Consider the following 44,622-nt stretch of genomic DNA (forward strand, 5'->3'; position numbering starts at 1 on the left):
CGAACGGCAACTCCCCTTCCCCGGCTGGACCCTGCCCGGCGTCGTGGGCGCGGGTGGAGCCCAGGCCATGCTGAAGTCCGGGCTCGTCCTGCCCGGCGGACGCGTCGTCGTCGCCGGCAGCGGGCCGCTGCTGCTCGCCGTCGCCTCCTCGCTCGCCGCCGCCGGGGCGGACGTCCCCGCCGTCGTCGAGGCCTCCGGCTACGCCGGCTACGCCCGCCACCCCCGCGCCCTCGCCACCAACCCCCACAAGCTCCTCGAAGCGGCCACCCATGGCACGGCGCTGCTCCGCCACCGCGTCCCCGTGCACACCCGCAGCGCCGTCACCCAGGTGCACGGCACCGACCGTGTGGAGGCCGTCACCATCGCCCGCGTCGACCGCCACTGGCGGCCGCTGCCCGGCACCGGCCGCCGCGTCGCCTGCGACGCGCTGGCCGTCGGCCACGGGCTCGTCCCCCGGATCGAACTGGCCACCACCCTCGGCTGTGCCACCCGCCGCACCCCCGACGGCACCGCCGCGCTCGTCCTGGACGGCTTTCAGCGCACCTCCGTCCCCGGCCTGTGGGCCGCGGGCGAACCGGGCGGCGCAGGCGGCTGGGAACTGGCCCGCACCGAGGGCGAGCTGGCCGGTCTCGCCGTCGCCGCCCGCCTCGGCGGCCGCCCGTTCCTCACCGGCGGCACCCGGCCGCGGCGGCTGCGCCGCGACAGGGCCCGGCTGCGCGCCTTCGCCGAGGCCATGGCCGCCGCCCACGCCCCCGGCCGGGGCTGGACGCGGTGGCTCACCGACGACACCGACGTCTGCCGCTGCGAGGAGGTCACCGCCGGCCGCGTCCGCGAGGCGGTGTGCGACCTCGGCGCCCACGATGCCCGCACCGTCAAGCTCCTCACCCGCGCCGGCATGGGCTGGTGCCAGGGGCGGATGTGCGGGGCGGCCGTCGCCTGCCTGGCGGCGGACGGCACGGCGGACGGTGGCACGGCGGAGGGGACCGTGCCGCCGTCCGCCGAGCGCAGGCCACTGGCCGTACCCGTACCACTCGGGGCCCTCGGCTCCCTGCCTGCCGACGGCCCCATCGACATACCCGCCGATCAGCCGGACACAGAAAGGCCCACCGCACCATGACCGTCAACTCCTGGACCCCCACCCACCCCTGGCGCGGCATCATGGTCGCCACCGCGCTGCCGCTGCGCGAGGACCTGTCCGTCGACCACGACGCCTACGCCGAGCACGTGCGCTGGCTCCTCGACAACGGCTGCGACGGCGTCGTGCCCAACGGCTCCCTCGGCGAGTACCAGACCCTCACCCCCGACGAGCGCGCCCGTGTCGTCCGCACCGCCGTCGAGGCGGCCGGCGACGGCGCCCGTGTGATGCCCGGCGTCGCCGCCTACGGCGGCGCCGAGGCCCGCCGCTGGGCCGACCAGGCCGCCGAGGCGGGTTGCGGGTCCGTCCTGCTGCTGCCCCCGAACGCCTACCGGGCCGACGAGGACGCCGTACGCGCCCACTACGCCGAGGTCGCCCGGGCCGGCATACCCGTCGTCGCCTACAACAACCCCATCGACACCAAGGTCGACCTCACCCCCGCCCTGCTCGCCCGGCTGCACGCCGAGGGCCGCGTCGTGGCCGTCAAGGAGTTCTCCGGCGACGTCCGGCGCGCCTACGAGCTCGCCGAGCTCGCCCCCGGGCTCGACCTGCTCATCGGCGCCGACGACGTCCTCCTCGAACTCGCCGTCGCCGGGGCCGTCGGCTGGGTCGCCGGCTACCCCAACGCCCTCCCCGCCGCCTGCGCCGAGCTCTACCGCGCCGCCGTCGCCGGGGACCTGACCACGGCCCTGCCGCTGTACCGGGCCCTGCACCCGCTGCTGCGCTGGGACTCCAGGACCGAGTTCGTCCAGGCGATCAAGCTGTCCATGGACATCGCCGGACGCCACGGCGGCCCCACCCGCCACCCCCGCCTGCCGCTGACCGGCGCGGCCGAGGCGGCGGTGCGCGCCGCCACCGAGAAGGCCCTCGCCGACGGACACCGCTGACCCCTGAGACCCCCACCGCAGAAAGGACGCCCGTGCGCACCCGTCACGTCTTCCACGCCGTCGACTCGCACACCGAGGGCATGCCCACCCGCGTCATCACCGGCGGCGTCGGGGTGATCCCCGGTGCCACCATGGCCGAACGCCGGCTCCACTTCATCGAGTACCTGGACCACCTCCGGACGCTCCTGATGACCGAGCCGCGCGGCCACGCCTCCATGAGCGGCGCGATCCTCCAGCCCCCCACCCACCCCGACGCCGACTACGGCGTCCTGTTCATCGAGGTGTCCGGCGTGCTGCCCATGTGCGGGCACGGCACCATCGGCGTCGCCACCGTCCTCGTCGAGACCGGCATGGTGCCCGTCACCGAGCCCGTCACCACCGTGCGCCTCGACGCCCCGGCCGGCCTCGTCACCGTCGACGTGCGGGTCGAGGACGGCGCCGCGCGGTCCGCCACGATCACCAACGTGCCCGCCTTCTGCCTGGGCCTCGACCGCAAGGTGGACGTGCCCGGATACGGCACGGTGACGTACGACCTCGCCTTCGGCGGCAACTTCTACGCCTTCGTCGAACTGGACGCGCTGGGCCTGCCCTTCGACCGGTCCCGCAAGGACGACCTGCTCGCCGCCGGACTCGCCGTCATGGCCGCCGTCAACGCCTCGCCGGACCGGCCCGTCCACCCCGAGGACCCCGGCATCAGCGGCCTCAAACACGTCTACCTCGCCGCGCCCGGCGCAGGCGCCCACCACTCGCGGCACGCGATGGCCATCCACCCGGGGTGGTTCGACCGTTCCCCCTGCGGCACCGGAACCTCCGCCCGGATGGCGCAGCTGCACGCCCGGGGGCTGCTGCCGCTCGGCCGCGACTTCGTCAACGAGTCCTTCATCGGCACCCGCTTCACCGGCCGTCTGGTGGGGGAGACCGAAGTCGGCGGGGTGCCCGCGGTCGTCCCCACCATCACCGGCCGGGCCTGGATCACCGGCACGGCCCAGTACTTCCTCGACCCGGACGACCCCTTCCCCGGAGGCTTCCTGCTGTGACTGCCGCCCCCGCCCCGCTGACCTTCGTCTCCCGCAACCCGGCCGACCCCTCCGACGTCGTCGCCGAGTTCCCGGCGTCCGGAGCGCCCGGCGTCATGGCGGCCGTCGAACGGGCGCGCGCCGCCCAGCCGGAATGGCTGCTCGGCGGCGCGGCCGCCCGTGCGTCGGCGCTTACCGCCGTCGCCGTCGCCGTCGAGGCCGCCGCCGGGGAACTGACCGCGCTCGCCGTACGGGAGGTGGGCAAGCCGGTCGCCGAGGCACGGGCCGAGGTCGCCCGTACCGTCGCGATCTGGCGGTACTACGCCCAGGCCCCCTACGAGCCCACGGGAGCGGTCCACGAGACGGCCGCCGGCCCCGGGCTGCTGCTCACCCGCCGCCGCCCGCACGGCGTCGCCGGTCTGGTCACCCCCTGGAACTTCCCCCTCGCCATTCCGTCCTGGAAGGCCGCCCCGGCGCTGGCCACGGGCAACGCCGTCGTCCTCAAGCCCGCCCCCGAGGCCACGGCGTGCGCCCGGCGTCTGGCCGGCATCGTCCAGGAGGCACTGCCGGAGGGGGTGTTCACCCTCGTCCCCGGCGGTGCCGAGGAGGGCGAGGCCCTCGTCGCCACCGCCGACGCCGTCTCCTTCACCGGCTCCACGGCCGTCGGCACCGCGGTCGTCCGCGCGGCCACCGCCCGCGGTGTCCCCGTCCAGGCCGAGATGGGCGGCCTCAACGCGGCCCTCGTCCTGCCCGACGCCGACATCGGACGGGCCGCCGGCCACATCGCCGCCGCGATCGCCGGGTACGCGGGCCAGAAGTGCACCGCCACCAGCAGGGTGATCGCCGTCGGTGCCGCCCGGGAGCCGCTGCGCGAGGCCCTGGCCGAGGCGCTGCGCGCGCTGCCGGTGGGCGATCCGGCGGACCCGGCCACGGTGTGCGGGCCGCTCGTCTCCGGGCCGTCGCGCGACCGTTTCGAGCGGGCCCGGGAGGGCCTCCACGCGGTCGCCGAGGGGAGCGCTCCCGAGGGCCCGGGCTGGTACGTGGCCCCCACCCTCGCCGAGAAGGTGCCGGAGGGTCACCGGCTGCTGAGCGAGGAGGTCTTCGGCCCGATCGCCGTCCTCCTGCCGGCGGACGACGTGGCGGAGGCGGTAAGGATCGCCAACTCCGTCCCCCACGGGCTGGTCACCTCGGTCCATACCGGGGACCTCGCCGTGACGCTCGACGCCCTGGACCGCCTGGACACGGGCATGATCCGCGTCAACACCCCCTCCACCGGAGTCGACTTCCACCTGCCCTTCGGCGGCGCGAAGGCATCCGGTCACGGCCCACGCGAACAGGGCCGCGCGGCCCTGGAGTTCTACACGTCGAGCCGGACGTACACCCTGACGCCCTGACACCCCGGTCCGGATTCCGTAACGCAATGTGACATTGTACGCTGGATGGTCCGGACCGCAGGGTGAAAAGGAGTCGGGACACCATGGGACACCTGAAGCAGCGCAACCTCATCACCGCCACCGAGCGGCTGCGCGACCAGGTGGCCCACGCCCTGCGGGCCGCGCTGATCTCCGGCGAACTCCGCCCCGGCCAGGTCTACTCGGCGCCGGGGCTCGCGGAGGACTTCGGCGTCTCGGCCACGCCCGTGCGGGAGGCCATGCTCGACCTGGCCCGGGAGGGCCTCGTCGAGCCGGTCCGCAACAAGGGCTTCCGGGTGACCGAGGTCAACGAGCGGGACCTGGACCAGTACACCGAGATCCGCACGCTGATCGAGGTCCCCACGGTCGGCCGGATCACGCGCACCGCCGCCCGCGAGGACCTTGAGGCGCTCCGCCCGGTCGCCGAGGAGATCGTGCGCGCCGCGCGCGACCACGACCTCATCGGCTATCTGGAGGCCGACCGGCAGTTCCACCTCGCGCTGCTGACCCTGTCCGGCAACGAACGCCTCGTCGAGACCGTCGGCGACCTCCGCAAGCGCTCGCGCCTGTACGGCCTGGACGCCCTGGACGAGCGCGGCGAGCTGATCCACTCGGCCGAGGAGCACCTGGAGCTCCTCGACGTGATGCTGGCCGGGGACGCCGAGGGCGCGGAGGCGTGCATGACGCGCCACCTCGGGCACGTCCGTTCCCTGTGGGCGAAGGACGGCGGCGAGGAGGCCTGATCCGGGCCAGTGCCGTTAGTGCCGGATCAGCTGGGTGGCCTGATCGTCCACCCCGGCCGCCGGTCCGGGGTCGGGCCTGCGCGCGGAATCGCTGATCCTGAGCAGCAGCGCGATGAGTATCCACGTGGCCACCTGCGAGGAACCACCGGAGGCGAGGAAGGGCAGCGCCTTGCCGGTCAGCGGAATGAGGCCCATGACGCCGCCGGAGACCACGAACACCTGAAGGGCCAGCGCCCCCGACAGCCCCGTGGCCAGCAGCTTCCCGAACGGGTCACGGGCATCGAGCGCGGTCCGCAGACCCCGCTCGATCAGCAGCGCGAACAGCAGGAACAGGGCCATCGTGCCGACGAGCCCGAGCTCCTCGCCGACCGTGGTGAGGATGAAGTCGCTGCGCCCGGCGAACTTGATCAGGTCGGAGTGCCCCCGCCCCAGGCCGGTGCCCAGGACGCCGCCGCTGCCGAAGCTGAACAGGGCCTGCGCGGCCTGGTCCGAGACGATCCCGGGCGGCCGGGGCACCTTGTAGTAGTCCATCGGGTGGAGCCAGGCGGCGACACGGCCGTGCACATGCGGCTCGAAGGACGCCACCACGACCGCTCCGACGACGAACATCAGCAGCCCCGTCAGCACCCAGCTGGTGCGTTCGGTGGCCACATAGAGCATGATCACGAAGAGCCCGAAGAAGATGAGCGACGTGCCGAGGTCCCGCTCGAAGATCAGGACCAGCAGGCTCAGCACCCACACCCCGGCGATCGGCCCGAACTGCCGCCCGCGCGGCAACTGGAACCCCATCACTCGCCGGCCTGCCAGCGCCAGCGCGTCCTTGTGCACGGTCAGGTACCCCGCGAAGAACACCGCGATGGCGATCTTGACGAACTCGCCCGGCTGGAACGACAGCGCGCCCAGCTTGATCCACCGCTTGGCGCCGTAGGCGTCCGCACCGAAGAACGCCGGGGCCATCAGCAGCACCAGCGCCGCGAACACCATGATGTAGGTGTACCGCTGGAGCAGCCGGTGGTCCTTCAGCAGCGCCACGACGCCCAGACAGACGGCGAGACCGACGCCGCTCCACAGCAGCTGGTTCCGCTCGAACGGCTCGGAGTGCCAGCGCAGGGCGTACGAGATGTCCAGCCGGTGGATCAGCACCAGCCCCAGCCCGCTCAGCCCGATCGCGATCGGCAGGATCAGCGGGTCCGCGTACGGCGCGAACACCCGCACCACGGCGTGCGCGACCGCGGCCGCCGCCGACAGGCCCAGGGCGTACCACGGCAGCGCCTCCGGCACGTGGCCGCCGGTGGCCAGTCCCACGGAGGCGTACCCGAGCACGGTGAGCAGCACCGCGAAACCCAGCATCATCAGCTCGGCCCCGCGCCCCCGCCCCGCCCCCGCCCGGGGTGCCGCCGGTGCCGCCCTTCCTCCCACGCCCATGTATCCCTCGTTTTCCCGCGTGGCGTACGCGATGAAGTCGACGAAGCCCGTGCCTCGTGGCCCTGTGCGTGGCGGTGCGACCGCACACAACAGAAGGAGGCACGGGCCCGCTGACAGGTTGCCCGGTTTCCGCTCCCCGAACGGGCGGATCTCGGCGATCTACCGGGAAAACCGCAGGCGAGAGTACCCCTTACCGGTGGATTGTGGCTGAATACGGTGCCATGACGACCATCACCTGTGTCCAAGGCGACATCACCGGGCAGCACGTCGACGCCATCGTCAACGCCGCGAACTCCTCCCTCCTGGGAGGCGGCGGCGTCGACGGCGCCATCCACCGAGCGGGCGGCCCCGACATCCTCGCCGCCTGCCGGGCCCTGCGCGCCGCCCACTACGGCAAGGGCCTCCCCACGGGCCACGCGGTGGCCACCCCGGCGGGCCGGCTGCCCGCGCGATGGGTCATCCACACGGTGGGGCCGGTGTGGCGGAATGATCCAGCCGACTCGGCTCTGCTGGCCTCCTGCTACAGCGAATCACTGCGGGTCGCGGATGAGCTGGGCGCGAAGTCGGTCGCCTTCCCGGCCATCTCGACCGGCATCTATCGCTGGCCCATGGAAGACGCGGCCCGCATTGCGGTCGAGACGGTACGCGAGGCGGAGACGTCCGTGGAGGAGGTCCGCTTCGTCCTCTTCGACGAAAGGGCGTACGAAGCCTTCGTGTCGCAGGCGAGCTGATGCACTTCTATCCGGAGCGTTTACTTGATGCCCGAGCCCCCCATATGGCTGCCTGGACGCCGATGCCCGCCAAGGGCGAGGGCGTCCGGGCAGTCTTGCATTCGGCCGTGGCGTGCCGTCGGACAGCGTGGCGTGCGTGAGCGAGAGGCAGAATGTGCAGCTCCTTTGGCAACGGACTGCGGCCCCGAGGACGGGCCGGTTCTGGCCGTCGGGCCCGGACTCGGCACCACCTGGCACAGGTCGTAAAGACCGTCCACGGGCGTTCAGCCGGTCCAGGAGGGGCGCTCAAGGCCACGTCAGGGTCTCAAGTCTCGAAGAGTCCGCGCAGTCGGTGAAAGCCGTGTGAGAGCTCGTGACACGCAGAAGCCCCGCTGCGCTCCGGCGGGGCTTCTTTGCGCAACGGGACCAGGCCCGTCGGGAATGGATCTCAGCCTGTGTCGCGTCACCGACGCAGGCGGAGCGATCAGTACCACGGCGCCGGGTCGAGATATCACTTTGTGTTAATATCAAATGTTTGGCTGGCTGTGACGGCTGGCGACTCCGCCCGTGCGGTTCCCTTTGTTCGTCGGCCCTGCTCGTTCCTGCCGGGCCTTCCTCGGTACGTTTCCCCATGCGGAAGGCTCTTCATGAACCACCCGGACGGCCTCGGCACCTCGCCCGGCGACCTCGCCCGGCCAGTGACCCTTACCCCGACGGTGTCCCCGGCCGCTTTCGCCGGCATGGGACTGCCGGCCGAGGTTCTGCGAACGCTCACCGACCTCGGCGTGCGCGAGCCCTTCCCGATCCAGGCAGCCACGCTGCCCAACGCCCTCGCGGGATGCGACGTCCTGGGGCGCGGGCGCACGGGATCGGGCAAGACGCTGGCCTTCGGCCTGCCGCTGCTCGCACGGACGGCCGGGCGGCGCGCGGAGCCGAAGCAGCCCCTCGCCCTGATCTTGGTGCCCACCCGGGAGCTGGCCCAACAGGTAACCGAGGCGCTCGCGCCGTATGCCGACGCGCTCCGGCTGAGGATGGCCACGGTCGTCGGCGGCATGTCGATCGGCCGGCAGACCGCTGCGCTGCGCGACGGGGCCGAGGTCGTTGTCGCCACGCCTGGCCGCCTGCACGACCTCATCGAGCGCAGGGCCTGCCGCCTGGGACGGGTACGGATCACCGTCCTCGACGAGGCCGATCAGATGTGCGACATGGGCTTCCTGCCGCAAGTCACCGAGGTGCTCGACCAGGTGCACCATGACGGCCAGCGGATGCTGTTCTCGGCCACCCTGGACCGCGACGTCGACCAGCTGGTCCGCCGCTACCTCCACGACCCGGTCGTCCACTCGGTCGACCCGTCCGCGGGCGCGGTCACGACGATGGACCACCATGTGCTGGTCGTCCACGGCCCCGACCGGTACGCCGTCACCACGGAGATCGCCGCCCGCGACGGCCGCGTACTGCTGTTCCTGGACACCAAGCACGCCGTCGACCAGCTCACCCGGCATCTGCGGGCCAGCGGAGTGCACGCCGCGGCCCTGCACAGTGGCAAGTCCCAGCCTCAGCGCACACGGACCCTTGCACAGTTCAAGAACGGCCAGGTCACCGTCCTGGTGGCGACCAATGTCGCGGCCCGTGGTCTGCATGTCGACGACCTCGATCTCGTGGTGAACGTCGACCCGCCCACCGACCCCAAGGACTATCTGCACCGCGCGGGCCGCACTGCCCGGGCCGGTCGGTCCGGCAGCGTCGTCACGCTGGTGCTGTCGGCCCAACGCCGCGAGATGAGCCGGCTGATGGCCGAGGCCGGCATCGAGCCGACGATCACCAAGGTGCGTTCGGGCGAGGCGGAGCTGAGCCGGATCACCGGGGCCAAGGCCCCCTCCGGCATCCCGCTCGATGGCGGGCCTGCCGTGTCCCGGCCCAAGAACACCAACGCCCCCTTCCGCGGCCTGGGCACCAGCAAGAGCGCCTCCCGCGGCACCGGCGGCAAGTCCCGCAAGGCAGGCGAGGCCCGCAAGCTCGCCGAGGCCCGCAAGGCGGCCCGGGTGCGGCGCGGCGACTGAGAGCCACTGCCTTGACAGCCGCAACTTCCTGATCACATGCTCGGGAGCCTCCGGCCCTGTCCAAAGCTCTCCTGCGAGTACACCTACGAGATGAACGCCCTCATGGTGTGCCCGGCCACGAGTGGGTACCCGCCGAGCTTCTGGAAGGAAAGCCCTCGGGTTCGGATGCAGCCGCGGAACCAGAAGTACTTCCTTGTCTGCAAGGCCCGAACGTCGAGCGCGCCGCCATCTTCCGGAGGCCGCCGCGCCACGCGAGTGCTGGGCCAGGCTCGTCAAATGGACGCTTGACGGCCGTCGTAGCTCATATCGGCCGACACGCAAGCGAACGGCCCCAGGTCACCCCGCCCAGATCGTGGCCCGGCTGATGGTGCCGATGCACGTGGCCAGCGGGAGGCTGTTCGTCGACCCCTCAGGCCTGACCGGGCAGTCACTGGACCTGCAGCTCGTTGAGGGCACCCACGGTGCCGTCTACCTGCTACCCGCCCTCCTTGCTCGCTCCGGCCACGTACACCTTCCGGCCGCCGGAGGCTGCCGGATCGGTGACAGAAACTCTGGCGCCTGTCCGGTGCACCAGTACGCCGAGGCGATCCAGCGACCCAGCGATGCGGCGCCGAAGTCGCCGTCTGCCCCGATGGCTCCCTGACCGTGCGCGCCGACCAAGTCCGCGTCTGGCTACCTGGTCCACGTCTTCTTCATCGAGCGAGCAATGACATGTGCAGGCCATAGGTATAAGGTTTCGGCCACTGTCACCTAGGGTGTTGTTCTGGCCAACGATTGACCCGGTGGTTGATCGCTGCAATGCCCGGGGTGCAGTGCCCTACCCCCCTCACAACTCTGCCCGCGTGCACCGGACCCGGTCGTGCCGGACCGGGGTCGTGCGCGCCGCAGAAAGGCATGCCCATGTCCCGAATACGGGTCACGAAACCCGCCACCCTGACCGCGCTGGCAGGCGTAGGCGCCTGTCTGGCAATCGTCGTCGCGCCGTCCGCGTTCGCGGGCACGTCCGCCCCGGTCGGCGGCACCTGCACGATCCGCCCCGCGGCGAAGGACTCCGAGGCGCCGCTCAGCTGTCTCGGCGTCACCGCTTCTCTTGACCGTCTGCCTGCTGTCGGCGAGCAGGCCACCCTCACCGTGGACGTCCAGGCGCAGGCCGACGTCAAGCATGCCGGCCTGTCCGTCCAACTGCCGCCCACGATCCGGATGACCGGCGGGGAATCCGGCCTCGCCGAGCCCACGACGGACACCTTCGGCCAGCGCACCAGCCGGACGCTCGCACTCACCCCCGGCACCCGGACCGTCAAGCTCAAGGTCAAGGCCGTCGCGGCCGGACCCGCCCAGATCCAGGCGGACATCAGCGACATCGACCGTCCCGACCCGCGCCGCGCCGGGCACGACTCGGTGGAACTCACCGTCGGCACATCCAAGGGATCCTCCGGCAAGGGCGTCTCGGTGACCAAGGCGGACGCGGCCCCGGTCCACAGCCCCGGGCCCGGCGCCCGCAAGGCACGCCCGGTCGCCCCCAAGGGCCTTGCCCCTGCTCCTGTCCCTGCCCGCGCCTCGGCTGCCTCGGCCCCGGCCTCCCCGCGCGCCACCGCCGGGGCCGCGTCCAACGCCCAGGTCTGCGTCAGCGGCACCTTCCGCAACCGCTTCCAGTCCGCCGAGGGCGGCAGTTGGAACGGCAAGGCCAACCGGGACGAGCCGGTCAGCAACGTCAACGTCACCCTGTGGGGCAAGCCGACCGCCAACAGCGGTACGCAGAAGCTCGCCTCGGCGATGACCGGCAACGGCGACGGCAAGTTCAACCTCTGCTACACCCCGAGCGCCTCCGTCACCGCCCAGGCGTGGGTGGAGTTCCAGACGCAGGCCGGCCGGATGTGGTCGGTGGTCGACGGCAGCGGCCGTCTCTACGCCACCGCCACGTACTCGCTGAACAACATCTCGGGCAGCATCAGCCTGGGCAACGTGTACGCCAATGACGGACAGAGCCGTGCCTGGCACGCCCTCGACACCCTCAACAAGCTGTGGTGGAACCGTGGTTCCACGACCACCTGCTGGGCAAGCAGACAGCAGGACGGCCACTGCACCCCGATCACCGTCCAGTGGTACCCCGGCTCCACCGACGGCACGTACTGGACCACCAACGACGACAAGATCCACCTTGCGGACAACGACCCCGACGCCGAGCACACCACTGTCCACGAAGCGGGCCACGCGCTCATGGGCAAGCTCTACAACGGCTGGTGGCCGAACGTGAGCAACTGCTCCCCCCACTACGTCAACCGAACCTCCTCCACCAGCTGCGGCTGGACCGAGGGGTTCGCCAACGCGGTGGCGTTCCACACCTTCAACGACACCGCGTACTACTGGGGCAACGGCAGCTCCATGAACCTCGCCAATGACCGCTCCACGAACGGCATCGACCCGGGTGACGCCTGCGAGGCCCGCGTAGCCACCGCGCTGGTCGACCTGTGGTCCCAGGTCGACGGTGGCTGGATGAAGAGCAACACCATGATGTCCCGGACCTGGCAGTCCAGCTTCCGCGAGTACTTCGTCGACGACCGGCCCGATTACGGCCTGGACAGCGGTCCGACGGCCAGGAACATCCTCTACGACCACACCATCCAGTACTGATACCGAGGGCCTGTCCGGTGGGTTCGGTCACTCGCCCCGTCCGAGGCCCCTGGTGCCGGGATGAGATGAGTGATTCCCCCCGAGCAGGGCACCGTCTCAGTTCACACCCGCACCACGATCTTGCCCGTGTGGGCGTTGGACTCCATCAGACGGTGGGCCTCGGTGATCCGCTCCAGGCCGTCGAAGGTCTCAGCGATCACGGGCTCCAGCGCGCCGCTCGTCAGGCCCGAGCCGATGAAGGCGGCGGCGCGTCGGCGGAAGTCCTCCTGGCGGGTGAGGGCACCGTTGGCGTACGCGTGGACGGTGAGCGGCCAGTTCAGCGACAGCTGGACGGGGCGCTGGTCCAGCGTGCCGTAGATCACCGTCGTGCCGCCGGGTGCGAGCGCGTCCCCGAGGGCCGCGAAGCGGGGGCCGCCCACCGCGTCGAAGGCCAGCCGGGCGCCCTGGCCGCCCGTGATCCGCTTGACCTCCTTCACCAGGTCTTCGGAGTCCGTGGTGATCACGTGCTCCGCGCCGAGTTCCAGCAGCCGCTGCCGCTTGGCCTCGCCACGCGTGGTGGCGATCGGGAACGCTCCCATCCTCAGCGCCGTCTGGATCGCGGCCGTACCGACACCGCTGGACGCGCCCGTGATCACTACATGGTCACCCGGTGCCAGCCCGCCCGTCTCCACCAAGCCGCCGTACGCCGTCGAGTACGTCAGCCACATCGCCGCCGAGGTCACCGCGTCAACGCCGTCGGGTGCGCGCACCACCGATTCCTCCGGCAGGACGACCCGTTCGCCGTACACCCCGTGGACGCCGAAGTCGAAGTTGGCCGCGGCCATCACCGCGTCGCCGGGGGCGAACGCGGTCACGCCCTCGCCGACCGCCTCCACCACCCCGGCCGCCTCGTAGCCGAGCCGGGACCCGGGCAGCGTCGGCTGGTAGTAGTACGTGCCCGCACGGAACAGGGCCTCGGCCCGGTTGAGGCCGATGGCCTCGACGCGGAATCCGACCTCGCCGGGGCCGGGCTCCGCCAAGGGCACATCCTCGACCTCCAGGACCTCGGGACCACCGAGCTCATGGAAGAGGACCGCCTTGGTGACTGTCTTGCCGGTGACTGCCGTATGCGCAGGGAGAGTTGTCATGAGGGGAACTGTATCGAGCATGTGCGAGACGATCTATATCTGAAAATCTTCCATTCCTGTCTCATCGTCTTTCAGTTGCTGCGGTACGGTGCGGTCATGGACGTACTGAGCGACGTGATCGCCGCCATCCGCACCGGACGCCCCCACTCGTCGCGCACGGTCAAGCGCGCGCCCTGGGGAGTCCGTTTCCCCGCCTCGGACGGTGCCGGTTTCCACGTGATGCTCCAGGGCTCGGCCTGGCTGCTGCCGCCCGGGGGAGCGGACCCCGTGCGCCTCGGTGCCGGTGACGTCGTCTTCCTGGCCCACGGATACGGTCACGGTCTTGCCGACCGGCCCGAGACGCCGCTGGAGGACGCTCGGCTGGAGCCCGACGGCTCCTGGCCCGTACTCCGCCACCACGGACCCGTCCACGGCGACGACACCCTCATGCTCTGCGGCGCCTACCAGCTGAACAAGGCACGGGCCCATCCCCTCCTCACCGACCTCCCGCCCTTCATCCACCTCCCGGCCCGCGTCGGCGCCCACGACCGGCTGCGCTCCGCCATCGATCTGCTCGGAGCCGAACTGGCCGACCCCCAGCCCGGATCCGACGCCATTGTTCCCGCACTCCTCGACACCCTGTTGCTCTATCTGCTGCGCACTTGGTGGCTGACCGAGCGCCCGGAGGGGCCGACAGGATGGGCGGGCGCCCTGAGCGATCCAGCCGTCACCGCCGCACTGCAAGCCATCCACGGCGACCCGGCACGGCCCTGGACGGTGGAGGAACTCGGTGCCAGGGCCGGACTGTCCCGTGCCGCGTTCGCCCGCCGCTTCACCGCGCTGGTCGGCCAGCCGCCGCTCGCCTATCTGACCTGGTGGCGTATGACGACGGCGGGCCGGCTGCTGCGCAAGACGGACACCCCGCTGCGTACGGTCGCCGAACAGTCCGGATACACCTCGGAGTTCGCCTTCGCCAAGGCCTTCAAACGGGAGTACGGGGTGGCGCCCGGCCAGTACCGCAAGCAGGGCGCCATGAGCACGGCGTGGTCCACCTGAAACCCGGCCCGTGAGACACGCCCGTATTGGCCTTGACCTGAGTCGTTGATGCGCCGGCAGTAGCTGGCGAGGCTGTCGAGGACCGCACGCTCGATGAGCTGGACCCACTCCGGTAGGCGCCTCCTTGCCGCTGACGCGACCTAGTTGAAGCGCGGCTGCGGGCCGTGATCACCACGTTGTCGGAGGCGATGACCGTTGGCCTGCCCCGCGGTGTCACCGGGGCGCTTGCCCGCTTCGTCGCGCAGCCCGTATCGCTTCGCAGACCTGACAGCTGACCGTGGCGCGACTCGTCGCCCGGTGTCGAACGCTGCCCGCAGCCGGGCCGTTTTCCGGAAGTTTCGGCCCTCGCGGCACGACGCGGCCTGCCTCCCCGCGGGGCCCGGCTATAGGGGCGTCTGAGACGACGAACCCCCGCTGGTTTGTTCCGGCGCGGTGGCCCGTGTGTGGCTGGTCACGACGGCGTGCAGTGTCCGGCGTGGGAACCGATTTACTCCGGCTGTCCGCCTTCGACGAACAGCGGGGTCCCTGATCATCTCCTCGCCCGTTGGGCGGGGCACACCGATGTCAGGACCACGAAACGCTGGTACGTGAAGCCGGACGTGGAAGATCTTCGTGCGGCGGCGAATGCCTGGAGTGGTCTGACTGGTCTCCCGACCCCTGTGGTGAGAGAAATGTGAGACGTGGGAACCTGGGACGGGTGAGTGAGACGACGACGAAGACCCTGCAGCACCGCTTTGACGGGCCAGAAGACGCTCCAGTCCTGATTCTGGGCCCCTCTCTCGGGACAACATGGCACAAGACCGCCGCCGTCGTCATCACCACGAAGTCCGCCGGGCACAGGGTCTTCGGCCTCGCCACCGCAGGCGTCCGTCTCGCTTGACCTCTTGCGCGTCAGTCCGGCAGCCAGTGCAGCTCGTGCGCCAGGGTTTTGGCGACGGCACGGATGCGGCGGTGCAGTGGTGACTGCTCGCGTGGGAGGACCAGGTGGATCGTCAGGCTGGGCGCGCCTCGCAGTGGTCGCCAGGTGAGACCGGCCGGTTGTGTCGTGGCCGCGGCTTCTCCGGCCGGGGCGAGGGTGACCCCTTCGCGCAGGTCGCGCTGAGACATGTCGAAAGAGACTGCGGGCGTGTGGAATCGGGGGTGTGGTCGGGTGTCTCGGAACAGTGCGGACAGCTGATCGTGGATCACGGGGTTGGCCGCACGGTCCGGGAGTCGCAGCGGATACGCGGCCGCGTCGGCGATCTCGATCTCCGGGTGTTCGGCCAGCGGATGGTGCTGAGCCAGCTGGACCCCGATGCGCGCACGCCGCAGCAGGAACCGGCGCACGCCACGGCCCGGCTGTTCACCGCGGGTGATCCCTGCATCGATGCGGCCGTCGGCGACCGCGGGGGAGATCTCCGGTGTCGCCATCGGGACCGCGCCGACCTCGAGTCCGCTGTTGCCGCGAATCAGCCTGTCCACCAGGGCCGGTGCCGTCTCGGCCCCGGTGGACAGGCTGTATCCGATGCGCAGCGTGCCCAGTTCACCGGCCGCCGCGCTCCGGGCGGTGTCCCATGCCCGGTCCAGCGCCGCCAGCGCGGGCGGCGCGGACTCGGCCAAAGCCGCACCGGCCGTGGTCAATACGACGCTACGCGTGTTGCGGACCAGCAGGGCCGTACCGAGTTCCGCCTCCAATCGGCGCATCCGGGCGCTGAGTGCGGGCTGTGCGATACCGATCCGTGCGGCCGCGCGGGTGAAGTTCAACTCCTGTGCCAGCACCAGGAAGTACCGCAGGCTCACCGTATCCGGCGCCACGTGCCCTCCCTGCCGATTGATAACGATCCGTTCTGAGTCTATCCCGTACCGGTCTTTCCCTCGACCGCACATCAAGCCCTAACCTGCGCATGCCGGGATCGGTCGATCTGAGTGTCAATTCGAAGTCGGACGTGTCCGGCCGAGCACAGGAGGTTTCCATGGCCAAGGGCTACTGGGTCAGTGTCTACCCCGTCATTTCCGACCCTGAGAGGCTGACTGCCTACGAGAAGCTGGCCGGTCCGGCTGTCCGGGCTGGGGGCGGGCGCCTCCTGTCCCGTGGCGGTCGAGTCGTCGCCCACGAGGCCGGAATCACGCAACGCGTCGTTCTGATCGAGTTCGACAGCTTTGAACAGGCCGTCGCGGCATACGAGAGCGAGGCATACCGGAAGGCGCTGGTGGCCCTCCCCGACGGCTTCGAGCGCGACTTCCGCATCATCGAAGGCATCGACTGACCGGCGGGCCCAGCCATCGCTGAGCATCCGTCACCTGATATGCACACGGTGCTGAACGACGACTCACGAGACGAGTTCGATGCCATGCCCCGCGTCCCAGTTCGTCGTCGAGGTCCTCGACGGCCTGATCCCTGTCGGGCGGGCCGCGAAGCGGAGTTCGGGGCAGCCGACACATCATTGCCCGACAACCGACTTGCCTAATGAACGCCGGGGATCACCCAGTGCCCGGTCCTGGCGTGGTGGACGAGCAGCACGTGCCCGTCATCGCGCTGGATGAACACGCCGGCGCCCACGAGAAAGCGGTCGTCAGAGGGCATCGGGCCTCAATTCCACGTACGCCGCCGTGCCGGTTTGCTGGGAGTGGTGGACGGCCGCGAGCCGTTCCCAGCTCCGGGTGTCCATGACCTTCGCCCACTCGTCGAGCGACTTCACCGCGACCTCGTCGTGCTCGTCGGGGTCGAGCTGGATGCGGTCGATGTCGTTGGTCGTGAGATGGCCGCCGTCGAAGACGAAGTCGAGCTTGGCCACGGGCCATGTCCCTGTCGGCTTCCAGAACACCGCGAGGACCTTTGGGCGGCCGGTGAAGGTGATCCCGGTCTCCTCCCTGCACTCTCTGACCGCGGTCTCGAACGGCGACTCGTTCTCTTCGTCGGTGTTGCCGCCCGGCCACTGCCACAACTGACTGTGCTCGGGCACGCTCGACCGCAGTTGCAGCACCCTTCCCTCGTCGTCGGTGAAGAACAGGCAGCTGGAGCTCGCATGCATCGGCAGCCTCTTCACGTACTGCTCTGGCGGAATCCACGGATTCGCCAAGGAGGTCCCTCCCTAGTTGAGAACGGAGTGCAGCAGGCCAGCGGCATCAGTCACGGTGTCGACGGTGTGCTGGGGACGGGGGACGGGGGCCGGAGCGCGGGAGCGGTCGGCCGTGGGAGACCCACACGGTCGTGAACCCGGTGATATGGCCGCCCGCAACGTCGTGTTCGAGGCTGTCTCCGAGCATGACCACATGTGTCCCCGGCTCGGAGTCAAGTCGGGTGATGGCGTGGCGAAAGATCTGGGCATCTGGCTTGCGGATCTTCACGGCGTCGGAGATGACGATGGTGTCCACCAGGTCGTACAGCTCGGCTCGGCGGATCTTGTTCGTCTGGTTGTCCACCATGCCGTTGGTGACCACCCCCAGTTGCCAGCCCGCCTCCCGCAGGCCGGCGAGCATCGCGCGCACCTGCGGGTCCGGCTCCACCAGCTGTGGCATGCGCAGCCGGTACTGTGCGTGCAGTTCCGCCACCGGCGGCCGCATACCGAATGTGGTCTTCGGCAGGCGCCCTCGCTCTCTTCCGGCGTGGAATTCGTCCGCGTCCCCAGGTCCAGCTCTGCCCCATGGGAGTCGGCGAGGGTGATGTCGATGGCCGCCCCGGCGGGATGCGGGGCGACCTCGGGCGGCGAGACGTAACGGCTGGCCGCCGAGTGGACCTGCTCGGCCGTCCATTGCGGGTTCTCCGCCCGCAGCCGCTCGGCGTACTCAGCGAAGTACTGCTCCTGGAGCTGGGGCGGCCGGTAGCCCTCGACCAGCAACAGCCGCAGCCCGTCAGGCAGCGCGGCCTGCGCGGACAGAAGCCGCGCGAGGACGTCCTTGCGCACGTGCGCGAAGTGCCCGGCCGGGTCCTGCCGGCTCACGTCGACCAGCAGTCCGCTGCCGCGCGCGTCGACAAGGCGCTCGCCGCACTCGCGCACGGCTATCGCCGCGACCTTCGGGTCGGACATCAGAACGATCCCACTCATGCGACGTCTCCCGTGTAGAAGCCGTTCAGCCCACTGGCCTGGGCGATGAGCCCGGGGAGGCTGGCCTGGACTGAGGGTGGCATGAACCGCAGGCCGGCGAGTTTGTCCAGCGGCACCCACTCGGCGCCGGTCTGTACGTCGTCCTGCACTGTGGCGCCGAGCATGTCCGGTACCTCGACGAGGTGGCACCAGAACAGGCCTCGACGCGGTGCACGTGCGGTGTGCTCGGGCTGCCCGGGTGGTTCCACGGGATGCGCTCGCGCAGCTGGATCAGGGGCCCAGCGGTGACGCGGACCCCGGTCTCCTCGAGGACCTCGCGTTCGATGCAGGTGGCCAGCGTCTCGCCGGGCTGTTGCCCGCCCCCGGGCAGCCAGTAGGTTCCGGGCTGCGGCCAGTCCCCCTGACCCAGTAATACGTGACCGTCACGGACAACGAGGCCAGTCGTCGAGTTCCTGATATATCGGTCGCTCATGCAGGATCCGCCACTTGAGGCGCACCAGAGCCTGGGGAAATGCCGAGGTCCGGGCTTGATTCACACTGATCGCGTCGGCTGAGCATGAGCAATCCGGGTCCGATGGACTACGTGGGGGGGCGCTCTCCGTAGTGGTGCGGCTCTGCTTATCCCTGCATTACTGCCGCAAGATGGATGCCGAGGTCTTGGCGCACATCGTCGCCAGTGAGTCGTCAGTGGTTGACGAGGAGGCCGTCCACCAGGGCTCGGAGCCCGTCCTGGTAGGTGTCCTCGGCGGTCAGCGGCCCCCAGCGGTCCGCGGCCTGTGCCAAGCGGGGTAGCTCGCTCGGGTCGAGATCGGCGAAGACTTGCTCCCGGTAGGTCGCACGGCCATCGTCTGCGCGCCGTCGGGCCGCTGTCGTCCTGACCACGATCTCTCCGGCGGTGTAGTACCAGATGGCACGGTAGCCGTGCACGGCCCGGTCGGGGGAGAGGCCGCATTCGACCAGGCCGTCAACGATCTGCTCGACAAACCACAGCGCGGATGCGGACATCAAGTCGTCGGCGGTCAGCACCTCCACGATCCAGGGACAGGCGGCGAGCGCCTCGTGGATCGCGGTGCTGGCGGCGACGATCCGCTCGCGAGGGTGGGCGGGCAGTTCGGATCGGCGCAGTGTCCGCCCGGCGTGGTCGTCCAGCAGCAGGACGAGTAGTTCTTCCTTGTCGCGGACGTGGTGGTAGAGGGCCATGGGCGTACTGCCGACCTCCGTGGCCAGCCGCCGCATGGTCAGCCGGTCCACGCCTCCCTCGGTCACGATCCGACGGGCTGTCTCGATGATCTCCTCGCGAGAGATACGGGGAGGCCGGCCCTGGGTCTTGCGCGGTGCGGACGGTTGCGGCATGCCCCCATCATCCCCCAGGTGTCGACAGCAGCGATCTCTGCCGCTACTTTTCTTACATGTACAAAAACTCCCGAGGGAGACCCGGAGCGGTGCTGGCGGCAGCCGCCGTCGCCCAGTTCGTCGTCTCCCTGGACATGTCTGTGGTCAACGTCGCATTGCCCGCGATCCGCACCGCGCTGGGATTCGCGCCGCTCGACCTGTCGTGGGTCGTGCACGTGTACGCGCTCACGTTCGGCGGGTTCCTGCTGCTGGGGGGCCGCGCTTGCGACCTGTACGGCCGGCGCCGGATGTTCGTGCTGGGGCTGACCGTCTTCGGGCTGTGCTCGCTGGCGGGCGGGCTGGCCCAGACGCCCTGGCAACTGATCGCCGCACGCGCCGGGCAGGGCCTGGGCGCCGCCGCAGCCGCACCGGCCGCGCTGGCCATGCTCACCACCACCTTCACCGAGGGCCCCCAGCGCGTCCGCGCGCTCGGGGTATGGAGCGCGGCGAACGCCGCGGGCGGCGCGCTGGGCGTGCTGACAGGTGGGCTGCTGACCGAGTACGTGGGCTGGCGCTGGGTGATGCTGATCAACCTGCCCATCGTCGTGGCGGCTCTCGCGCTCATCCCCGTAGGGGTGCCCGCCGGAGCAGCACCCGACCGGCGCGAGAAGCTGGACACGCTGGGCGCCCTCCTGGCAACCGGCGGAGTCGGGCTGCTGGTGCTCGGTGTCGTCCGCACCGACACCCTGGGCTGGGACTCCCCGGTCACGTGGGCGACCCTCGCCGCCGCGGCCGTGCTGCTGGGCATGTTCGTCTTCGCCGAGTCAAAGGTCGCCGCACCGCTGCTGCGCCTCGGCCTGCTGCGCAGCCGCTGGGTCGCCGGCGCGAACGTGCTGGTGTTCCTGGCCGCGGCCGGGCAGTTCACGGCGTTCTACTTCGTGTCCCTGTACATGCAGCAGGTCCTGGGCATGGGCGCCGCAGCGACCGGCACCGCATTTCTGCCCTTCTCCCTGGGCCTGGTCGCGGGAACCATCGTCGCAACCCGCATCACCGCGGCACGCACCCCCCGTGTGTCCCTGGTGCCCGGCGCCCTGCTGGCCGCCGCGGGCCTGGCCTGGTTCGCCCTCATCAGCCCCGACGGCAGCTTCCTCACCGACGTGCTCGGCCCGTCCCTCGTCACCAGCGTCGGCGCCGGACTGGTCCTGGCCCCGGTCGCCGCCGCCGCGACCACCGGCGTCGCTCCGCGTGAAGCCGGCATGGCCTCCGGCCTCATGAACAGCTCCCGCCAACTCGGCGGCTCCATCGGCCTGGCGGCCCTGGCCACCATCGCCGCGCACCACACCGGCACAGCCACCGACCCCGCCGCGCTCAACGACGGCTACGCCCTGGGCCTGGCCATCGCCGCCGCCATTTTCGTGCTCGCGGCGGTCGTGGCTATCGGCGTGCTGCCGCGTCGCCGAGCCGTCACACCTCTCCCGTGCCCCACCGCCCCCGCAGAGAACCAGTTGGAAGGAACACCATCATGACGACCACCACCGTCGACCTGTTCGCCTCGGCGCTGCACTTCCACCCCGACGGCGACGTCCGATCCATCGAACGGCAGATGACGAGCAGCGGCTCCGGCGCCTGGCAGATCGCCACGTTCCACGTGGAGACCGACGCCGACGTTCACGCCGATCACTGGGAGATGCACCCGGAGGCCGACGAGGCCGTGTGCTGCCTGACAGGAGGTGCCCGCCTCTACTTCCGTCCCGACAGGCCCGGCGACGCCGAGGACATGGTGCAGTTGCGGGAGGGCACCGCCGCGATCGTCCCCCGCGGTCGCTGGCACCGCCTGGAACTGGACGCCCCCAGCGACCTGATGTCGATCACCCTTCGCAACGGCACCCGCCTCGAAAAGCGAACCGACACCCACTGAGCGGAACATGGCCCGGCAGACACGCTGCCGGGCCACCACGCGCCCCGGCCCGAGCCCCTTGCGGAGGTGCTGGGATGCCGTGACGACCCAGCCGTACAGGGCATGCCCGCCCTACTGGAAACGGCTCCCGATCCGGCCGGCGAGGCGATCACGCGATCCATCGCGGACCGACCGCGGCGAGAGGGTCATCGCGCTCCTCGACGTACCGAGGGACCGCGCTCTCCGCCGATCGGCAGATCGGCCACCGACGCGGCAGCCGCTCGAAATATGCCCTGAATCAGTACACGGGACGGATTCGGTCGGGGAATGCCAACAAGACCCTGACCCGAGTTCTAGTGGATGTCTCCCTTCCCCGCGTCGCTGCCCTCGGTGAGGATCGTGTGACATCCGGAAGCGCTCCGTCCGCTTCATCGGCTCCGCACTCCAGTGAGGATTCATGTTGGCCCCATGCGACTCTTATGCAGCTCTCGTCGGATGGGGATCCGGTAAAGGGCTGGCCCCTTGAGGTTCCGGATCGGCCGTCCGAGCAGCACATCCGTGCGTCCGCCCCGGGAGGACCAGGCGCCGCCGGTCCAGGCAGTACGCACCGGAGAGCCCGAGACCGCCGAAGCGCCTTTGTCGGATCACGAGATAGGCCTCATAAGGACTTCCTTGGCGGTGGTCGAGCCCCTTGCTGGAGAGATAACGGTCTACTTCTACGCAATCCTGTTCGCCCGCTACCCCGAAGTCCGTCCTATGTTCCCGCAAGGGATGGACGCCCAGCGTGATCGCCTCCTGCGCTCGCTGTTGCGTATTGTGGATCTGGTCGACGAGCCCGAAAGCCTCGTCCGGTTCTGCGGACACCTCGGCCGTGACCACCGCAAGTTCGGCACCCTCTCCGCGCACTTCCCGGCGGTGGGTGAATGCCTTCTCGACACTCTGGCCCGCTACGCCGGCCCCGCATGGACTCCGGACATCGCGGCCGCCTGGACGAAGGCGTACGGCACAGTCGCCCAAGTGATGATCAGTGCGGCCGAACAGGACGAGGCGGTACGGCCCGCCGTGTGGCCGGCCACGGTGGTGCGCCGTGTCTCGCGCGGCCACGGCATCGCCGAGATCACCGTGCTCCCGCACATGGCCTACGAGTACGCCGCGGGCCAGTACGTGAGCGTCGAGACCCCTTGGTGGCCGAAGCGGTGGCGCTACTACTCCGTCGCCAATGCGCCCCGCGAGGACGGCACACTCACCTTGCACGTGCGCGCAGTGGTCGGCGGCTCGGTCAGCGGTGCGCTTGTGCACCGAGCGGCGGTGGGCGACGTGGTACAGCTGGGGCCCCCGATGGGTGACATGGTTCTGGACGCGGCTGAGCACGACGAACTGCTCTTCGTGGCCGGCGGCACCGGTCTCGCCCCGGTCCGCGCACTCGTCGAAGAGGTCGCCCGCCGAGGAGGGCGCCATCAAGTGGAACTGTTCCTCGGGGCCCGGACCGTGGCCGAGCTGTACGGGTTCGACGACATGCTCCGGATGGCCCAACGGCATCACTGGCTGACCATCAGGGGCGCGGTCTCCCATGAGCACATCCCCGGGATCCGGGGATCCCTGCCGGACGTGCTGGCCGATTACGGACCGTGGTACCAGCACGACGCCTTTCTCAGCGGCCCGGCTCGGATGGTCGACTTGGCCAGGGAAACGCTCACCCACAACGGCACTCCGGCCCGCTGTATCCATCACGACCCGTTCGAGACTCCCGTTCTCTCCACTCCCTGAGCCGCACTCTTCGTCCGCCCTACCAGGAGAAACCCTCGTGACCATGCCTCCGCCGCCCTTCGGGTCAGCGGGTGAACACCGGCTGCAGCAACAACTGGGCACCGCCGACCGTGCCGCCCGGTTCTACGACCAACAGGTGCGCCCTCATCTCACATCCGAGATGCGGGACTTCATCAGCCGCCAGTCGATGGTCTTCCTGGCAAGCGCCGATTCCCGTGGGGAGTGCGATGCCAGCTTTCGAGCCGGGCCGCCGGGGTTCGTCCACGTGATCGACGACCGAAGGCTCGCCTATCCCGAATTCCGTGGGAACGGTGTCATGGCCAGTGCCGGCAACGTGATCGAGAATCCTCATCTCGGTATGCTCTTCGTGGACTTCACCCATCACCACGTAGGGCTTCACGTCAACGGCGTGGCACATCTCTACCGCGACCGGGACCTGCGCGGCATTCATCCCGGCTTGCCCACCGACGTCGCGCCTGGGCGCAGTCCGGAAATGTGGGTGCATCTCACTGTCGAAGAGGCCTACATCCACTGTTCCAAGCACATTCCCCACTTGGTTCCGGCCCCCCGTCCCGCCCGGCGCGACATGGTCCGCCCCAGGGACTCGGACTATTTCACCGAGTCCCGTACGCCACATTGGCCGAGCCCGCAGTGACCCCCACGGCCGCGTCGCGGAACAGCGAGCCGCCGGTTGCCGTCACCGACTGGCGGGGTGTTCATACCTGGCACATTCGGCAGGTGGGTCGCCCGCCGGCCATGGGACGCGACAAGTGGGCCGCCATCGCGCCCGAGGACATTGCCGATGGCGGTCGAATCCGTCTGGCGGACACCGACCTCGGGCGGCGTCAGGAATGCCGCGTGCTGGTTGACCCCCCGGCGCCGTGGTCCGTGTTTCCTGCGCATGGCCGGGGCTCGGCTGTCACGGCGTGGTGGTGGCGAGGTGGCGTTCGAGCGGGGTGCGGTAGGCGGGGGTGACGCGGGTGCCGGCCAGGAAGACCGTCAGGCGGGCGGCCTCGGTCTCGATGGCGGTACGGGCTTTCTCACCGGGGTCGGTCAGGAGGGTGTGGTTGATGTGGCCGTCGGGGCGCTGGGCCCAGGCGCCGACGATGCGGCCGTCGGCCCAGATGGTGGGGCCGATGTTGCCGTTGCGGTCGAAGAGGGCTTTGGTGTGTTCGGGGTCGAGGTACCAGTCGCGGTGGCGCCAGCCCATGGGGGTGGAGTCCAGGCCCGGCAGCAGGGCCACCCACGGCTCGGCGGTGGCCGGTATCCGGTTGTCCTCGGGGAGGAGGTAGCCGGTGCCTTCGTCGAGTTCGACGGCTTCGGCGTCGGTGGCGGTGATCGCCTTGCGGGTGTCGGTCAGTGACCAGCCGGTCCACCATTTGAGGTCGGCGGCGGTGGCGGGTCCGTAGGCGGCCAGGTAGTGGCGGGCCAGGGCGGTCATGGACTCGGCCGCGGGCAGGTGGGGCAGGGGCCGGGCGAGGGTCCAGCGGAACTGGGCCGACGTCCACGAGCCTGCCGGGCGGGTACGACGGATGCGGCCCTCCTCGGCCAGCACGCCGACGACGTGGGCGCACACGCGCTGCCGCGACTCATACGGTTTGCCGGGGTAGGTGACGATCTGCTCACGCAACGCCGGTACGGCGTTGGCGAGTTCGGCCGAGGTGAGCGCGCAGTGCTCGGCGAGCGCGGCCAGGGCCCGCTGTTCGGCCGCGGCGTAGCGGGTCTCGTCCCAGCCGACCGCCTCGCGCAGTCTGTGGACCACGTCACCGCGGTTGCGGTGGGCGTTGCGCGATGTCCCGGCGCGCAGGGTCGGGGCGAGGCGGGCGGGGGTGACGAACATGGTGCGCCGCATGCACCGCAGGCGCGCCAGGGACGGTACCGGCTCGTCGTACAGGGCCGCTTCGACCGCTGTGACGGTGGGTGCCGCCATGCGGGCGGCGGCTGCCAGGAAGACGGTGGCGGGGTCGGTGGCGTGCAGGCCGACCAGCGCTTCGGCCACCTGCTCGGGCGTCTTGGTGCGGGTGGAGGGAGTGAGGAGGTGCCGCCGGGCGAGGCGGGTGCGGCGTTCGGCGGGGGTGATGCGGCGCAGGGCGGCCATGAGGGGGCTCCGGGGGAGGGGCGACGGTGGGGCGGGCGCTGTTGCCGGTCGGCGCGGCGTGCCGCGGGCCCGGCGTCAGCGGACGATCTTGAAGTTGAAGTGTTCGTGGCCCAGGGCGCGGGTGAGGGCGAGGTAGAGGGGCTGGAGCATCTCGGTGCCACGGGCGGTGGTCAGGCCGCCAAGATCGATGACGTCCTGCCACCCGTAGGTGGTCAGCAGGTCGCGCACCTGGGCCTTGGCGTCGGTGTCGTCGCCGCTGAGGAAGACGGTGTGATCGCCGTCGGCGAGGGCGGTGGGGTCGGTCATCAGGTGGGCGGCGAGGGTGTTGACGGCCTTGACCACCTTGGTGTCGGGGAAGGCGCGCTGGATCTGCTCGGCGAGGCTGTCGGTGACGGCCGGGTTCAGGATCGGGGCCGGGGTGCCCCAGGGGGAGGGCATGGGGACGGCGACGGGGGTGGTGAAGTCGTTGGGCGTGGCCGTGTCGATCAGCACTTTGCCCGCCAGGTTCTGCGCGCCGGCCGTGGTGAGGCAGTCCACCGAGGCGTGACCGGCGGTGGCGTTGATCAGCAGCTCGGCCTTCGCCACCGCGGCGGCGTAACCGGCCAGGGACACCTCGGGGTGGCGCCTGGACCATGCGGCGAACGGGGCGGTGCCCATCGAGTCCGGCTCGGTACGGGCCATCGCGGCCGCGAGGTCGCGGGTACCCATGGTCACCTGGTGGCCGAGGGCGGACAGGGCGGCGGCGTGCGCCCGGCCCACGGCGCCGGTACCCAGAACAGCGATCTTCATAGGGGAGTCTCCTTGTGCGAGAGGTATGTGCGCGGATGGTCCGTGCCTCGGCCCGGACCCGTGCCGGCGGAGGCGGCAGGGGACGGCCGGGCTGCGTGGGCGGTGGCGGGACGGCCCGGAGGCGACGGACCGGGCGCGCGGCGGTGCGGCCGGGCCTTCGCCCGGGCCCGCTGCCGAAGCAGGGCCCGCTCACACCGAACCACATTCAGTACATTAGTACTGTAACTCGAAGCAGGGTGACATGCGACCCTCGCCGCCCAAGCGCCGAACCTGCTGGGAAGCCACGGCGATGCAGGCGGCACAGCATCCGTCCCAGTTGGCGTATGGATGTCGGAGGCGGTACGTACGTACTGCAAAGGAGGCTTATGATCGCCGAGAAACCGGTACGGCGGCGTGATCCGCGGCGCAGGATCGAGGAGATCGCCGCGGCCACGGAGAAGGTGATCGCCGAGCACGGCATCGAAGGAGTCACCCATCGCCTGGTCGCCGAAACGGCCGGGGTGCCGCTCGGGGCGACCACATATCACTTCGCGACCAAGGGCGACCTGATCACCGCCGCCCTGCGGCGCGCTGTGGACCGTTTCGCCGTCCACCTCGACGACTGGACCGCCCGCCACGCCGACCTGGATGCCGAGAGGCTGCCCGACGCACTCGCCGATGTGTTCGTGAGCTGCTTCGACTCCCGGCACGGCCGGCAGACGGTGGAGTTCGAGCTCTACCTCGCCGCTCTGCGCCGCCCTGAGCTGCGGCCCCTCGCGGAGCAGTACACCGAGCTGAGCGTCCAGGCCCTCTCGCACCACACCGACCCGCTCACCGCCACGGCGACGGCGGCCGCCATGAGCGGGCTCACCCTCCGGGGACTGGCGGGCACCGGCGCCCCACGCCGCGAGGACGTCACCCGCGTCCTGCGCCGCGTCCTCACCCCCGTCCCAGCCGGCGCCGGCACGGCAGGGTATGCGCCGACGCCGCCCGGCTCTCCACCGACCCGGCCGCACCCGAGAAGGACTGATCATGCGTACAGGACAGCGCTCGTGACCCCCGAGGACGTGGCGGAGTACGCGCTCGCCCTGCCGGAGGCGACGGAGCACGAGCCCAGCCGGACCATGCGGCTCTACAAGACCGGCGGGAAGATCTTCGCCGTCCTCACCCCCGCCACCGCCGCACGCCCCGACGAAGTGGCCCTGAAGTGCGACCCCGCTCTCGCCCTCCACCTGCGCGAGCAGTACCCGGCGGTCCGCCCGGGCCGCTACGGGTCACGCCACCTGTGGAACACCGTGATCCTCGACGGCACCGTGCCGGACGAGGAAATCGCCGACATGATCGAGCACTCCTGGCACCGCACGGTCGACCAGCTGCCCGAGGCCGACCGCGACCGGCTGCGCGAACTCCGGCCCGGCCGGTCGTGAAACCCGGTCGCCAGGGGTGGTCGAGGCGTGGTTCAGTCGCCAGGTGCGGGAGGTGCGCCAGGTGCGGGAGGTGCGGGAGGTGCGGGAGGTGCGGGAAACGCGGGGTTCGGGGTGAGGACGCGGCGCAGGATGTCCTCGACCTCGGTGCGGGTGGGCGGCTCGCCGGCGGCCAGGCCGCGCAGCGTCAGCCCGTTCATCGCCGCCACGGCCGCCCGCGCGGTCAGCGGATCGACATACGGCAGCAAGGCGGCGACCGTGGCCTGGGTGTACTGGTCGGCGACGGGGCGCAGCGCGGGGCGGCGCAGGGCGGCCAGGTAGAGCTCCAGCTCGACGACCTCGTAGGCCCGGTTCGGGCCGAAGGCGCCCATCATCGCGTCGGTCAGCAGCACGACCAGCTGGTTGACGCTCAGCCCTGGGCGCTGGGCCACCCACTCCCGCAGCATGGCCGCATAGCGCTCGTACGCCAGCATCAGGGCGGCCTGGATGAGGTCGTCCTTGGCCGCGAAGTGGTACGTGGTCGCCCCTAGGGGCACCCCCGCCTCGTCGGCGACCGCCCGGTGGGTCAGGCCCTCGATGCCGCGCTCGGCGATGACCCGCAGGGTCGCCTCCGTGATCTCCGCGATGCGGCGCTCAGGATCACGGCGCCGCCGTGGGGCAGGAGGCTGAGCAGGCATGGGAGAGACTCCGTGTTTGGGCGCGGGGCAGTGCGATACGTACGTACTGTAGCTGCCCGAACAAAGGTCGTCCAAAGGTCGTCAGGCCCGGCGCGGTGCGGCGTCAGGGTGGCGCGCCGCTAGAAGCGGGGCGAGCGCCGCTGCGGGAGTATCGGCTCCGCGAAAATCGTCGGCATGTCCGTATTGCGCACCCCATGGATGCGAGTTACAGTACTTGTGTACTAATTACAGAGCGGAGGATGGCGCCCAGTCGGGATCGGCCGTCTCGCGCCCTCCGCCTTTCGAGTTCCCGCGGCAGTGACCGCGCGCCTCCGTACCTCGATTCCCTTTCTTCTGGGGTGTTCTCCATGACTGTTTCTTCTTCCCCGTCCGCTGCCGTGGGCTCGGTGGCGTCCTACGCGTTCTGGGGCCCCGACGGCAGGGCGCTCGCCGATTTCTACGCCGCCGCCCTGGGCTGGCGCGTCGCCGAGGAGTTCCCCGGCGAGGACGGCACCCCCACGGCCTTCCTCGTCACCGATGGATCGACGCGGTTCGTCTTCTACACCGCCAAGGACTTCACGGCCCCCGACTGGCCGGGGGAGGAGCTCCCCTTCCACCTCGACCTGGCCTTCGACGACGTACCGGCCGCCGAGGAGCGCCTGCTCGGCCTGGGCGCGACCAAGCCCGCCCATCAACCGGGCGGCGAGTACTGGACGGTCCTGCTGGACCCGTCCGGCCAGCCCTTCTGCATAAGCGGCGGCTGGTCCGCCGAATCCTGAACCACCCACTCCCGTAGGCCACTTCCCCCCACCATCACGTCCCTCCCGCCAGAGGGCACGCAACAAACAGGAGAATCACCATGGGTTACGCCCCCTGCTTCAGCGTCAAGGACACCGCGGCCAGCATCGCCTTCTACAAGAAGCTCGGCTTCGACGTGGACTCCAGCACCGCCAAGCCCGGCGACGACATCCACATGATGTTCTACCAGGGCGAGTTCTGCGCGATGCTCTACAGCAACGACGACCTCAAGAACTGGCTGCCCGTCCTCGCGGACGCCCCCATCGGCTTCGCCGGCATGCACTACCTGGGCGTGGACGACCTCAAGGCCGTCTACGACCACATCGCCCAGCACGCCGAGATCGTCAAGCCGCTCACCGAGGACCACACCGGGGTGCGTCTCTTCTACTTCCGCGACATCGACGGCTACGTCATCGGCGTCAACGAGAAGTCCACCGTCAACGTCGGCTGACGCCCAGCCGTCGGGCACAAGACGCGCGCACGAGTGCCGACACGGAATGTAGGACCGCCCGAGACCTATATCCGTGTCAGCCTTCCCACCACCCACTCCCCAGAGAAGGACAGAGCACATGAGCGACACCACGCACCGCACCGACGCCCACGCCGTCGTCGAGGCCTGGGCGAGCGCCTACAACGACCAGGACTTCGACCGCTTCGGCGCCCTCTACGCCGACGGCGTTTCGTACACCTGCGGAGCCTTCGGGCTCGCCTTCACCGGTCGCGACGCCTTCGTCGCGCACGTGAAGGAGTACGCGGGCGCCGTCCCCGACCGCAAGATGACTGTGCGCCGCGTCATCACCGACGGGGACGTCATTGCCGTCGAGTTCGCCTTCGCGGGCACCAGCTCCGGAGCCCACCCGGCCCTGCCCCCGAAGGGCGAACCGGTCCGCACCGCCTTCTGCACCGTCCTCGAACTGCACGACGGCAAGATCGCCTGCCAGAGCGACTACGTCGGAGGCCAGTGACCCGCGGGCCGGCACCACACGATCGAGATCGGGTCAGGAGAGCGAGACCATGGCTTACGACGAGGTACTGGCGGATCGGGTCAGGGAGCGGCTGGAGCCGGAGGGGGTGGTCGCGAAGAAGATGTTCGGCGGGATCACCTTCCTTCTAGAGGGCAATGCGCTGGCCAATGTGTACGAGGAGGGCCTGATGGTGCGCGTCGGGCCCGACGGGATGGACGACGCCCTCGCCCACCCCGGTGCCAAGCCGTTGGTGTTCCGGGGCAAGGAGCAGAAGGGCTGGGTGGTGCCGGCGGAGGAGATCCTCGACGACGACGTCCTGGACGACTGGCTGAAGTGGGCCATGGAGGTCACCGCGGAACTGCCGCCCAAGTAGTTCCCGCTCGCCCTGTGCGCCTCCGGCGCCGAGGACCACCGTTCACCGGTCCTCGGCACCGTTGCCGTCCTGGCCGGTGAGGGCGTGGGCGGCGCGGGGCGGGCGCCGGCCGAGCCGTTCGAGGTAAGGGGCGAGGCCGGGTGTGCCGTGGATGGTGTCCTCGGGGCCGAGGCCGATGTCCAGGAGATGTTCGGCGATGTGGCGGGGGTTGTCCGCGGCCAGGTCGAGGGTGCTGGTGTGGTCGTCGAGGGCTGCACGCGGCCGGGCTGCCCACGGGACGGACAGGACGCCGGCCTGGAGCTCGCCCGTCGGCCGCCGTTCATCCTTGGCGTTCGCCATGGGAACGTCCTTCACCCCACCGTCGTCTACACACCAGTAGACCGTCTATATGCTTGTAGTCGGTCGGGGTGCCGTGCAGGCCGCCCGCTCCCTCATGATGAAAGGGTCCGCGACGATGTCCGCACCCCTGTTCGCCACGGCGTCTCCGCTCGCCGTCAATGTCCTGGACGCCCACTCGCTTCTCGGAGCATTCGGAGTGCTCGGGGTCGGCGTGGTGCTGTTCGCCGAGACGGGCCTGCTGGTCGGGTTCTTCCTGCCCGGTGACTCCCTGCTCTTCACCGCCGGCCTGCTGTGCACCGGCTCGTCGGCCACCGGTGTGCACTTGTCGCCGGCGCCCCTGCTGATCATGGCCGTCGCCGGGACACTGGCGGGCTCGCAGTGCGGCTACCTGATCGGCAGGAAGGCCGGTGGCACCCTGCTCGCCCGCAGCCGCTCGGCCCGCCTCCAGGAGGGAGCGCGGCGGGCGGAAGAACTGCTGGGCCGGTACGGCATCGCCAAGGCGATCGTGCTGGCCCGGTTCGTGCCCGTCGTGCGCACCGTCCTGAACCCCATGGCCGGGGCCCTCGGGGTCCCGGCGCGCTCGTTCACGCTCTGGCAAGTCATCGGCGGACTGCTGTGGACGGTGGGCCTGACCCTGGGCGGCTACGCGCTGGGCTCGTCCATCCCCAACGTCGATCAGTACCTCCTTCCGATCGTCGCGCTGATCGTCGCCGTCTCGCTCCTGCCGCTCCTGGCCGAGATCCTGCGTTCCCGCCGCGCCACGGCCGGGCGGTGAAGCGGCACGGGCGCGTGACCGGGCGCCGCACGGCGGCCGTGACGGGCCTCGCGGCCCTGGCCGGCTTCGCGCTGCTGGCCGCGATCGTCACCGCACGGAGCGGTGCCCCTCTGCCCCTGGACAGCACCCTGCTCTCGTGGGCCGTAGGCCACCGCCCGGCAAGGACGGTGACCGCGATACGGACGCTGACCGATACGGGGACAGGCGCGGTCCCCTATGTCCTGGCCGCCGTGGCGGGTGTCATCGCGGGGCGCACGAAGCGCCGGAAAGTGTACGCGGCTGCCGCGAGCCTGCTGTGCCTGGGCGCGGGACAGCTCCTGCGACGGGCGGTGTTGTACCTGATCGGCCGGGCACGCCCGCCGGCCGAGGAGTGGGCGACGCACGCGTCGGGATGGTCGTTTCCCTCCGGCCACGCCACCACGGCGGCTCTCGCGGCCGCACTGCTGATCACGGCCGTCCTCCTGCGCTCGCCCCCTGGTCGCTTCCTCGTCGTGACGGTCATCGGCTGCTGGGGTATCGCCGTCGGGCTGACGCGCGTCTACCTCGGGGTCCACTGGTTCAGCGACGTCATCGGCGGCTGGCTCTTCGCCCTCGCCTGGTACGCGGCGTGCGCCGTGGCGGCCGCCCGGTGGCTCCCTCCGGTCACCACCCCTGCGCACAAGGACGGCCCGGACCCGGGACACCATGCGGCGTCCCACACGAGTACGTGAAGGAGACAGGTGCGACACACCATCCTGGTCGTGGAGGACGATCACGGCCTGCGGGACGTGCTGGTGCGCGGCCTGCGCGACGAGGGATTCGCGACCCTGACCGCTCAGGACGGTGCCGCCGCCCTGCGCCTGGCCCAGGATGCCGTCGACGCGGTGGTCCTGGATGTCGGGCTGCCTGACGCCGACGGGCGGGATGTGTGTCAGGCGATGCGGGCGAACGGGTTCCAGGCGCCCGTCCTCTTCCTGACGGCCCACCACCGGCTCACCGACCGTCTCGGTGGCTTCTCCGCCGGAGGCGACGACTACCTGCCGAAGCCGTTCCACCTCGCGGAACTGGCGGCCCGGCTGCGGGCGGCACTCAAGAGGGCGGGGCGGGCGGCACCGGCCCGCGCGGGAGACCTGACCCTGGACCCGGCCCGCTTCGCGGCCGGTGTGGCCGGCTGCGAAGTCGCTCTCACACCGACCGAGTTCCGCCTGCTGGCCGCGCTCATGGCAGTCCAGGGGACCATCGTGGGCAGGCGTGAACTGGTCCGGGCGGGCTGGCCGGAAGGGGCCCATGTCAGCGACAACACCCTCGACCAGTACCTGAGCCGCCTGCGGCGCAAACTACGCCGACTGGGCAGCGACCTGACGATCCACACCTCCAGGGGAATCGGGCACCGGCTGGCATGACGGCATTCCCGCGGGCCCTGTGGCCCCGTACCATGCGCGGCCGCCTGTCACTGGTGGCCCTGGCGACGGCGACCCTGGTGATGGTGGTCCTCACCGTGCTCTTCAACGTCGTCGCCCGCACCCACCTGCAGCGGCAGGCCGACGACGAACTGCGCACCCGTGCCGAGGCCGTGGCCACCACCGTGGACACCGACCACGACCCCGTACGCGTGCGCGAGACGGCCGATGACGCACTGCTCGACACCAACGTATGGATCTACGCCGGCCCCCACCTGCTCGAACACCCCGCCTCCGCCCCGGCCGACAGCACTCTCACCGAAGCTGCCGACCGGCTTTCCGCGCACAGCGACCGGCGGTGCGCCACCGTCGAACGCAACGGCTCCCTCCGCCTGTGCTCCCGGCCCGTCGGAGACCTCGACACCCACACCGCGCCCCGCGCCGTCGTGGTCATCGCCCTGGATCTCTCCCCCTATAGGGCGTCGGCCAACACGATGCTCCTCGCCTCCCTCGCCCTGGGCACCGCCGTCCTCGCCTGCACCTACGTCCTGACCCGTCTCGCCGTCGGGCGGGCGCTGCACCCGGTGCGGACCATGACCGACCAAGCTGCCCGGTGGAGCGCCATCGCCTCCGACGAACGCTTCGGCACCACCCGACGCCCCGACGAGCTGGCGCGGCTGGGGGCCTCCCTGGACGGCCTGCTGGACCGCATCCGCGCGGTACTGCGGCACGAACAGCAACTGACCGGGGAGCTGTCGCACGAGCTGCGCAACCCTCTGGCCCGTATCACCGCCGAACTGGACTGGTGGCAGGCCAGGCCGCGCTCGGCCGAGGAAACCCGGGCCACGCACGCCGGACTCGCCGACGCCGCCCAGTGCATGCGGGCCATCTGCGACACCCTCCTCGACGACGCGCGCGACAGTGCCCGGGCCGTCCCCGGCACCACCGCCGTCCTGCCCACCCTGCGCCACCTCACCGCCGCGGCCACCGCCGACAGCACGGTCACGGTGACGGTCAGCTGCCCGCAGACGCTGACGGCGGGCGTTGCCGCCGCCATGCTGGAACGGATCATCAGCCCGCTCCTCGACAACGCCCTGCGCTACGCCCGCTCGCACGTCCTTCTCCGTGGCGAGCAGCACCCTGACGGCAGCGTGCACGTCGAGATCGCCGACGACGGCCCCGGCGTCCCGGACTCGTTCAGCGATCAGCTCTTCCAGCCGGGCCGCCGTGCCGATCCCGGCGACGGGCACGGCGGAGCGGGCCTCGGGCTGCCGCTCGCGCGACGCCTGGCCCGCTCGGCCGGCGGCGACGTGTGCCACGACGCCCGGCACGAGCCGGGCGCCGCCTTCCTGGTCAGCCTGCCCGCGGCGTGAGCCGTTCCTTCTCCGTCACGTCCCGGCGCGTCACCGTCAAGAACACCACCAGGGCGACGATGACGGTCAGGAACAGCCCGCTGGTGACGACCGTCCCCAGCCCCAGACCACCGTCCGTGGCCGGCTGGGACAGGTAGTCGCCGACCGAGGCGCCGAGCGGGCGGGTCAGGACGTAGGCGATCCAGAAGCTCCACACCGCGTCCATGCCCAGCGCGAAGTGTGCCACCGCGACGGCGGCGATCACCGAGGCGAACAGAACGGCGGAGAGCCAGTAGCCCAGATCCATGCGCTCCGCGACCAGGTCACCGGCCGCGGTGCCGAGAGCGAAAGTGCACAGCACCGCCAGCCAGTAGAAGCCCTCCCGCCGCACGCTGTCGACGTGGTGGATGGACAAGGTCCGCTCGCTGCGGTACCAGAGGGCGAACACCCCGACGAGCAGGACGGCGAACGCGCCGGTGCTGACCTGGAGCGGCACCCCCAGGTTGTCGGTCAGGTTGTCGGTGATCAGCGTGCCGACGACGCTGACCAGGGCCACGACGAGCCAGTACAGACCGGGACGGTAGGAACGGGCCCGGAACTGTGCCACCAGAGCCGCCACCAGCAGCGCGCTCATCAGCAGCGACACACCGGTGAGCCCCAGACCGGCCTTGCCGTTGAGCAGGTCGGCGGCGGTCTCGCCGACCGTCGTGCACAACACCTTGATCACCCAGAAGTAGAGCGTGACTTCGGGGACTTTGTTCCACGGCAGACGATGGCCGGCACCCACGCCACCAACATCGCGTGCATCCGCTACCGCGGCCGTTTCGGAGATCTCAGGGGTCATGGCGCCCGACTCTGCCACCGCCGACCTGAACGCATCCTGACCACGTCCACGATGTCCCCCTCGCAGTGACGCCCCGCACCCGAACCTGATCGCCATGCGCCATGTCGCACCCCAACCGCCCACCCCCTCCCCGATGGCCCGCCCGACCGCGTGGCCGCGTCGACGGCTCGGACGGGCCGTCACCACCGCCTACCTCACCGCCGTCGCACTTCCCGCCCCGGTCCATGGCTCCGCCCCACCCAGACCGTCCCGCTGCCGGCCGGACAACTTCCCCACCCGATCACCGAGACGCGAAGGATGCCGGGGAGAGCGCTACGATGCGACGGGTTCCGTCTTCGTCGAGGAGTCTGCGGTGCGGAGGGGGTGAGCGGGACCCCGGACCTCAAGGAGCACCTGGCTGCCGACTGTCGGTGGCAGGGAGTCCGTATAGACGACCAGGCGCTGGGGCAGGTCGGGACAGGGCTCGGGGATGAGCTCGACCCGATGGTCGTGGCCCCGGAACAGGCAGGCACTGACCCGGGCTTGGACGGTGTACCGGCCGGCCTGGGTGGTCAGCCGCAGCTGATGCGGGCGGAGCATGACCATCCCCGTGCCGTCGGCTCTCGTGGTGAGAGGCAGTACACCGAACGCGGTGGCGGCGTGCCCGTCGGCGAGTTCGGCGGGCAGCAGGTTGGCTTCGCCGAGGGCAAGGGCCATGATCTCGTCGGCGGGCTGGTGGTAGAGGGTGTGGGGGGTGCCGGCCTGAGCGATGCGGCCATCGCGTATGACGGCGATGGTGTCGGCGAAGGCGAGCGCCTCGTCCACGTCGTGGGTGACCAGGATCGCGGTGGCGCCGGCCCGGCGCAGGGTGGCGGCGACCTCCGCGCGCAGCTCGGCGCGGAGCGCCGCGTCCAGCGCGGCGAACGGCTCGTCGAGCAGGAGCAGTTGAGGGCGTGGGGCGAGGGCGCGGGCCAGGGCGACGCGTTGCTGCTGGCCGCCGGAGAGCTGGTGCGGGTGGCGGTCGGCGAGGCCGCCGAGGCCGATCAGGTCGAGCATCTCGCGTACGCGCTCGCGGCGCCCCGTGCGGGGCAGGCCGAAGCCGACGTTGGCGGCGATTGTCAGGTGCGGGAAGAGCGCGCCGTCCTGCGGTACGTAGCCGATGCGTCGGTGCTCGGCCGGAACGCGGGTGCGGCCGTCGTCGAGGACGCGGCCGCGCAGGACGACGTGCCCCCGGGTGGCGGGGTGGAAGCCGGCGACGATGCGGAGCAGGGTGCTCTTGCCGCAGCCGGAGGGCCCCAGAACGCAGGCGAGCGCCCCGTCCTCGACGGTGAGATCGAGACCGGTGAGGACCGGGGTGCGACCGTGCGTCGCATGCAGGTCGGTGATGGACAAGCCCGGCTGGCCGGTCATCTCAGTTCTCCGAGCTAGTGGTTGGGCGGGCGCCGAGTGTGCGACGGGTGAGGACGAGGACGGCGGGGACGGACATGGCGACCATCACGGCGGCGTACGGTGCCGCCGCCCCGTAGGAGAGGCCGGTGGTGTAGACCCAGAACTGGGTGGCCAGGGTCTCGGTTCCGGTCGGCCGCAGCAACAGGGTGGCGGTCAGTTCGGTGCTGGCGGTGAGGGCGACCATCGTGAACGCGGCGCCGAGCCCGGGCAGGATCAGCGGCAGGGTGACTCTGGCGAGGACGGCGATTCTACGGACGCCCAGCGAGCGCGCCACGTCCTCCACACCGTGCGGCACGTGGGCGAGCGAGGCCCGCACCGAGGTGAGGGCGAGTGGGAAGAACAGCACCGCATACCCGGTGACCAGCAACGACGGCTGCTGGTAGAGGGGTTGGGCGTAGCGGATCGCGAAGAACACCACCGACAGGGCCACCGCGATGCCGGGCAGCGCCCGCGTCAGGTAGGCGGCGCGTTCCACGGCGCGCGCCAGGCGGGTGGGCCGCCGCCAGGAGTGGAGCGCCACCGGCACCGCCAACGTGGTCGCGACGGCTGCCGCTGCCAGAGCGTAGCCCAGGGTCGTCGCGGTCGCGGAGACGATGGAGGCGGACGGCAGGGTGGTGGAGCGGCCGTGTATCAGCCAGTGGACGAGCGCGAAGACCGGCACCCCGGTCGTCACCCCCACCACGGCCGCCAGCGTCCCCGCGGCCACCGGCTTCCAGTTGCCCAGGGTCACAGGTGCGCAGCGCCGCCCGGCGGTTCCCTCGCGCACCACCCGGCCACGCCGTGCGGCGCGTGCGTCGAGGGTGACCAGGAGCAGGGCGAGGCCGACCAGGGCCAGGCTGAGCAGGCTGGCGGAGGCGACGTCGAAGCTGGTCTGGTACTCGTTGTAGATCGCGGTGGCGAAGGTGGTGTAGCGCAGCATCGCGAACGCCCCGTACTCGCCCAGGAGATAGAGGGAGACGAGGAGCGCGCCGCCGGCGAGCGCGGGTCGGGTGAGCGGCAGTGTGACTCGCCGCAGGGTGGCGAGCCGGCCGTGGCCCAGACTGCGCGCCACCTCCTCGGCGGAGGCGTCGCTGTGCCTCAGTGTGGCGGCCACCGGCAGGAACACCAGGGGGTAGAGGGAGGACGTCATCACCAGTACCGCGCCCCCGTACCCCTGCACCCGCGGGAAGAGCGAGACCCACGAGTAGCCGTGCACGAACTCCGGTATCGCGAGTGGCATCGCCAGCGCTACGGTCCAGGCCCGGCGTCCTGGCAGGTCGGTGCGTTCGACCAGGTAGGCGGCGGCGAAGCCGAGGACGGCCGTGGCGGCGGTGACCACCGTGGTCAGGGCGACGGTGTGCCACAGCAGAGTGCCCACCAGGGGGCGGGCCAGCAGACGCCGGACGGTGTCGCCTCCGGCCTGCGCGGCCTGCAGGCCGACGAACACCAGGGGAGAGGCGACGAGCAGCGCGACCAGGCCCGCCACCAGGGGCAGCGGGCCCGGCGCCGTGCGCGCCGTGCGGAGGGACCTCACAGCAGGCCGACGGACTTGAGCAGGTCCAGCGCTTCCTTGCCGTCTCCGAGGTCACCGGGCCGGGCGACCGACCCGGAATCGGCCAGAGCCCGGCTCACCTTGGCGTTCTTCACTCCGGCGGCGAGCGGGTACTCGTAGCTCTCGGAGGTGGCGATGATCTGCTGTGCGGGCTTGCTGGTCAGGTAGGCGAGGAACGCCTGGGCCGCCGCCTGGTGCTTGCCGTGGGAGAGCACGGCCGCGCCGGAGACGTCGACCAGTGCGCCGGGGTCGCCCTGCTTGAAGTAGCCGAGCGCACTGTGGGTGCCTGCCGCGCCCTGCTCGTCGCGGAGCCGGTACCAGTAGTAGTGGTCGATGACGCCGCCCTCGACCTCGCCCCGGTTCACCGCGTTGACCAGGTCCTCGTTGCTGCCGTAGACCTTGCTGTCGGCCTTCAGCCCCTCGAGCCAGCTCTTGGCGGCATCATGGCCCTCCGCCTTGATCATCCTGGTGACGATCGGCGTGAAGTCGGTCTCGCTCGGGGCGACGCCCAGCTTGCCCTTCCATGCCGGGTCCGTCAGGTCCTTGACCGAGGAGGGCGCCTTTGCGGCCTGGAGCTTGCTCGTGTTGTAGACGAACGCGGCCTCGCGCGCCGAGACACCCACCCAGTCGCCCTTGGCCGAGCTGTCCGCCGACGGTACGGCCGACAAGGCGGCCGAGTCCGCCTTGGCCAGCATCCCCTTGTTCTCGAGGGTGGTGAGCGCGGGCGGGTTCTCCGCGAAGAAGACGTCGGCCGGGGAGGCCGGCCCCTCGGTGAGGATCTGGTTGGCCAGCTCGGCCTCGTCACCGGAGCGGACCTTGGCCGTGATCCCCGTCCGCGCCCGGAAGTCCTTCACCAGTGTGCTGACCGTCTGCTCGTGCTGACCGCTGTAGACCGTGATGGTCTGACCTTTCAGCGAACCACCCGGCACCGGGGACGACTGGTCCGACGACGCGCTCCCCTGATCACTCGATCCACTGCACCCCGCCACGGTCAGCACCGACAGTGACACCGCAACCGCCAGTACGGCGGACCGTCGCGCGGACCGCAGGACGACACCAGACATGGGACCTCCGAAATGAGACAACACACGGGCCGCCGACCCCGCCCCACACGGCACGCACCAGAACCAACAAAGCAAGGAGAACCATACTTAGGTAAGCCTTGCTTGAGAATGCATGCATCACATGAAGGCAAGTCCCTTTTCGGTCATTCATGAGCCCCGGGTGTCTACTTGTGTCCGGATTTGCCGCTGACCGCTTGGCCATCTCATGGCGAATCCATGGTGAACGCGTGACAGGTCCAACACCGCTGGATGCCCCAATGCTTACCTGAGCGTGATGATGGGTGCGCTGCGCCGCAGGGGGTGATGATTCACCCACGGAGGCCGCGGCGCCGGCCTCGGCGTTCGCGATCCTGTGCGTGCCGCGACCGCGCCGTCTCCACCTCGCCCTGCCTCGCCTGGTCCTTCGTGACCGCCATGCGGCTCCTCCGCCGCCATGGGGCAGGGTCGCGCGCTCCGGTGTGGCCGGATCAGGCCGCTGGGATTTAGGTTAGCCTTACCTTATGAATTTTGTGCACCTCGCGGCGGCCTCGCCGTACACAACCCCTCCTCTCTGGCGGATTCTCACCAAATCCGGCTATTTCATCGGGTTGTGCGGGGTAATCGGCTTCACCGTGACGTATGCGGCGGCGGTGCTCCCCGCACTGCGCGCGCCGGAGAACGAGCGCGGCGACGTCGCGGCCCTGCGGCGGCGGGCCGCGCTGTCCCTGGCGTGGGCCGGGGTGGTGCTGCTGGTGGCGGGCTACTTCCAGCTCGCGGCCCGGCTGGCCCGGGCCGGCAAGGGCATGCCGTTCGGGGACGCGCTCGCGCCGGGACGGACCTGGGACTTCCTGTGCGCGCCCGCGGCGCGGGGCGCGTGGGTGGCACAGGGTGCGATCTACCTGGTCCAGAACATCGTGCTCGTGCTGACGTCCGCCGCTCTGATCATGTTGTTCAGCCCGCGTGCACGTCGTCACCTCAACGCCCTAGCCCTGACCGCCCTGCCGCTGTCGCTCACGGTGACGCTCATCGCGGCGATACCGGCCACCGCCCCGGCGAGCGCGGACAAGGTGTTCGACCTCGTCTTCGACCAGGTCCACATCATCAGCGGCACCGTGTGGATCGGTGGACTGGTCCTGCTCGCCGCCCTCGCCGGGGCCCGCCGTCAGCTGAGCGGGAACGCCGGCTTGCTGTGGGCGGACATCTGGCGGCGATTCAGCCTCGTCGCCCTGGTCTGCGTCGGGGCGGTGCTGACGTCCGGCCTGTGGATCTCCTGGAAGCACGTCGGCGGCATCGAGCAGCTGTGGACGACGACCTACGGCCTCTTCCTGCTCGTCAAGACCCTACTGGTGCTCGGCATGGTCGCGGCGGGCGGCGTCAACCAGTTCTGGCTGATGCCGCGCATCGCCCGTGCCCGCCGCGCCGACGCGACGGCCTCCCTCCTGCGCCTGACGCTGCGGCACTTCCCGAGGATCGTCTGGGCCGAGATCGTGCTCGGGGCCGGCGTCCTGGGCGTCGTCCCCTTCCTCACCGGCTCCGCCCGCCAGGCCGGCAGCCCGGCGCCCGGGGCGACCGGCAGCGTCTTCGCCGTCGGCGCCGCGCTCGTCCTCACCCTCGCCGCTTCGCTCTGCGTCACGGCCAAGACCTCCGACGCCCTTTCCCGGCGCCAGATCGCGGCCACGACCTGATCCCGCGAAGGGGCGTGGCGCGGTGCGGCGGTCGGGATGCGTTCAGGTAACCGGTGGCGCTGTCGCGCCGACTCATGGGTGGGGCCACCCATGGCCGAGCAACCTGCCTACCTCGTAGCCGCGTTGGGCAAAGATATCGAGGACGCTCGTGCCCACCGCGGAGGCGGCGACGAAGAGCGGACCACCGAAACCCCCGCGTCAGAGGAGAGCTCCGGTGGTCCGCTTGGAGTGACGTCGGTTACCGGCCCGCGATGGAGTATGCGGGGCCGCCGACCTTGTGCCACACCGTGCCGTTACCGGTCCACCGGAACACCGCGTCGCTGTTGGGCGACAGGCCGTACAGCGCGTCTCCGGCGACGGCGAAGTCCCGGCCTGCGCCACCGACCTTGCTCCAGTTGTTCGGCCCGTTCATCTTGAACAGGTCCCCGTTGCCGGGGCCGGCGGCGAACAGGCCGGCGCCACCGCCGTAGAGGGTTCCGGCAGCGCCGCCGACTTTGTTCCACGCGGTACCGTTACCGGTCCACTGGAAGACGGCGCTCTTGTCGGGGCTGAGTCCGAACAGGCTGTCACCGGTGACGGCGAACTGCGCCCCAGCACCACCGACTTTGCTCCAGTTGTTGGGCCCGTTGAACTTGTAGAGGTCCCCGTTGGTGGGGTTGGTGGCGAACAATCCTGCGCCACCGCCGTAGAGGGTTCCGGCTGCCCCGCCGACCTTGTTCCATGTGGTGCCGTTGCCGGACCATTGGAAGACGGCGTTGCCGTCGGGTGAGAGTCCGAAGAGGCTGTTGCCGGTGACGGCGAAGGCCTTGGCAGGTCCGCCGATCTTGCTCCAGTTGTTGGGCCCGTTCATCTTGAACAGGTCCCCGTTGTCGGGGTTGGTGGCAAATACACCGGCGCCGCCCGCGTACACCCTGCCCGCCGGCCCACCGACCTTGATCCAGCTGCTGCCGTTGCCGGTCCATTGGAAGACGCCGGAACGGTCCGGGGACTGGGCGAACAGGCTACTGCCGGTTGACACGCCACAGTTGCCGCTGGTCTCGTAGTGCTGGTTGTATTCCCATGTGACGGGAACGAGGTGCCCGTCAATGGTGGCCTGCACGACGGAGCCGTTCAGTTTCTGCTCATAGTGCAAGTGCGCCCCGGTGGTCCAGCTGCCGGTGTTGCCGACGATGCCGATCTGTCGGCCCTGCTCCACGTCGTCGCCGACGGCGACGTCGCGCCGGTCCAGGTGCAGGTACCGGGTCTGCCACCCACCGCCGTGGTCGATCACGATGAAGTTTCCGGCTTGACTGTCGAACTGTGAGGTGACGACGCGTCCGCCTGCCGAGGCCAGGGCGGGTGTGCCCTGGGTGGCTCCACCGACGGAGACCATGTCGACCATGTACTGGCTGGCGTGTCCATCGTGCGTGGACGTAGTCCACCGTTGCCCGCAGGGAATGGGAAGCTGGAACGCGGGGGTGGTGGCGACCTCGGTGTTCGCCGCCGGGGCTGTTGCGGTGGTCGCGGCCGCCGCCGGGGCGGCGGGCAGGAGGGCTGTCATCGGTGCGAGCAGCAGTGCTGCCGCCGCCAGGAAGCCGGCCGATGTGATCCTCATGCATCTCCTTGGGACGGGGGTGCGATATGGGAGGGGGAAGTGTGAGGGCGATCGCTATTCGGTGACGATGCTCGCGGCGGGTCCGCCGACCTTGGTCCATTGGAAGGTCGCCGACCCGGACCATTGGAAGATGCCGCTCTTGTCAGGGCTCAACCCGTAAAGCCGGTCACCGGTGACCGCGAAGGCCTTGCCGGGACCACCCACCTTGGACCAGTTGTCCGGTACGCCGCTGAACTTGTAGACGTCGCCGTTGCCGGGGTTGGTGGCGAACAACCCGGCGCCACCGCCGAAGAGGGTTCCGGCCGGTCCGCCGACCTTGGTCCAGGTCGTGCCCGACCCGGTCCATTTGAAGACCGCACCACCGTTGGGCGACAGGCCGTACAGTGCCTCGTTGGTGACCGCAAAGGTCTTTCCGGGTCCGCCGGCCTTGGTCCAGTCGTCCGGGGTGCCGTTGTACTTGAAGATGTCGCCGGTGGTCGGGTCGGTGGCGAACAGGCCGGCGCCGCCCGCGTGCAGCGTGGCGGCAGGTCCGCCGATCTTCGTCCAGGTGGTCCCTGATCCGGTCCACCGGAAGATGGCCTTCTTGTCCGGGCTGAGCCCGTACAGTGTGCCGCCGGCGACGACGAACTGGGCCCCTGGCCCGCCGACCTTGGTCCAGTTGTCCGGGGTGCCGTTGTACTTGAAGATGTCGCCGGTGGTCGGGTCGGTGGCGAACAGGCCACCGTCGCCGCCGATCAGTGTGCCTGCCGGTCCGCCGATCCTCGTCCAGGAGTTTCCGGCCGTCCGCTGGTGGACGGCGCTCCTGTCGGGGCTCAGTGCGTACAGATGATGCGGGGTGTAGGGCCACGCCCGCCAGGTGAGCGGTGCCAGGTCCACTCCGCCTGTGCCCCAGCCCGCGCTGCTGAGCCATTGACTCCCGTCGCGGTCGGTGACGACTTCGGCGGCGTGGGACGGCAGGCGGCCCACCTGGCCGGTGGGCGTGAAGTGCAGCGGATCGGAGCTGGCGTACACCTCGGCCCCGGCATAGTCGGCAGGTGCGGAGCCGCCGACGAACAGGTACCAGAGGCCGTTGCGCTGTGTCACGTACGGGGATTCGGTCCAGCCGTCGCCGGGGGCGGTGAACGCGGTCTTGCGGGGGCTCCAGGTGATCAGGTCCGGACTCGTCCGGTACGCGACGATGTTGCGTCCCCCGGTGGCCGTCTCGGTGGCGGTGTAGTACATGACCCACTGGGATCCGACCCGGGCGACCATCGGGTCGCGTGCTTCGAGTCCGTCACGGAACAGTGGCCCTCCGGGCCGCCGTTCCCAGTGGATCAGGTCGGTGGAGGTGGCCAGGTTGATCTGACTCCTGGACGGGTCGCCGATGGTCTGCCCGCCTGCGTAGAACATGTAGTACGTGGAGCCGGAGCGGATGACGTGCGGTGCCCACAGGTGCGACTCTCCGTAGGAGGGGTCGACCGTCAGGGCCATGGGCTGCTTGGTCCATGGCCCGCGCAGGCTGGGTGCCGTGGCGTGCGCGAACGAGTCCTCGTTCTCCGGGTCGGCCGGTTCGGCGTGGGTGATGCCGAACAGGTGCCAGGTCCCGGTGGCCTCGTCACGGATGAAGGTGTGGTCGTTCATGTACCAGGGCTGTGATTCCCCGGTGCCGGGGTTGTAGACCCGGACGAAGTCTCCGGTGGTCACCGAGCCGGTGGTCACCGAGTCGGTGTTCACGTAGGCGGTGTTCGCGGAGGCGGTGGAGTGGGGTTGGGCAGGTGCCGGGGCGGCGACGGCGGGGAGTATCCCGAGTGAGACCGTGACGAAGGCAGCAGCCAGGGTGATGCGTGAGAACACGTGGCTCCAGAGGGAAGAGCGGACGGGCCCGGCCCAGGCGGCCCGGTCCCGCCCGCTGGTGACGTTGCCGGCTACCGGCCCGCGATGAAGGAGGCGGGACCACCGACCTTGAGCCAGGTCGTGCCGTTGCCGCTCCACTTGAAGACCGCGTCGCTGTTGGGCGACAGGCCGTACAACGCGTCTCCGGCGACGGAGAACTGGTGGCCTGCGCCGCCGATCTTGCTCCAGTTGTTGGGCCCGTTCATTTTGTACAGGTCCCCGTTGGTGGGGTTGGTGGCGAACAATCCTGCGCCACCGCCGTAGAGGGTTCCGGCTGCCCCGCCGACTTTGTTCCATGTGGTGCCGTTGCCGGACCATTGGAAGACGGCGTTGCCGTCGGGTGAGAGTCCGAAGAGGCTGTTGCCGGTGACGGCGAAGGTCTTGGCGGGTCCGCCGACTTTGCTCCAGTTGTTGGGCCCGTTCATTTTGTACAGGTCCCCGTTGGTGGGGTTGGTGGCGAACAATCCTGCGCCACCGCCGTAGAGGGTTCCGGCTG

The 44,622-nt window shown here is 70.5% G+C and carries 42 protein-coding genes and 3 pseudogenes (1 of these 45 running past the window's edge); 25 read left to right on the forward strand and 20 right to left on the reverse strand.

The features are described 5' to 3' along the window. The 5 genes from AB0E98_RS23355 to AB0E98_RS23375 all read left to right on the forward strand — a co-directional run. On the forward strand, positions 1–1,117 hold the 3' portion of the coding sequence (locus AB0E98_RS23355) for an NAD(P)/FAD-dependent oxidoreductase (RefSeq protein ID WP_361705707.1). The gene continues 437 nt to the left of window position 1, outside the view; 1,117 of the gene's 1,554 nt are visible here — the last part of the coding sequence; its start codon lies off the left edge, out of view; the stop codon is at positions 1,115–1,117. Further along, on the forward strand, positions 1,114–2,022 hold the full coding sequence (locus tag AB0E98_RS23360; RefSeq protein WP_361705709.1) for a dihydrodipicolinate synthase family protein: 909 nt from the start codon (positions 1,114–1,116) through the stop codon (positions 2,020–2,022). Before AB0E98_RS23355 ends, AB0E98_RS23360 begins: the two co-directional genes overlap by 4 nt. A gap of 32 nt (positions 2,023–2,054) precedes the next feature. Continuing rightward, positions 2,055–3,059 (forward strand): proline racemase family protein, encoded by a 1,005-nt coding sequence (locus tag AB0E98_RS23365; protein WP_361705711.1) that lies wholly within the window; start codon positions 2,055–2,057, stop codon positions 3,057–3,059. After that, positions 3,056–4,432, forward strand: a complete 1,377-nt coding sequence (locus tag AB0E98_RS23370; protein ID WP_361705714.1) for an aldehyde dehydrogenase family protein — start codon at positions 3,056–3,058, stop codon at positions 4,430–4,432. The genes AB0E98_RS23365 and AB0E98_RS23370 overlap by 4 nt, the downstream gene beginning before the upstream one ends. Before the next feature lie 83 nt (positions 4,433–4,515). Then, a complete protein-coding gene (locus AB0E98_RS23375; protein WP_361705717.1) occupies positions 4,516–5,193 on the forward strand; it encodes a GntR family transcriptional regulator in 678 nt (225 codons plus the stop codon). A gap of 15 nt (positions 5,194–5,208) precedes the next feature. Here the strand turns inward: AB0E98_RS23375 and AB0E98_RS23380 are convergent, their stop codons facing one another. After that, on the reverse strand, positions 5,209–6,546 hold the full coding sequence (locus AB0E98_RS23380) for an FtsW/RodA/SpoVE family cell cycle protein (protein WP_361705981.1): 1,338 nt from the start codon (positions 6,544–6,546) through the stop codon (positions 5,209–5,211). A gap of 293 nt (positions 6,547–6,839) precedes the next feature. On the opposite strand from AB0E98_RS23380, the gene AB0E98_RS23385 reads away from it, so the two are divergent. From AB0E98_RS23385 to AB0E98_RS23400, 4 genes and pseudogenes are all read left to right on the forward strand, one after another. Continuing rightward, positions 6,840–7,349, forward strand: coding sequence for an O-acetyl-ADP-ribose deacetylase (locus tag AB0E98_RS23385; RefSeq protein WP_361705719.1), 510 nt, complete (start codon positions 6,840–6,842; stop codon positions 7,347–7,349). 626 nt (positions 7,350–7,975) lie between these two features. Continuing rightward, positions 7,976–9,388: a DEAD/DEAH box helicase gene (locus AB0E98_RS23390; RefSeq protein ID WP_361705722.1), complete on the forward strand. Its 1,413-nt coding sequence runs from the start codon at positions 7,976–7,978 to the stop codon at positions 9,386–9,388. 36 nt (positions 9,389–9,424) lie between these two features. Next, positions 9,425–9,525 (forward strand): annotated as a pseudogene (locus AB0E98_RS23395) (alkylphosphonate utilization protein); the annotation flags it as partial. Between the two features lie 763 nt (positions 9,526–10,288). After that, positions 10,289–12,019: a mycolysin gene (locus AB0E98_RS23400; RefSeq protein ID WP_361705724.1), complete on the forward strand. Its 1,731-nt coding sequence runs from the start codon at positions 10,289–10,291 to the stop codon at positions 12,017–12,019. A 101-nt stretch (positions 12,020–12,120) separates the two neighbouring features. Here the strand turns inward: AB0E98_RS23400 and AB0E98_RS23405 are convergent, their stop codons facing one another. Further along, positions 12,121–13,146 (reverse strand): zinc-dependent alcohol dehydrogenase family protein, encoded by a 1,026-nt coding sequence (locus AB0E98_RS23405; protein WP_361705727.1) that lies wholly within the window; start codon positions 13,144–13,146, stop codon positions 12,121–12,123. A 96-nt stretch (positions 13,147–13,242) separates the two neighbouring features. On the opposite strand from AB0E98_RS23405, the gene AB0E98_RS23410 reads away from it, so the two are divergent. Next, positions 13,243–14,181, forward strand: a complete 939-nt coding sequence (locus AB0E98_RS23410) for an AraC family transcriptional regulator (protein ID WP_361705729.1) — start codon at positions 13,243–13,245, stop codon at positions 14,179–14,181. Positions 14,182–15,072: 891 nt separating this feature from the next. Here AB0E98_RS23410 and AB0E98_RS23415 read toward each other — a convergent pair. Next, positions 15,073–15,975 (reverse strand): LysR family transcriptional regulator, encoded by a 903-nt coding sequence (locus AB0E98_RS23415; protein ID WP_361705732.1) that lies wholly within the window; start codon positions 15,973–15,975, stop codon positions 15,073–15,075. A 158-nt stretch (positions 15,976–16,133) separates the two neighbouring features. Between AB0E98_RS23415 and AB0E98_RS23420 the strand changes: the two genes are divergently transcribed. Continuing rightward, a complete protein-coding gene (locus tag AB0E98_RS23420) occupies positions 16,134–16,427 on the forward strand; it encodes a DUF1330 domain-containing protein (protein ID WP_361705734.1) in 294 nt (97 codons plus the stop codon). A 306-nt stretch (positions 16,428–16,733) separates the two neighbouring features. Here AB0E98_RS23420 and AB0E98_RS23425 read toward each other — a convergent pair whose 3' ends face one another. The 6 genes and pseudogenes from AB0E98_RS23425 to AB0E98_RS23450 form a co-directional block, all read right to left on the reverse strand. Beyond that, complete coding sequence (locus AB0E98_RS23425) at positions 16,734–17,192, reverse strand: NUDIX hydrolase (protein WP_361705737.1); 459 nt, start codon at positions 17,190–17,192, stop codon at positions 16,734–16,736. A 94-nt stretch (positions 17,193–17,286) separates the two neighbouring features. Beyond that, entirely contained in the window at positions 17,287–17,712 is a 426-nt protein-coding gene (locus AB0E98_RS23430; protein WP_361705739.1) for an HAD-IA family hydrolase, read from the reverse strand. A gap of 29 nt (positions 17,713–17,741) precedes the next feature. Beyond that, positions 17,742–18,206: pseudogene (locus tag AB0E98_RS23435) on the reverse strand (D-alanyl-D-alanine carboxypeptidase family protein); the annotation flags it as partial. Further along, the gene (locus AB0E98_RS23440; RefSeq protein ID WP_361706006.1) at positions 18,203–18,370 is read right to left on the reverse strand and encodes a hypothetical protein; all 168 of its coding nucleotides are present in this window, start codon (positions 18,368–18,370) and stop codon (positions 18,203–18,205) included. The pseudogene AB0E98_RS23435 and the gene AB0E98_RS23440, both read right to left, overlap by 4 nt. Positions 18,371–18,435: 65 nt before the next feature. Further along, positions 18,436–18,678 (reverse strand): annotated as a pseudogene (locus AB0E98_RS23445) (NUDIX domain-containing protein); the annotation flags it as partial. A gap of 212 nt (positions 18,679–18,890) precedes the next feature. After that, entirely contained in the window at positions 18,891–19,559 is a 669-nt protein-coding gene (locus tag AB0E98_RS23450) for a TetR/AcrR family transcriptional regulator (RefSeq protein ID WP_361705742.1), read from the reverse strand. Between the two features lie 56 nt (positions 19,560–19,615). Here AB0E98_RS23450 and AB0E98_RS23455 point away from each other — a divergent pair, with 56 nt between their 5' ends. The 4 genes from AB0E98_RS23455 (at position 19,616) to AB0E98_RS23470 (ending at position 23,857) form a co-directional block, all read left to right on the forward strand. Beyond that, positions 19,616–21,064, forward strand: coding sequence for an MFS transporter (locus AB0E98_RS23455; RefSeq protein ID WP_361705744.1), 1,449 nt, complete (start codon positions 19,616–19,618; stop codon positions 21,062–21,064). Further along, positions 21,061–21,456 carry a cupin gene (locus AB0E98_RS23460; protein WP_361705746.1) on the forward strand — a complete coding sequence of 132 codons (396 nt, stop codon included), beginning with the start codon at positions 21,061–21,063 and terminating at the stop codon, positions 21,454–21,456. Before AB0E98_RS23455 ends, AB0E98_RS23460 begins: the two co-directional genes overlap by 4 nt. 657 nt (positions 21,457–22,113) lie before the next feature. Next, the gene (locus tag AB0E98_RS23465) at positions 22,114–23,202 is read left to right on the forward strand and encodes a globin domain-containing protein (RefSeq protein ID WP_361705982.1); all 1,089 of its coding nucleotides are present in this window, start codon (positions 22,114–22,116) and stop codon (positions 23,200–23,202) included. A gap of 43 nt (positions 23,203–23,245) precedes the next feature. Further along, on the forward strand, positions 23,246–23,857 hold the full coding sequence (locus AB0E98_RS23470; RefSeq protein WP_361705985.1) for a pyridoxamine 5'-phosphate oxidase family protein: 612 nt from the start codon (positions 23,246–23,248) through the stop codon (positions 23,855–23,857). Between the two features lie 264 nt (positions 23,858–24,121). Here the strand turns inward: AB0E98_RS23470 and AB0E98_RS23475 are convergent, their stop codons facing one another. Both AB0E98_RS23475 and AB0E98_RS23480 read right to left on the reverse strand, forming a co-directional pair. Then, the gene (locus tag AB0E98_RS23475) at positions 24,122–25,300 is read right to left on the reverse strand and encodes a winged helix DNA-binding domain-containing protein (RefSeq protein ID WP_361705748.1); all 1,179 of its coding nucleotides are present in this window, start codon (positions 25,298–25,300) and stop codon (positions 24,122–24,124) included. A gap of 75 nt (positions 25,301–25,375) precedes the next feature. Then, positions 25,376–26,089 (reverse strand): NAD(P)-binding domain-containing protein, encoded by a 714-nt coding sequence (locus AB0E98_RS23480; protein ID WP_361705750.1) that lies wholly within the window; start codon positions 26,087–26,089, stop codon positions 25,376–25,378. Between the two features lie 365 nt (positions 26,090–26,454). Here AB0E98_RS23480 and AB0E98_RS23485 point away from each other — a divergent pair, with 365 nt between their 5' ends. Next, positions 26,455–27,495 (forward strand): MmcQ/YjbR family DNA-binding protein, encoded by a 1,041-nt coding sequence (locus AB0E98_RS23485; protein ID WP_361705753.1) that lies wholly within the window; start codon positions 26,455–26,457, stop codon positions 27,493–27,495. A gap of 32 nt (positions 27,496–27,527) precedes the next feature. Here the strand turns inward: AB0E98_RS23485 and AB0E98_RS23490 are convergent, their stop codons facing one another. Continuing rightward, positions 27,528–28,169: a TetR family transcriptional regulator gene (locus AB0E98_RS23490; protein WP_361705756.1), complete on the reverse strand. Its 642-nt coding sequence runs from the start codon at positions 28,167–28,169 to the stop codon at positions 27,528–27,530. A 347-nt stretch (positions 28,170–28,516) separates the two neighbouring features. Between AB0E98_RS23490 and AB0E98_RS23495 the strand changes: the two genes are divergently transcribed. The 4 genes from AB0E98_RS23495 (at position 28,517) to AB0E98_RS23510 (ending at position 30,284) form a co-directional block, all read left to right on the forward strand. After that, complete coding sequence (locus AB0E98_RS23495; protein WP_361705757.1) at positions 28,517–28,927, forward strand: VOC family protein; 411 nt, start codon at positions 28,517–28,519, stop codon at positions 28,925–28,927. An 80-nt stretch (positions 28,928–29,007) separates the two neighbouring features. After that, entirely contained in the window at positions 29,008–29,397 is a 390-nt protein-coding gene (locus AB0E98_RS23500; protein WP_361705758.1) for a VOC family protein, read from the forward strand. Between the two features lie 118 nt (positions 29,398–29,515). Continuing rightward, the gene (locus AB0E98_RS23505; protein WP_361705761.1) at positions 29,516–29,911 is read left to right on the forward strand and encodes a nuclear transport factor 2 family protein; all 396 of its coding nucleotides are present in this window, start codon (positions 29,516–29,518) and stop codon (positions 29,909–29,911) included. A gap of 49 nt (positions 29,912–29,960) precedes the next feature. Further along, the gene (locus AB0E98_RS23510; RefSeq protein ID WP_361705763.1) at positions 29,961–30,284 is read left to right on the forward strand and encodes a TfoX/Sxy family protein; all 324 of its coding nucleotides are present in this window, start codon (positions 29,961–29,963) and stop codon (positions 30,282–30,284) included. 42 nt (positions 30,285–30,326) lie between these two features. Here the strand turns inward: AB0E98_RS23510 and AB0E98_RS23515 are convergent, their stop codons facing one another. Then, positions 30,327–30,623, reverse strand: coding sequence for a hypothetical protein (locus AB0E98_RS23515; protein WP_361705765.1), 297 nt, complete (start codon positions 30,621–30,623; stop codon positions 30,327–30,329). A gap of 115 nt (positions 30,624–30,738) precedes the next feature. Between AB0E98_RS23515 and AB0E98_RS23520 the strand changes: the two genes are divergently transcribed. Genes AB0E98_RS23520 through AB0E98_RS23535 form a run of 4 tightly spaced genes read left to right on the forward strand, consistent with a single transcriptional unit; the run spans position 30,739 to position 34,150 of the window. Further along, positions 30,739–31,398 carry a DedA family protein gene (locus AB0E98_RS23520; protein WP_361705768.1) on the forward strand — a complete coding sequence of 220 codons (660 nt, stop codon included), beginning with the start codon at positions 30,739–30,741 and terminating at the stop codon, positions 31,396–31,398. A gap of 14 nt (positions 31,399–31,412) precedes the next feature. Then, complete coding sequence (locus tag AB0E98_RS23525; protein ID WP_361705770.1) at positions 31,413–32,108, forward strand: phosphatase PAP2 family protein; 696 nt, start codon at positions 31,413–31,415, stop codon at positions 32,106–32,108. A gap of 9 nt (positions 32,109–32,117) precedes the next feature. Beyond that, the gene (locus tag AB0E98_RS23530) at positions 32,118–32,780 is read left to right on the forward strand and encodes a response regulator transcription factor (RefSeq protein ID WP_361705772.1); all 663 of its coding nucleotides are present in this window, start codon (positions 32,118–32,120) and stop codon (positions 32,778–32,780) included. Beyond that, positions 32,777–34,150, forward strand: coding sequence for a HAMP domain-containing sensor histidine kinase (locus tag AB0E98_RS23535; protein ID WP_361705775.1), 1,374 nt, complete (start codon positions 32,777–32,779; stop codon positions 34,148–34,150). The genes AB0E98_RS23530 and AB0E98_RS23535 overlap by 4 nt, the downstream gene beginning before the upstream one ends. Here AB0E98_RS23535 and AB0E98_RS23540 read toward each other — a convergent pair. The 4 genes from AB0E98_RS23540 to AB0E98_RS23555 form a co-directional block, all read right to left on the reverse strand. Then, positions 34,131–34,973 carry a hypothetical protein gene (locus tag AB0E98_RS23540; protein WP_361705778.1) on the reverse strand — a complete coding sequence of 281 codons (843 nt, stop codon included), beginning with the start codon at positions 34,971–34,973 and terminating at the stop codon, positions 34,131–34,133. The genes AB0E98_RS23535 and AB0E98_RS23540 overlap by 20 nt on opposite strands. Positions 34,974–35,285: 312 nt before the next feature. After that, positions 35,286–36,362: an ABC transporter ATP-binding protein gene (locus tag AB0E98_RS23545; RefSeq protein WP_361705780.1), complete on the reverse strand. Its 1,077-nt coding sequence runs from the start codon at positions 36,360–36,362 to the stop codon at positions 35,286–35,288. Position 36,363: 1 nt separating this feature from the next. Further along, a complete protein-coding gene (locus AB0E98_RS23550) occupies positions 36,364–37,914 on the reverse strand; it encodes an iron ABC transporter permease (RefSeq protein ID WP_361705782.1) in 1,551 nt (516 codons plus the stop codon). Beyond that, positions 37,911–38,996, reverse strand: coding sequence for an iron ABC transporter substrate-binding protein (locus AB0E98_RS23555; RefSeq protein WP_361705784.1), 1,086 nt, complete (start codon positions 38,994–38,996; stop codon positions 37,911–37,913). Before AB0E98_RS23555 ends, AB0E98_RS23550 begins: the two co-directional genes overlap by 4 nt. A gap of 500 nt (positions 38,997–39,496) precedes the next feature. On the opposite strand from AB0E98_RS23555, the gene AB0E98_RS23560 reads away from it, so the two are divergent. Beyond that, entirely contained in the window at positions 39,497–40,660 is a 1,164-nt protein-coding gene (locus AB0E98_RS23560; protein WP_361705786.1) for a CopD family protein, read from the forward strand. 238 nt (positions 40,661–40,898) lie between these two features. On the opposite strand, the gene AB0E98_RS23565 is transcribed toward AB0E98_RS23560, so the two are convergent. The 3 genes from AB0E98_RS23565 to AB0E98_RS23575 all read right to left on the reverse strand — a co-directional run. Next, positions 40,899–42,200: a peptidoglycan DD-metalloendopeptidase family protein gene (locus tag AB0E98_RS23565; protein WP_361705789.1), complete on the reverse strand. Its 1,302-nt coding sequence runs from the start codon at positions 42,198–42,200 to the stop codon at positions 40,899–40,901. Positions 42,201–42,308: 108 nt separating this feature from the next. Continuing rightward, positions 42,309–44,087, reverse strand: coding sequence for a hypothetical protein (locus AB0E98_RS23570; RefSeq protein ID WP_361705791.1), 1,779 nt, complete (start codon positions 44,085–44,087; stop codon positions 42,309–42,311). Positions 44,088–44,158: 71 nt separating this feature from the next. After that, a partial coding sequence (locus tag AB0E98_RS23575; protein WP_361705793.1) for a hypothetical protein occupies positions 44,159–44,622 on the reverse strand: 464 nt, incomplete at its 5' end.

It is taken from the genome of Streptomyces sp. NPDC037389 (assembly GCF_040636475.1).
Lineage (GTDB): Bacteria > Actinomycetota > Actinomycetes > Streptomycetales > Streptomycetaceae > Streptomyces > Streptomyces hesseae.

Coding starts and splice junctions, on each gene's coding strand:
- AB0E98_RS23500 (WP_361705758.1), top strand. CDS start 29,008: ATGGGTTACGCCCCCTGCTTCAGCGTCAAGGACACCGCGGCCAGCATC.
- AB0E98_RS23495 (WP_361705757.1), top strand. CDS start 28,517: ATGACTGTTTCTTCTTCCCCGTCCGCTGCCGTGGGCTCGGTGGCGTCC.
- AB0E98_RS23460 (WP_361705746.1), top strand. CDS start 21,061: ATGACGACCACCACCGTCGACCTGTTCGCCTCGGCGCTGCACTTCCAC.
- AB0E98_RS23540 (WP_361705778.1), bottom strand. CDS start 34,973: ATGACCCCTGAGATCTCCGAAACGGCCGCGGTAGCGGATGCACGCGAT.
- AB0E98_RS23455 (WP_361705744.1), top strand. CDS start 19,616: ATGTACAAAAACTCCCGAGGGAGACCCGGAGCGGTGCTGGCGGCAGCC.
- AB0E98_RS23375 (WP_361705717.1), top strand. CDS start 4,516: ATGGGACACCTGAAGCAGCGCAACCTCATCACCGCCACCGAGCGGCTG.
- AB0E98_RS23385 (WP_361705719.1), top strand. CDS start 6,840: ATGACGACCATCACCTGTGTCCAAGGCGACATCACCGGGCAGCACGTC.
- AB0E98_RS23555 (WP_361705784.1), bottom strand. CDS start 38,996: ATGTCTGGTGTCGTCCTGCGGTCCGCGCGACGGTCCGCCGTACTGGCG.
- AB0E98_RS23405 (WP_361705727.1), bottom strand. CDS start 13,146: ATGACAACTCTCCCTGCGCATACGGCAGTCACCGGCAAGACAGTCACC.
- AB0E98_RS23400 (WP_361705724.1), top strand. CDS start 10,289: ATGTCCCGAATACGGGTCACGAAACCCGCCACCCTGACCGCGCTGGCA.
- AB0E98_RS23520 (WP_361705768.1), top strand. CDS start 30,739: ATGTCCGCACCCCTGTTCGCCACGGCGTCTCCGCTCGCCGTCAATGTC.
- AB0E98_RS23565 (WP_361705789.1), bottom strand. CDS start 42,200: ATGACAGCCCTCCTGCCCGCCGCCCCGGCGGCGGCCGCGACCACCGCA.
- AB0E98_RS23380 (WP_361705981.1), bottom strand. CDS start 6,546: ATGATGCTGGGTTTCGCGGTGCTGCTCACCGTGCTCGGGTACGCCTCC.
- AB0E98_RS23470 (WP_361705985.1), top strand. CDS start 23,246: ATGCCTCCGCCGCCCTTCGGGTCAGCGGGTGAACACCGGCTGCAGCAA.
- AB0E98_RS23450 (WP_361705742.1), bottom strand. CDS start 19,559: ATGCCGCAACCGTCCGCACCGCGCAAGACCCAGGGCCGGCCTCCCCGT.
- AB0E98_RS23490 (WP_361705756.1), bottom strand. CDS start 28,169: ATGCCTGCTCAGCCTCCTGCCCCACGGCGGCGCCGTGATCCTGAGCGC.
- AB0E98_RS23425 (WP_361705737.1), bottom strand. CDS start 17,192: ATGCATGCGAGCTCCAGCTGCCTGTTCTTCACCGACGACGAGGGAAGG.
- AB0E98_RS23485 (WP_361705753.1), top strand. CDS start 26,455: ATGATCGCCGAGAAACCGGTACGGCGGCGTGATCCGCGGCGCAGGATC.
- AB0E98_RS23390 (WP_361705722.1), top strand. CDS start 7,976: ATGAACCACCCGGACGGCCTCGGCACCTCGCCCGGCGACCTCGCCCGG.
- AB0E98_RS23560 (WP_361705786.1), top strand. CDS start 39,497: ATGAATTTTGTGCACCTCGCGGCGGCCTCGCCGTACACAACCCCTCCT.
- AB0E98_RS23440 (WP_361706006.1), bottom strand. CDS start 18,370: ATGCTCGGCGCCACAGTGCAGGACGACGTACAGACCGGCGCCGAGTGG.
- AB0E98_RS23410 (WP_361705729.1), top strand. CDS start 13,243: ATGGACGTACTGAGCGACGTGATCGCCGCCATCCGCACCGGACGCCCC.
- AB0E98_RS23475 (WP_361705748.1), bottom strand. CDS start 25,300: ATGGCCGCCCTGCGCCGCATCACCCCCGCCGAACGCCGCACCCGCCTC.
- AB0E98_RS23535 (WP_361705775.1), top strand. CDS start 32,777: ATGACGGCATTCCCGCGGGCCCTGTGGCCCCGTACCATGCGCGGCCGC.
- AB0E98_RS23420 (WP_361705734.1), top strand. CDS start 16,134: ATGGCCAAGGGCTACTGGGTCAGTGTCTACCCCGTCATTTCCGACCCT.
- AB0E98_RS23360 (WP_361705709.1), top strand. CDS start 1,114: ATGACCGTCAACTCCTGGACCCCCACCCACCCCTGGCGCGGCATCATG.
- AB0E98_RS23515 (WP_361705765.1), bottom strand. CDS start 30,623: ATGGCGAACGCCAAGGATGAACGGCGGCCGACGGGCGAGCTCCAGGCC.
- AB0E98_RS23545 (WP_361705780.1), bottom strand. CDS start 36,362: ATGACCGGCCAGCCGGGCTTGTCCATCACCGACCTGCATGCGACGCAC.
- AB0E98_RS23510 (WP_361705763.1), top strand. CDS start 29,961: ATGGCTTACGACGAGGTACTGGCGGATCGGGTCAGGGAGCGGCTGGAG.
- AB0E98_RS23480 (WP_361705750.1), bottom strand. CDS start 26,089: ATGAAGATCGCTGTTCTGGGTACCGGCGCCGTGGGCCGGGCGCACGCC.
- AB0E98_RS23505 (WP_361705761.1), top strand. CDS start 29,516: ATGAGCGACACCACGCACCGCACCGACGCCCACGCCGTCGTCGAGGCC.